This is a genomic window from Streptomyces sp. NPDC059477, assembly GCF_042749375.1.
Classification (GTDB): Bacteria; Actinomycetota; Actinomycetes; order Streptomycetales; family Streptomycetaceae; genus Streptomyces.
Genome location: NZ_JBHYUG010000009.1, coordinates 69,269 through 125,978 on the forward strand (window position 1 = coordinate 69,269; position 56,710 = coordinate 125,978).

General features: G+C 72.0%; 48 protein-coding genes and 3 pseudogenes (1 of these 51 only partly in view). 26 read left to right on the plus strand and 25 right to left on the minus strand.

Annotated features, from left to right (window positions below; all coding sequences use genetic code 11):
- Positions 1 to 143: 143 nt before the first annotated feature.
- The 3 genes from ACFXAZ_RS07095 to ACFXAZ_RS07105 all read right to left on the minus strand — a co-directional run bounded on the left by ACFXAZ_RS07095 (position 144) and on the right by ACFXAZ_RS07105 (position 3,560).
- Positions 144 to 1,490, minus strand: a complete 1,347-nt coding sequence (locus ACFXAZ_RS07095; protein WP_384586146.1) for an ABC transporter substrate-binding protein — start codon at positions 1,488 to 1,490, stop codon at positions 144 to 146.
- Positions 1,491 to 1,644: 154 nt separating this feature from the next.
- The gene (locus tag ACFXAZ_RS07100; RefSeq protein ID WP_384586148.1) at positions 1,645 to 2,646 is read right to left on the minus strand and encodes a LacI family DNA-binding transcriptional regulator; all 1,002 of its coding nucleotides are present in this window, start codon (positions 2,644 to 2,646) and stop codon (positions 1,645 to 1,647) included.
- 236 nt (positions 2,647 to 2,882) lie between these two features.
- Positions 2,883 to 3,560 (minus strand): hypothetical protein, encoded by a 678-nt coding sequence (locus ACFXAZ_RS07105; RefSeq protein ID WP_384586150.1) that lies wholly within the window; start codon positions 3,558 to 3,560, stop codon positions 2,883 to 2,885.
- A gap of 223 nt (positions 3,561 to 3,783) precedes the next feature.
- Here ACFXAZ_RS07105 and ACFXAZ_RS07110 point away from each other — a divergent pair, with 223 nt between their 5' ends.
- Both ACFXAZ_RS07110 and ACFXAZ_RS07115 read left to right on the plus strand, forming a co-directional pair.
- Entirely contained in the window at positions 3,784 to 4,446 is a 663-nt protein-coding gene (locus ACFXAZ_RS07110) for a helix-turn-helix domain-containing protein (RefSeq protein WP_384586152.1), read from the plus strand.
- A 161-nt stretch (positions 4,447 to 4,607) separates the two neighbouring features.
- Positions 4,608 to 4,847, plus strand: a complete 240-nt coding sequence (locus ACFXAZ_RS07115; RefSeq protein WP_384586154.1) for a hypothetical protein — start codon at positions 4,608 to 4,610, stop codon at positions 4,845 to 4,847.
- Between the two features lie 219 nt (positions 4,848 to 5,066).
- Here the strand turns inward: ACFXAZ_RS07115 and ACFXAZ_RS07120 are convergent, their stop codons facing one another.
- Together ACFXAZ_RS07120 and ACFXAZ_RS07125 are read right to left on the minus strand one after the other, a co-directional pair.
- Complete coding sequence (locus ACFXAZ_RS07120) at positions 5,067 to 5,747, minus strand: 4'-phosphopantetheinyl transferase (RefSeq protein WP_384586156.1); 681 nt, start codon at positions 5,745 to 5,747, stop codon at positions 5,067 to 5,069.
- Positions 5,744 to 6,604 (minus strand): metallophosphoesterase family protein, encoded by an 861-nt coding sequence (locus ACFXAZ_RS07125; RefSeq protein ID WP_384586158.1) that lies wholly within the window; start codon positions 6,602 to 6,604, stop codon positions 5,744 to 5,746. The genes ACFXAZ_RS07120 and ACFXAZ_RS07125 overlap by 4 nt, the downstream gene beginning before the upstream one ends.
- A gap of 428 nt (positions 6,605 to 7,032) precedes the next feature.
- Here ACFXAZ_RS07125 and ACFXAZ_RS07130 point away from each other — a divergent pair, with 428 nt between their 5' ends.
- Positions 7,033 to 8,214, plus strand: coding sequence for an ATP-grasp domain-containing protein (locus ACFXAZ_RS07130; RefSeq protein WP_384586160.1), 1,182 nt, complete (start codon positions 7,033 to 7,035; stop codon positions 8,212 to 8,214).
- Positions 8,215 to 8,284: 70 nt separating this feature from the next.
- Complete coding sequence (locus ACFXAZ_RS07135) at positions 8,285 to 9,970, plus strand: carbohydrate binding domain-containing protein (RefSeq protein ID WP_384586162.1); 1,686 nt, start codon at positions 8,285 to 8,287, stop codon at positions 9,968 to 9,970.
- Between the two features lie 141 nt (positions 9,971 to 10,111).
- On the opposite strand, the gene ACFXAZ_RS07140 is transcribed toward ACFXAZ_RS07135, so the two are convergent.
- Both ACFXAZ_RS07140 and ACFXAZ_RS07145 read right to left on the minus strand, forming a co-directional pair.
- Entirely contained in the window at positions 10,112 to 10,993 is an 882-nt protein-coding gene (locus ACFXAZ_RS07140; RefSeq protein ID WP_384586164.1) for a sulfotransferase family protein, read from the minus strand.
- A 233-nt stretch (positions 10,994 to 11,226) separates the two neighbouring features.
- Positions 11,227 to 12,576, minus strand: a complete 1,350-nt coding sequence (locus tag ACFXAZ_RS07145; RefSeq protein ID WP_384586166.1) for a 6-phospho-beta-glucosidase — start codon at positions 12,574 to 12,576, stop codon at positions 11,227 to 11,229.
- Between the two features lie 319 nt (positions 12,577 to 12,895).
- Between ACFXAZ_RS07145 and ACFXAZ_RS07150 the strand changes: the two genes are divergently transcribed.
- The 5 genes from ACFXAZ_RS07150 (at position 12,896) to ACFXAZ_RS07170 (ending at position 19,407) form a co-directional block, all read left to right on the plus strand.
- A complete protein-coding gene (locus ACFXAZ_RS07150) occupies positions 12,896 to 13,264 on the plus strand; it encodes a hypothetical protein (RefSeq protein WP_384586168.1) in 369 nt (122 codons plus the stop codon).
- Positions 13,265 to 13,345: 81 nt separating this feature from the next.
- Positions 13,346 to 15,214 (plus strand): LamG-like jellyroll fold domain-containing protein, encoded by a 1,869-nt coding sequence (locus ACFXAZ_RS07155; protein WP_384586170.1) that lies wholly within the window; start codon positions 13,346 to 13,348, stop codon positions 15,212 to 15,214.
- Between the two features lie 143 nt (positions 15,215 to 15,357).
- The gene (locus tag ACFXAZ_RS07160) at positions 15,358 to 17,052 is read left to right on the plus strand and encodes a PHP domain-containing protein (protein ID WP_384586172.1); all 1,695 of its coding nucleotides are present in this window, start codon (positions 15,358 to 15,360) and stop codon (positions 17,050 to 17,052) included.
- A 265-nt stretch (positions 17,053 to 17,317) separates the two neighbouring features.
- Positions 17,318 to 18,745 (plus strand): sensor histidine kinase, encoded by a 1,428-nt coding sequence (locus ACFXAZ_RS07165; RefSeq protein WP_384586174.1) that lies wholly within the window; start codon positions 17,318 to 17,320, stop codon positions 18,743 to 18,745.
- Positions 18,742 to 19,407 carry a response regulator gene (locus ACFXAZ_RS07170; RefSeq protein ID WP_384586176.1) on the plus strand — a complete coding sequence of 222 codons (666 nt, stop codon included), beginning with the start codon at positions 18,742 to 18,744 and terminating at the stop codon, positions 19,405 to 19,407. The genes ACFXAZ_RS07165 and ACFXAZ_RS07170 overlap by 4 nt, the downstream gene beginning before the upstream one ends.
- Before the next feature lie 18 nt (positions 19,408 to 19,425).
- Here the strand turns inward: ACFXAZ_RS07170 and ACFXAZ_RS07175 are convergent, their stop codons facing one another.
- The gene (locus ACFXAZ_RS07175) at positions 19,426 to 19,836 is read right to left on the minus strand and encodes a VOC family protein (protein WP_384586178.1); all 411 of its coding nucleotides are present in this window, start codon (positions 19,834 to 19,836) and stop codon (positions 19,426 to 19,428) included.
- Between the two features lie 227 nt (positions 19,837 to 20,063).
- On the opposite strand from ACFXAZ_RS07175, the gene ACFXAZ_RS07180 reads away from it, so the two are divergent.
- Positions 20,064 to 22,169: an MMPL family transporter gene (locus ACFXAZ_RS07180; RefSeq protein ID WP_384586180.1), complete on the plus strand. Its 2,106-nt coding sequence runs from the start codon at positions 20,064 to 20,066 to the stop codon at positions 22,167 to 22,169.
- Between the two features lie 239 nt (positions 22,170 to 22,408).
- Positions 22,409 to 23,653, plus strand: coding sequence for an Ig-like domain-containing protein (locus ACFXAZ_RS07185; protein ID WP_384586182.1), 1,245 nt, complete (start codon positions 22,409 to 22,411; stop codon positions 23,651 to 23,653).
- Here ACFXAZ_RS07185 and ACFXAZ_RS07190 read toward each other — a convergent pair.
- A pseudogene (locus tag ACFXAZ_RS07190) lies at positions 23,624 to 23,746 on the minus strand (AraC family transcriptional regulator); the annotation flags it as partial. The gene ACFXAZ_RS07185 and the pseudogene ACFXAZ_RS07190 sit on opposite strands and share 30 nt — an antisense overlap.
- Positions 23,747 to 23,969: 223 nt before the next feature.
- Here ACFXAZ_RS07190 and ACFXAZ_RS07195 point away from each other — a divergent pair.
- From ACFXAZ_RS07195 to ACFXAZ_RS07210, 4 genes and pseudogenes are all read left to right on the plus strand, one after another.
- A pseudogene (locus tag ACFXAZ_RS07195) lies at positions 23,970 to 24,143 on the plus strand (glucose-6-phosphate dehydrogenase); the annotation flags it as partial.
- Positions 24,140 to 25,066: a glucose-6-phosphate dehydrogenase assembly protein OpcA gene (gene opcA / locus ACFXAZ_RS07200; RefSeq protein ID WP_384586184.1), complete on the plus strand. Its 927-nt coding sequence runs from the start codon at positions 24,140 to 24,142 to the stop codon at positions 25,064 to 25,066. The pseudogene ACFXAZ_RS07195 and the gene opcA, both read left to right, overlap by 4 nt.
- A 303-nt stretch (positions 25,067 to 25,369) precedes the next feature.
- On the plus strand, positions 25,370 to 26,281 hold the full coding sequence (gnd, locus tag ACFXAZ_RS07205; RefSeq protein ID WP_384586186.1) for a phosphogluconate dehydrogenase (NAD(+)-dependent, decarboxylating): 912 nt from the start codon (positions 25,370 to 25,372) through the stop codon (positions 26,279 to 26,281).
- Between the two features lie 174 nt (positions 26,282 to 26,455).
- A complete protein-coding gene (locus ACFXAZ_RS07210) occupies positions 26,456 to 27,919 on the plus strand; it encodes a membrane-associated oxidoreductase (protein ID WP_384586188.1) in 1,464 nt (487 codons plus the stop codon).
- Here ACFXAZ_RS07210 and ACFXAZ_RS07215 read toward each other — a convergent pair.
- Positions 27,906 to 28,415 carry a PPOX class F420-dependent oxidoreductase gene (locus tag ACFXAZ_RS07215; protein WP_384586190.1) on the minus strand — a complete coding sequence of 170 codons (510 nt, stop codon included), beginning with the start codon at positions 28,413 to 28,415 and terminating at the stop codon, positions 27,906 to 27,908. The two genes, ACFXAZ_RS07210 and ACFXAZ_RS07215, sit on opposite strands and share 14 nt — an antisense overlap.
- A gap of 86 nt (positions 28,416 to 28,501) precedes the next feature.
- On the opposite strand from ACFXAZ_RS07215, the gene ACFXAZ_RS07220 reads away from it, so the two are divergent.
- On the plus strand, positions 28,502 to 29,089 hold the full coding sequence (locus ACFXAZ_RS07220; RefSeq protein ID WP_384586192.1) for a TetR/AcrR family transcriptional regulator: 588 nt from the start codon (positions 28,502 to 28,504) through the stop codon (positions 29,087 to 29,089).
- Positions 29,090 to 29,310: 221 nt separating this feature from the next.
- Positions 29,311 to 30,546 (plus strand): serine hydrolase domain-containing protein, encoded by a 1,236-nt coding sequence (locus tag ACFXAZ_RS07225; protein WP_384586194.1) that lies wholly within the window; start codon positions 29,311 to 29,313, stop codon positions 30,544 to 30,546.
- Between the two features lie 40 nt (positions 30,547 to 30,586).
- On the opposite strand, the gene ribA is transcribed toward ACFXAZ_RS07225, so the two are convergent.
- The gene (gene ribA / locus ACFXAZ_RS07230) at positions 30,587 to 31,291 is read right to left on the minus strand and encodes a GTP cyclohydrolase II (RefSeq protein WP_384586196.1); all 705 of its coding nucleotides are present in this window, start codon (positions 31,289 to 31,291) and stop codon (positions 30,587 to 30,589) included.
- Positions 31,292 to 31,362: 71 nt separating this feature from the next.
- Between ribA and ACFXAZ_RS07235 the strand changes: the two genes are divergently transcribed.
- Positions 31,363 to 32,127, plus strand: a complete 765-nt coding sequence (locus tag ACFXAZ_RS07235) for a creatininase family protein (protein ID WP_384586282.1) — start codon at positions 31,363 to 31,365, stop codon at positions 32,125 to 32,127.
- Between the two features lie 122 nt (positions 32,128 to 32,249).
- On the opposite strand, the pseudogene ACFXAZ_RS07240 reads toward ACFXAZ_RS07235, so the two are convergent.
- From ACFXAZ_RS07240 to ACFXAZ_RS07260, 5 genes and pseudogenes are all read right to left on the minus strand, one after another.
- A pseudogene (locus tag ACFXAZ_RS07240) lies at positions 32,250 to 33,155 on the minus strand (lysylphosphatidylglycerol synthase transmembrane domain-containing protein); the annotation flags it as partial.
- Positions 33,152 to 34,396 carry a hypothetical protein gene (locus tag ACFXAZ_RS07245; protein WP_384586198.1) on the minus strand — a complete coding sequence of 415 codons (1,245 nt, stop codon included), beginning with the start codon at positions 34,394 to 34,396 and terminating at the stop codon, positions 33,152 to 33,154. The gene ACFXAZ_RS07245 and the pseudogene ACFXAZ_RS07240, both read right to left, overlap by 4 nt.
- Complete coding sequence (locus tag ACFXAZ_RS07250; RefSeq protein ID WP_384586284.1) at positions 34,393 to 35,571, minus strand: glycosyltransferase family 4 protein; 1,179 nt, start codon at positions 35,569 to 35,571, stop codon at positions 34,393 to 34,395. Before ACFXAZ_RS07250 ends, ACFXAZ_RS07245 begins: the two co-directional genes overlap by 4 nt.
- Positions 35,572 to 35,684: 113 nt before the next feature.
- On the minus strand, positions 35,685 to 36,083 hold the full coding sequence (locus ACFXAZ_RS07255) for a 6-pyruvoyl tetrahydropterin synthase family protein (RefSeq protein ID WP_384586200.1): 399 nt from the start codon (positions 36,081 to 36,083) through the stop codon (positions 35,685 to 35,687).
- A gap of 82 nt (positions 36,084 to 36,165) precedes the next feature.
- Complete coding sequence (locus ACFXAZ_RS07260) at positions 36,166 to 37,161, minus strand: zinc-binding alcohol dehydrogenase (RefSeq protein ID WP_384586202.1); 996 nt, start codon at positions 37,159 to 37,161, stop codon at positions 36,166 to 36,168.
- A gap of 107 nt (positions 37,162 to 37,268) precedes the next feature.
- Between ACFXAZ_RS07260 and ACFXAZ_RS07265 the strand changes: the two genes are divergently transcribed.
- Positions 37,269 to 38,135 carry a CDP-alcohol phosphatidyltransferase family protein gene (locus ACFXAZ_RS07265; protein WP_384586204.1) on the plus strand — a complete coding sequence of 289 codons (867 nt, stop codon included), beginning with the start codon at positions 37,269 to 37,271 and terminating at the stop codon, positions 38,133 to 38,135.
- Positions 38,136 to 38,411: 276 nt separating this feature from the next.
- Here the strand turns inward: ACFXAZ_RS07265 and ACFXAZ_RS07270 are convergent, their stop codons facing one another.
- From ACFXAZ_RS07270 to ACFXAZ_RS07300, 7 genes are all read right to left on the minus strand, one after another.
- A complete protein-coding gene (locus ACFXAZ_RS07270; RefSeq protein WP_384586206.1) occupies positions 38,412 to 39,821 on the minus strand; it encodes a GH1 family beta-glucosidase in 1,410 nt (469 codons plus the stop codon).
- Positions 39,818 to 40,657 carry a carbohydrate ABC transporter permease gene (locus ACFXAZ_RS07275; protein WP_384586286.1) on the minus strand — a complete coding sequence of 280 codons (840 nt, stop codon included), beginning with the start codon at positions 40,655 to 40,657 and terminating at the stop codon, positions 39,818 to 39,820. Before ACFXAZ_RS07275 ends, ACFXAZ_RS07270 begins: the two co-directional genes overlap by 4 nt.
- A gap of 67 nt (positions 40,658 to 40,724) precedes the next feature.
- Positions 40,725 to 41,723 (minus strand): carbohydrate ABC transporter permease, encoded by a 999-nt coding sequence (locus ACFXAZ_RS07280; RefSeq protein WP_384586208.1) that lies wholly within the window; start codon positions 41,721 to 41,723, stop codon positions 40,725 to 40,727.
- Positions 41,724 to 41,734: 11 nt separating this feature from the next.
- The gene (locus ACFXAZ_RS07285) at positions 41,735 to 43,054 is read right to left on the minus strand and encodes an ABC transporter substrate-binding protein (RefSeq protein ID WP_384586210.1); all 1,320 of its coding nucleotides are present in this window, start codon (positions 43,052 to 43,054) and stop codon (positions 41,735 to 41,737) included.
- An 841-nt stretch (positions 43,055 to 43,895) separates the two neighbouring features.
- Positions 43,896 to 46,031, minus strand: a complete 2,136-nt coding sequence (gene fusA, locus ACFXAZ_RS07290; RefSeq protein WP_384586212.1) for an elongation factor G — start codon at positions 46,029 to 46,031, stop codon at positions 43,896 to 43,898.
- A 168-nt stretch (positions 46,032 to 46,199) separates the two neighbouring features.
- Complete coding sequence (locus ACFXAZ_RS07295) at positions 46,200 to 46,322, minus strand: hypothetical protein (RefSeq protein ID WP_384586214.1); 123 nt, start codon at positions 46,320 to 46,322, stop codon at positions 46,200 to 46,202.
- 167 nt (positions 46,323 to 46,489) lie between these two features.
- Positions 46,490 to 47,224, minus strand: a complete 735-nt coding sequence (locus ACFXAZ_RS07300; protein ID WP_384586216.1) for a DNA polymerase beta superfamily protein — start codon at positions 47,222 to 47,224, stop codon at positions 46,490 to 46,492.
- Between the two features lie 159 nt (positions 47,225 to 47,383).
- Between ACFXAZ_RS07300 and ACFXAZ_RS07305 the strand changes: the two genes are divergently transcribed.
- Entirely contained in the window at positions 47,384 to 48,685 is a 1,302-nt protein-coding gene (locus ACFXAZ_RS07305) for an FAD-dependent oxidoreductase (RefSeq protein WP_384586218.1), read from the plus strand.
- 48 nt (positions 48,686 to 48,733) lie between these two features.
- Here ACFXAZ_RS07305 and ACFXAZ_RS07310 read toward each other — a convergent pair whose 3' ends face one another.
- Both ACFXAZ_RS07310 and ACFXAZ_RS07315 read right to left on the minus strand, forming a co-directional pair.
- On the minus strand, positions 48,734 to 49,750 hold the full coding sequence (locus ACFXAZ_RS07310; protein ID WP_384586288.1) for a DUF6745 domain-containing protein: 1,017 nt from the start codon (positions 49,748 to 49,750) through the stop codon (positions 48,734 to 48,736).
- A 188-nt stretch (positions 49,751 to 49,938) separates the two neighbouring features.
- Positions 49,939 to 50,265: a hypothetical protein gene (locus tag ACFXAZ_RS07315; protein ID WP_384586220.1), complete on the minus strand. Its 327-nt coding sequence runs from the start codon at positions 50,263 to 50,265 to the stop codon at positions 49,939 to 49,941.
- A gap of 198 nt (positions 50,266 to 50,463) precedes the next feature.
- On the opposite strand from ACFXAZ_RS07315, the gene ACFXAZ_RS07320 reads away from it, so the two are divergent.
- From ACFXAZ_RS07320 to ACFXAZ_RS07345, 6 genes are all read left to right on the plus strand, one after another.
- Positions 50,464 to 51,420 (plus strand): STM4015 family protein, encoded by a 957-nt coding sequence (locus ACFXAZ_RS07320; RefSeq protein ID WP_384586222.1) that lies wholly within the window; start codon positions 50,464 to 50,466, stop codon positions 51,418 to 51,420.
- Positions 51,421 to 51,427: 7 nt separating this feature from the next.
- A complete protein-coding gene (locus ACFXAZ_RS07325) occupies positions 51,428 to 52,387 on the plus strand; it encodes an STM4015 family protein (RefSeq protein ID WP_384586224.1) in 960 nt (319 codons plus the stop codon).
- A 127-nt stretch (positions 52,388 to 52,514) separates the two neighbouring features.
- Entirely contained in the window at positions 52,515 to 53,699 is a 1,185-nt protein-coding gene (locus ACFXAZ_RS07330) for an STM4014 family protein (protein WP_384586226.1), read from the plus strand.
- Between the two features lie 43 nt (positions 53,700 to 53,742).
- Positions 53,743 to 54,552 (plus strand): STM4013/SEN3800 family hydrolase, encoded by an 810-nt coding sequence (locus tag ACFXAZ_RS07335; RefSeq protein ID WP_384586290.1) that lies wholly within the window; start codon positions 53,743 to 53,745, stop codon positions 54,550 to 54,552.
- Complete coding sequence (locus tag ACFXAZ_RS07340; RefSeq protein WP_384586228.1) at positions 54,549 to 55,925, plus strand: STM4012 family radical SAM protein; 1,377 nt, start codon at positions 54,549 to 54,551, stop codon at positions 55,923 to 55,925. The genes ACFXAZ_RS07335 and ACFXAZ_RS07340 overlap by 4 nt, the downstream gene beginning before the upstream one ends.
- A 10-nt stretch (positions 55,926 to 55,935) precedes the next feature.
- On the plus strand, positions 55,936 to 56,710 hold the 5' portion of the coding sequence (locus ACFXAZ_RS07345; RefSeq protein WP_384586230.1) for an STM4011 family radical SAM protein. It continues 71 nt past the right edge of the window; only the first 775 of its 846 coding nucleotides appear in the window; it begins with the start codon at positions 55,936 to 55,938; its stop codon lies off the right edge, out of view.

A 56,710-nucleotide genomic window follows, 5' to 3' on the forward strand; every position in this document is an offset into this window, starting at 1 on the left:
GCCCCCCGAGGGTGGGTGAGGGGGGCTGTGCGTGGGGGGGGGGCGGCGCCCCCCCCGGGCGGGGGGGGGGGGGGCGCCACCTCGACGGGGCGCCCGGCGACCTTGGCCGCGGTCCGCCGTTGTGCCGTCTTGGTCATCTCGGGTCAGCCCTGGGCGAGGATGTCGTCGATCTTGCCGGAGGCGTCCTTCAGCAGGGAGTCGATGTCGGCGTCCTCCTTGGTGAGGACCGCGGAGACGGCTCCGTCGAGGACGGAGTAGATCTGCTGGGCGCTCGGCGGCTCGATCTTCATGTCCAGGCTCTCGTTGCCGTCCAGGAACGCCTGGTAGTTCTCCACCGGGACGTTCGCGTTCTCTTCCTTGACCTGCTGGTCCTTCTCGTCGGCGGCGCCGGTGAACAGGCGCGGCTCGGGCAGGCCGACGGGGGCGTCGTTCTCCTTGGCGCGGGCGTAGTCGCCGAGGAAGCCGTCACCGGGGGTGAGGAACATGGCGTCGAGCCACTTCAGTCCGGCCCGTATCTCCTCGGGGCTGGCGTTCTTGTTGAACATGTAGCCGTCGCCGCCGATGAGGGTGCCGTTGCCGCCGGGCATGGGCGCGAGAGCCATGTCCTCGTAGGTGGCGCCCTTCTCCTTGACCAGGATCGGGATGTTGTCGGGGGCGGCCAGGTACATGCCGAGCTTGCCCGAGCCCATCATCTGCTGCACGTCGTTGATGACGAGGAGCTGCTTGCTGCCCATGGAGTTGTCGGTCCAGCGCATGTCGTGCAGGGTCTGGAGGACGGCCTTGCCCTCGGGGGTGTCGATGGTGGCCGACTTGCCGTCCTCGCTGACCACGTCGCCGCCCTGCGAGTACAGCTCGGCGGTGAAGTGCCAGCCGCCCTGGTTCTGGGCGCTGTAGTCGGCGTAGCCGACGGTGCCGTCGCCGAGGTCGGCGATCTTCTTGGCGGCGGTACGGACCTCGTCCCAGGTGGCGGGCGGCTGGTCGGGGTCGAGACCGGCCTCCTCGAACAGGGCGCGGTTGTAGATCAGGCCCATCGAGTAGCCGGTGCGCGGAATCCCGTAGATCTTGCCGTCCACGGTGTAGATGTCGCGCAGCTGCTGCTGGATGGTCTCGTAGCTCTCCAGCTCCTCGATGTACGGGGTGAGGTCCGCGGCCTGGTTGATGTCGACGACGTGGTTGACGTCGGTGAAGTACGTGTAGAACACGTCCTCCATCTGGCCGCCGGCGAGCTTGGCGTCGAAGGTCTTCGGGTCCTGGCAGGGGAACGCGTCGTGGGGGACGACGTCGATGTCCGGGTTGGCCTTCTCGAAGGCGGCGACATCGTCCTCGAAGAACTGCCGGTCGACCTTGGCGCTCTTCGGCGGCATGCAGTTGACCGTGATCTGGGTCTTGCCGCTCTCGGCGTCGTCCCCCGAACCGCAGGCGGCCAGGGCGGTCAAGGACATGGCACACGCGAGCGTGGCGAACGTACGGCGGAACCCGGAGCTTCTCATCGGTGGACCCCTTTGGGCAGGAGCGCTGAGCCCCTTCGGGCCGAGCGGGTGGGCGTCGCACACTCAAGCACCGACAGCATCGCCACGCAAGATGTCACGCAGAATTTGCAATAAACTGACAGCCAAGGACGGACAAATGACAGCCTGACGAGGGTCAGTCGCGCGGCGCTTGCGCGGTGGAACCACGCACCACCAGTTCCGGCTCGAAGAGGAGTTCCTCGGTGGGCACCGCGCTGCCGCCGATCTGCGCGTTGAGGAGTTCCACCACGGCCCGCCCCATGGACTCGATGGGCTGGCGGACGGTGGTCAGCGGCGGTTCGGTGCAGTTCATCAGCGCCGAGTCGTCGTAGCCGACGACCGAGATCCGGGACGGGACGTCGAGCCCCTTGCGCCGGGCGGCGCGCACGACACCGAGGGCGAGCGGGTCGCTGGCGCAGATGAAGCCGGTCACGCCCCGGTCGATGAGCTTGGCCGCGGCGGCGTGTCCGCCCTCGATGGAGAACATGGCCCGCGCCACGTGCTCGTCCGGCAGCGCACCGCCCGCGACCTCCCGCGCGGCGGCGAGCTTGCGCGCCGAGGGCACATGCTCGACGGGGCCGAGCACCAGGCCGATCCGCTCGTGCCCGAGCGAGGCGAGATGCCGCCACGCCTGCTGCACGGCCACCGCGTCGTCGCAGGAGACACCCGGGAAACCGAGATCCTCTATGGCGGCGTTGACCAGCACGACCGGGATGTTGCGGTCGGCCAGCAGCCGGTAGTGATCATGCGGGGCGTCCTTCTGGGCGAACAGCCCGCCGGCGAAGACCACGCCGGAGACCTGCTGCTGGAGCAGCAGTTCCACATAGTCGGCCTCGGAGACCCCGCCCTTGGTCTGGGTGCACAGCACCGGGGTCAGCCCCAGCTGGGCCAGCGCCCCGCCGATCACCTCCGCGAAGGCCGGGAAGATGGGGTTCTGGAGCTCCGGCAGGACCAGTCCGACCAGCCGGGCGCGCTCTCCGCGCAGCTGGGTGGGGCGCTCGTAGCCGAGCACGTCGAGGGCGGACAGCACCGACTGCCGGGTGGCCTGGGAGACCCCTGGTTTGCCGTTCAGCACCCGGCTCACCGTGGCCTCGCTGACCCCGACCTTCTTCGCCACTTCAGCAAGTCGTCGCGTCATACCCGCAAGAATAGCGCAAGGTGCGCAAACGGCTTGCGTAGTGGGAGTGATTTTGAGGCGGGAGGAGGGGAGGGGGGCGGCGGTTGTCGTTCGGGTGCAGGCCGCCTTGAGCTGGTCGCGCGGTTCCCCGCGCCCCTTGGGGGTGGTGGTCACCGGCGTGTTGGCTGCGGGCCGGCTGTGTGGCTTGGGGGTTCGACCGAGGCGCCGTCGGCGACCTGAACGCCGACGGTGCCCGGTCAGCTCTCGGACGCGTGGACCACGCTCAGATGGCTCGCGCCCGTACGCCGGTCACGGCGGTGGCGGCGCGGGGCCGCCGGGGGCTTGCGGATCTCGCGCAGGACCAGGGTCAGCCGCGTGCAGCCCAGCTCGCGCAGCGCGCGCGGGGTCTCGCCGACCACCCGGCAGTCGGTGGCGCCCCAGCGCGGATCGGGATGGTGCACCGGGCGCACCGCGCCGTCGTGCTCGAAGGCGTACTCCCCCATCGCCCGGATCCAGTGCGGCAGCCCCTGCCGGAAGGCCGCCTCCATGATCGGGTCCTGCGCGATGTCCCGGCGGATCGACTGGAGCTGGTGATCGTGACTGTGCCGCTCGACCGAGGACGCGAAGTGGGCCAGCATCGGCAGACACCACTGCGCCTCATGATCACCGAGCACCGTGGCCGCGTCCGGGTGGAACAGGACGAACCGCAGGAAGTTGTCCCGTGGCATGGCCGTCGGATGCGGACCGATCTCACGGAAAAGTGTCTCGAACGCGCTGTTCGCCAGGACCACGTCCCAGCTCCGGTCGACCACGAAGGACGGGAAGGAGAGGGCGTCGAGGAGCGCGGCGTAGTCCTGGAGATACGCCTGGGCCGCACGGCTCGTGGGGAGGGACTGCGATAGCGACGACTGCTGTCCACCTGCCTGATATGCCATCGGGAGGTCACCCCTCTTGCCTATGCGGCCTTCTCGCGGCGTGCCGATCCTGCTGCCCCGGACGGAGCCGTGTCAACTATCGTGGCATTCCACGACGGTTGACGGCTGAAATTGGCCACAGTTGTGGCGAGACCTGGATGTGAGTTCGAACGAACCGCTACGCTCCGGGAAGTCACGGCAACCCGCTTGAGAGATGGCTGTGAGAAACGTAGGAGACACGTCGGTGACGGATGGCTACGAGATTCCGGGCGCCGCCGCGTCGGCAGTGCTGTCGGCCGTCGTCGCCCGCGTCAGCGCACTCACCGACCGGCTCGGCACCCCGCACGCCGAGATCTTCGACACCGCCCGGCTCTCCGTGGCCTGCGGTGTCCCCGAGCCCGTGGTGAGAGAGCTGCTGGCCGACCGGCCCGCAGGCGAGCCCGATGTGCAGGCCCGCTTCCTGCAACGGCTCGACCTGCTGCGCCGCACCCGCCTCAAGCCCAACGGCCGCAAGTACACCCAGCAGGAGATCGCGGACGGCGCGGGCATGTCCCGGCAGCAGGCCGGCGCGCTGATCAACGGCGACCGCAGGCCCACCATGGAGCACTGCGACGCCATCCAGCGCTTCTTCCGGGTGCACGCCGGGTTCCTCACCGCCGAGGACCCCGAGGCGCTCGCGGGCACCCTCCAGCGCACCGAGCAGGAACTCCTCCAGCGCCTCGCCGACCGGGAACGCGCGGCAGCGGCACGGGCCGCCACCGAGGACCCCCTGGAGAAGCTCCTCCAGGACCACGGCGTGCGCGGTATCGCCTGGCGGGCCGCGCAACTGCCCACCGATCAGCACCGCGACAAGGTCGCCGAATGGCTGGACATGCTCCTGGAGAGCGTGAAGCGCCCCGATTCCTGACCCGGGCGGCGCGGGTCCGGTCCGGCGGGAACCCTGCCGGCGGAGTGCGCTGAGCGGGGGAGAACCGGTGTGGTCGGGGCGGATTGTCAGTGGTGGTTGGCAAGCTGGAGGCTGCGTTCCCGGTGGGCGGGGGCGCGGACTCCAGGCGAGGAGAGCCGACCATGCGGACCGTGCTGCTGACCGATCGTGAACGCGCTGCCCTTCAGGCCTATCTGCGCCTGCTGCACACGGTCCGGGCGGCGTACGACGGGGACGCCGGACCGCCCGGCCGGCCACCCCTCGTACCGCCGGGCGTCCTGGCGGAGGCCGACCGGGCACTGGCGGACGCGGGGCTCAGCGGGAACGAGGAGGACTTCTTCCGGATGCTGGGCAACTGGTGCCCACCGGCGGCCACGCCGTAGGCCGGTCGGCCGGATCATGCCGGCGATGAGGCTCGATGGCCCATCGACCGACCCCGGCGGGCTCTGGTGCGTACGGCTGCGCGGCGGCGGAGGTCGGCGACGCGTTGGGGGACCCTCGCGCGAGCACAGCCGAGCCGGCGACCGACCACAACGCGGCAACCGCACGCACCGGACCCCGTGAAGCGCCCGGATGACCCGTACGAGGGGCCACCGTCCGGATCAGCCCAGCGGGACCGTCACGGCCGTCGTCGCCAGGCCCCGCTGGATGGTCCAGCGGCCCTCGAAGTGGCTGAGGCGCCGCCCGGCGACCAGCGGGCCGGGGACCAGGAGTTCGGCCCGCAGGGCGCCGGAGGTCTCGCTGGCGGGGTCGGGGATCAGCTCGATGTCCGCCTCCGAGAAGTCCAGCCAGCTGCGGGTGAGCGGGAACCACGCCTTGTACACGGACTCCTTCGCGCTGAACAGGAGCCTCTCCCAGTGGAGTTGGGGATGGCGGGCGGCGAGCCCCGTCAGGCGGGCCCGTTCGGAGGGGAGGGCCACGGCCTCCAGCACACCCTCGGGGAGGGGGCCGTGAGGTTCGGCGTCGATACCCAGGGAGGCCAGGTCGGTGGCGCGGGCGAGGGCGGCGGCGGCGTAGTTCTCGCAGTGGGTCATGCTGCCGATCAGGCCGGGGGGCCAGCCCGGCGCGCCGCGCTCGCCGGGCAGGACGGGCCGGGGCGCCACGCCCAGCTTGTCCATCGCGCGGCGGGCGCAGACGCGTACGGTGGCGAACTCGCGACGCCGCTTGGGCACGGCCTGCGCGACCAGGGCCGCTTCCTCGGGGTAGAGGGCGGCCTCGGCGGTGGCATCGGGGCCGAAGGTCTCCACGGCGACGACGGGGACGGGCAGCAGCTCCTCGATCACCGGGGTGCGACCTCCTCGGTCAGGATCGGGCGCAGCCGGCCCGGCGCCTGGGGCCGCTGGCGCCATTCGCGGGGGTAGCCCACGGACACCTCCTCGAAGCGGACACCGTCGTGGACGGTGGTACGGGGGATGTGCAGATGGCCGTAGACCATGGTCCGCACCCGGAAGCGGCGGTGCCAGTCGGCGGTGAGGGCGGTGCCGCACCACATGGCGAACTCGGGGTGCCAGAGGATCTCGGTCGGGTGGCGGTCCAGGGGGTAGTGGTTGACGAGGACGGTGGGCAGATCCGGCGGGAGCGCCGACAGGCGCTGTTCCGTCTCGGCGACGCGGGCCCGGCACCAGTCCTCGCGGGTGGGGTACGGGTCGGGGTGGAGCAGGAACTCGTCCGTGCAGACGATGCCGGTGGAGTTCGCGTAGTCGAGGCCCTGGGCCTTGGTGGGGTGGCCGGGCGGCAGCCAGGAGTAGTCGTACAGAAGGAAGAGCGGGGCCACGGCGACCGGGCCGTCCGGCGACTGCCAGAGGGGGTAAGGGTCCTCGGGGGTGAGCACGCCCAGCTCGCGGCAGAGGGCGACCAGGTGGTCGTAGCGGGCGGTGCCGCGCAGGGTGACGGTGTCCTTGGGGTGGGTCCACAGTTCGTGGTTGCCGGGGGCCCAGATGACCTTGCGGAAGCGGCTCGCGAGGGTCTGAAGGGCCCAGTGGATGTCGGCCACCGTCTCGGCGACGTCGCCGGCCACCAGGAGCCAGTCGTCGTCCGTCCCGGGGCGCATCCGCTCCACCAGGGCGCGGTTCTCGGCGTACCCGATGTGCAGGTCGCTGATGGCCAGCAGTTGACCGGTACCGCCGGCCGTGGATGTCACCCGTGCCCCCTCAGATCAGCCGAGCGTGATCACATGACCACTTCACCACGAGATCACACTCCCGAGGCGGGGAGCAAGGGGCGCCGGGGCGGGCCCGGCGCGTGGCGCGGGGGTGGGGTACGGGTCGCGGTACGGGTGGGCCATGGGTGGCGGTACGGGCGGCGGTATGGGGGGTGGTACGGGCTGCGGTATGGGTGGGCCACCGGGGGACATGGGAGGTGAACGGGAGCCTGCGTTCCGGGGGTACATCATCGGAAAATCCGTAACACGCATGTTGCACGCCGGGTCCCTGCGAGCCCGTATGATCGCCCCGACACCACCCGCCGCGACCCCTCCTGTCACGCAGGGCGGTTTGGTGTACCTCCAGCCACCCCTGCCCGGGCACGGGCGTGCTCCGCCCTGCCCGCCAACCGTGAAAGGCGGCCTGCATGGTCTCTCGCGTACGCGTCTGGCTCAACCGCACGTACGCGGAGAACGTGTTCTTCATGGATCAGCTGAGGCGAAATCCCAGCGACCGGGCCGTCGAGATCCATGCCACCCACGGTGACCCCGACTCCCCCGTGCTCGCCGCCGCCGACACCGCCGAGCTGGAGCCGGAGGGGCTGTCCCCGGCGGGGTACGTGGAGTTCGCGCTGGACCAGTGCGCGCGGCGTGGCATCGATGTCTTCGTGCCGCGGCTGCACCAGTCGGCGATCGTGGCGCACCGGGCCGAGTTCGAGGCCGCCGGTACGGCGCTGCTGGCGCCGCCGCCGGAAGCCGTCGCCGTGTTCCGGGACAAGGTGATCGCCTACGAGGCCGTACAGGCGATCGGGGTGCCGGTGCCTCCGTGGTGGCGGGTGCGCAGCGCCGATGAGCTGCTGGCCGCCGTGGAGGAGCTGGAGGGGGCCGGGCACAAGGCGTGCTTCAAGCCCGCTTCCGGGGCGGGCGGGGTCGGGTTTCGGATGATTACTCGTGCCCCCTTCTCCTTGCTGCATCTCAGTGGGTTTCCCACGCCCTATGTCCAGCTCGATCTGGTGGTGCAGGCGCTGCGGGAGGCCGAGGAGCCGGTCGACTGGCTGGTGATGCCCCGGCTGGAGCAGCCGGAGGTGTCGGTGGACTGCCTGACCGGGCCCGACAACCGGGTGCGGCTCGCGGTGGGGCGGACCAAGAACGGGCGGCGGCGCGGTTTCACGCTCCATGAGCAGTGGCTGGAGCCCGCGCGGCGCACCGCGGAGGGCTTCGGGCTGCACTACCTCTCCAACATCCAGTTCCGGATGTTCGGGGACCGGCCCGTATTGATGGATGTGAACGCACGCCCGGCCGGCGGGCTGCACCAGCTGTCCCTGTGCGGGATCAACGCGCCCTGGGCGGCCGTGCAGCTGGCGCTCGGCGAGGATCCCGGTGAGATGGCGCCGCCGTTCCTCGGGCAGGACTACACGGTCGTGTCGGGGCCGCGTCCGCTGCTGGACTCCGCCCCCGTGCCGCTGGTGGAGGAACCGGGGCCGACGCGGCCCGCGGTGGCCGCCCAGCCGCAGGTCCAGGCGGATCGGCCGCTCCAGCCGGTCCAGCCGGTCCAGGCTTCGGCTCAGGGGTCCGCTCAGGTCTTGCCGCTCCAGCCCTTGACACCGTAATTGGTCCAGACCACATTGGGTGGCGCACCACTCGTACTCCCGAACACCCCACACCATTCAGGGAGATCGCGTGCGCAACCAACTCTTTCGGCGTGGCCGCCTCGGCAGACGTCTGCTCGCGCTGTTCGGGGCCGCCGCTCTCGCGCTCGGCGGGGCCGTGGCCCTGCCGGGTACGGCCCACGCGGCCAATGTGCTCACCAACCCGGGGTTCGAGTCCGGCGCCCTGGCGCCCTGGTCGTGCTCCGGGAACCTCGGGTCGGTCGTGTCCACCCCCGTGCACGGCGGCTCGCGGGCGCTCCAGGGGGCCGTGAGCGCCAGTGACAACGCGCGGTGCGCCCAGACGGTCGCCGTGCAGCCCGGCACCACGTACGCGCTGACCGGCTGGGTCAGGGGGGCGTACGTCTATCTCGGGGTCGAGGGCGGGTCCGCGACCTGGACGAACTCCCCGTCGGGGTACGCCCAGCTGAGTGTGTCCTTCACCACCGGGGCCACGCAGACCAGTGCCACGGTCTATGTGCACGGCTGGTACGGACAGGGCGCCTATCAGGCGGACGACATCAGTCTGGACGGGCCGGGCGGCCCGCCGGACACCCAGGCGCCCACCGTGCCGGGCGGTCTGCGGGCGACCGCGCAGACCACGTCGAGCGTGAGCCTCGCGTGGAACGCCGCCACGGACAATGTGGGGGTCACCGCGTACGACATCTACAGCGGCGCCAACCAGGTGCTCAGCGTGTCGGGGACCAGTGCCACGGTCAGCGGCCTCGCGCCCGGCACCACGTACACCTTCACGGTCCGGGCGCGGGATCTCGCCCAGAACACGTCGGGGGCCTCCAACGCGATCACCGTGACGACCGGGCCCGGCGACCCCGATCCCGGCTTCAAGCAGGCCGCGCCCTATCTGTATCTGGGCTGGGGCGATCCGCCCGCCGCGGCCACGGTGATGAGCGCGACCGGCATCAAGTGGTACACGATGGCGTTCATCCTGTCCTCGGGCGGCTGCAACCCGGCCTGGGACGGCACCCGGCCGCTGACCGGCGGCAACGACCAGAGTGTCATCAACTCGATCCGCGCGGCGGGCGGGGACATCGTCCCGTCCATCGGCGGCTGGAGCGGCAACAAGCTCGGGCCGAACTGCGCGACCGCCGAGGCGCTCGCGGGCGCCTATCAGCAGGTCATCGACGCCTATGACCTCAAGGCGATCGACGTCGACATCGAGAACAGCGATGAGTTCGAGAACGCCGTGGTGCAGGACCGGATCCTCAACGCGCTGCGGATCGTCAAGGCCAACAATCCGGGGCTGCGGACCATCATCACCTTCGGTACGACGACCACCGGCCCGACCTACTGGGGCAACCGGCTGATCGAGCAGGCCCACGCGCTGAACGCCAATATCGATGTGTTCACCATCATGCCGTTCGACTTCGGCGGCGGCGCCGACATGTACGGCAACACGGTGAACGCGTCGGAGGGGCTGAAGAACAAGCTGAAGTCGGTCTTCGGCTGGGACGACGCGACGGCGTACGCGCACATGGGCATCTCGGGGATGAACGGGCTCAGCGACCAGCAGGAGCTGACCTCGGTGCAGACCTGGACGCAGATCCGTGACTACGCCAACTCCCGGCATCTGGCCCGGCTCGCGTTCTGGTCCGTCAACCGTGACCGGCCCTGCCCGGGCGGCGGGGTGACCAGCAACTGCTCCGGCATCGCCCAGAACAACTGGCAGTTCACGTCGATCACGGCGGGGTTCACCGGGTGACGGACGGGCGCCGCGGCTCCGGCTGACGCAGGACGGGCCGGGCGCTCCGGCATACGCAGAACGGGCCGGTCACGCCGGCCGAACAGCTCGTGGGGGTGCCCGGTGTCCTCGTACCCACGCCCCAGGTCCGACCGACCGGACCTAAGCCGGGTACCCCCACGTTTTCGCCAGCTCCGTCAGGCGGGGCGGCAGCGCGAGGTCGGGGGCGGCGGGGCGGGCGGACTGGATGCGGCCGGACTTGATGGTGCTGCTCCAGTCGCCGAGCTGGGGGCGGAAGGTGCCGTGGTCCTTGCTTCCGTAGTCGAGCATGGACGGCTCCCAGGGGACGCCGAGATGGGCGCACAGCTCGCGGGTGGCGGCCTCGGGCTCGGCGGTGAGATGTTCGTACCGGATCACCTGGGCCTGCGGCAGACCGGCGCGGGCCTCTTCCAGTTTCTCGCTGTAGCCAAGGACCTCGGCGCGGATCCGGTCGGGGTCGGGGTGGGCGCGGCGGTCGGTCAGTGAGGTGATGACCGCGCCGGGGTGGCGCAGCAGGAGGATGTAGCGGGCGTCGGGCCAACATCGGTGCAGCCGGGGCCAGATGAGGGTATTGGCGGGGGTCTTGTCGACGATGACGTCCTTGCCGCTGCGGGCGAGTTCCAGGTGCAGCACCCGGTCCCACAGGACGTGTTCCAGCTCCTGCTTGTCCAGCTCCAGTTCCTTCATCGCGGCGGCGGTGAAGTCGCGGCCCAACTGGACGTGCAGGGTGCGCAGATGCATCTCGTGCGGGGCGCGGATGCGGCTGTGGCTGTTGAGCAGCACCCTGAGCAGGGTCGAGCCGGAGCGCACCGAGGAGAGCACGAAGACCGGGGAGTCCACCAGGCGCGGGGCGCTCGGGGCGACGTAGGTGGTGGTCTTGCCGCTGGGCTTGGGCTGGGACGGGACCGCGTCCAATTTGCGGCGGGGCGGGCTCACCGCCTCGGCGATCAGCCGGCCGCGCCTCCTGAGCCCCTTGCCGATCGCGGACCTACGCGGATCCCGCACGGTGCACCTCTTTCGCTGTCGTCCCTGCCCTGTGTCGTGCCTTCGCATCTCAGGGGCGGCAGGCGAACTCCAGGTGTCGCGGAGGCGACGAATCCGGTTCGCCGGAGGCGGGGAATCGGCCGTGGCCAGGCGCTTTACCGCTTCCTTAATTCTTGATGGGAATGGCGTCGGGGCCGTCAGGTGAGATCGCGGTCTTCACGTGGGATCGGGGTCTTCAGGTGGCGTCGGGGTCCTCAGGTGAGATAGGCGAGGCCGGGGTGGACGGCTGTGTATCCGTCGACGAGCCGTCGGGCCACGTTGACCGAGTCGACCAGCGGATGCAGCGCGAACGCCTTCACAGCCGTCGTACGGGATCCGGAGTCAACCGCGGCGAGCACCTCGCGCTCGACGGCCTTCACCGCGCAGACCAGGCCGGTGGCATGGCCGGGCAGCGGGTCGACGGCGACCGGGTGTGCGCCATTGGCGTCGACCAGACAAGGCACCTCGATGACGGCGTCGGCGTCGAGCGCGGCGAGGGTGGCGCGGTTGCGGACGTTGAGGATGAGGGTGGTGCGCTCGTCGCGGGCGATGGCCCGCATCAGGGCGAGGGCGACCTTCTCGTAGCCGCCGGAGAGATCGTCGGCGTCGCGTTCGCCCGCGCCCGCGGTTTCCCGGTTCTCCGCCATGTACGTGGCCTCGCGCTCGGCGCGGGTACGGTCCCAGGCGGCCAGGGCCGACACGGTGGGCGCGGCCGGGTCGCGCATCTCCTCATAGAAGCGGGCCTGCTGGTCGCGGAGGAAGGCGCCGCGGGTCTGCTCGGCCTGCCGGTAGGCGCGGACGGTCTCGCGGTTGAAGTAGTAGTAGTGGAGGTACTCGTTGGGGATCGCGCCCAGGGAGCGGAGCCAGTCGGGGCCGAAGAGCTTGCCCTCCTCGAAGGAGCCGAGCAGGGCGCGGTCGGCGAGCAGTCGCGGGAGTTCGTCGCGGCCCGCGACGCGCAGGCCGCGCACCCAGCCGAGGTGGTTGAGGCCGACGTAGTCGATCCATGCCTCGGCGGGGTTCCCGACGCCCAGAACGCGGGCGATACGGCGGCCGAGGCCGACCGGGGAGTCACAGATGCCGATGACGCGGTCGCCGAGGTGGCGGGACATGGCCTCGGTCACCAGTCCGGCCGGGTTGGTGAAGTTGATGACCCAGGCGTCGGGGGCGTGGCGGGCCACCCGGCGGGCGATGTCGACGGCGACCGGTACGGTCCGCAGGCCGTAGGCGATGCCGCCCGCGCCGACGGTCTCCTGTCCGAGGACCCCTTCGGCGAGCGCCACCCGCTCGTCCTGCGCCCTGCCCTCCAGTCCGCCGACCCGGATCGCGGAGAACACGAAGTCGGCGCCGCGCAGGGCCTCGTCCAGCTCGGTGGTCGCGCTCACGCGCGGCGCGTCGGGGACACCGGCCGCCTGCTCGGCGAGCACGCGGGTGACGGCCGAGAGCCGCCCGGCGTCCAGGTCGTGCAGCACGACATCGGTGACCCGCCCTTCGGCATGGTCACCGAGCAGCGCCCCGTACACCAGCGGCACCCGGAACCCGCCGCCGCCGAGGATGGTCAGCTTCATGTGGTGTGCGCCTTTCATCTGTGTGCGTGCGCGGGGTCTGGCCACGCGGTCGCGCTGGTGTCGGTGAGGTGGTGTGGTGCGTTGGTGTCGTGCGTCGGTGTGGTGTCTGGCTTTGTTGCTGTGGTGCTGTGGTGCTGTCGCCATGATCCCCCGGCGGGTGGGTTGGCGGCGGCCGGAGTGGCGGGCGATCGATCGCCGGGGGCCGGGTGGCCCTCTGACGGGTGGGCCCTTCCCTTGGCCCTGCGCGGTCATCGAGGGCACCCCGGGGCTTCAGGGGGGCTTCATCCGGGGGTTCTGGGGCCACGGCATTGTCCACGGGGTGAGTGAGGGCAGACCGGTCCGGCGCGGCGGCGTCGGGCTGTACGAACACCGCGCGTTCGCGGCGCCGGTCCGGCTGGAGTGTTTCCGGCACGAGGGACCGGTCATCGGCAACGTCCAGCCCTTCCGGGGCCTGGACTGGCTGCGGGCGCACTGGGTGCCGACCCTGGCCGGGGGCGACGTGCGGGCCGTGCCGGTCGACCTGCCGGAGTTGCGGCCGGGTGAGACGGCGGCGCTGGCGTTTCCGTTCCGGGCCGGTGCCAGCGGGGTTCGGCTGCGGGTGACGACCGCGCGGGACGAGCCGGGGGCGCCGCGCGGCACGGTCGTCTGTCTGCTGGAGCTGCCCCCGGTCGCCGCGCCGAGGCCGTGACCCGTCCGCGCGACCCCTCTGCGTGATCCGTACAACCCCTCCCCCCAATTCCTCCATTCCATCCCCTACAGGGAGTTTCGTGTGTGTACCTCGCATGACCCGATCCATGACGGCATGGCCGGCCAGGACGTCTGCCATGCTCCTCAGGCCGGTGCCGGGAGACGTACCTTCCTGCGCGCCACCGCGCTGCTCGGTGCCGCCGCGACCGCCTCGGTCGGGCTGCCCGCGGGCGGCGCCGAGGCGGCTACGGCGAGCAGTTGGCGGCCGGATCCGGACAGCCGGCGGTTCACCTTCGCGGTGATGCCCGACACGCAGTACCTGTTCGACGGGCCGAGCATCGACGCCGAGCCGATCGAGGCGTCCTTGCGCTATCTGCTGGAGCAGGGGCGCGAGGAGAACATCGTCTTCCTGTCGCACCTGGGCGATCTCACCGAGAACGGCACGGTTGCCGAGGTCGCGGCGGCGAGCGCGGCCTTCCGGATCCTGGACCGGCAGGGCGCGGGCTACAGCGTGGTCGCGGGCAATCACGACGTACGCTCCTCGACCGACGATCAGCGCGGAACCACGCCGTTCCTGGAGGAGTTCGGTCCGCGGCGGTTCAAGGGGCGGCCCACCTTCGGCGGGGCCTCGCCGGACGGCTACCACACGTACCACCTCTTCCAGGCCGCCGGACGGCAGTGGCTGGTGCTGGCGCTGGACTGGCGGCTGTCGGACCAGGGCTTCGACTGGGCGAAGCAGGTCCTCGCCGCGCACCCGAAGGCGCCCGCCATCCTCACCACGCACGAACTGGTGCACGCCGATGACGCCCTGTCGTCGTACGGACAGAAGCTGTGGGACCGGCTCATCGCCGAGCACGACCAGATCTTCCTCACCCTCAACGGGCACTACTGGCCCGCCGCCCGTGCCGTACGCACGAACGCGGCCGGGAACGACGTACATCTGCACCTGACGAACTACCAGAACCGCTACTACGGCGGCGCGGCGATGATCCGGCTGTACCGGTTCGACCTGGACCGGAACACGATCGACGTGGAGACGGTGTCGCCGTGGATCCTGGGGCGGGCGGCCAAGGGGCTGAACGCGCTGGAGCGGCGGGAGATCGAGATGACCGGGGACGCGGACCGGTTCTCGGTGCGGATCGATTTCGCGGAGCGGTTCGCCGGGTTCGCGCCGGTGCCCGCGCGACCCGCCCGCCCGGCGTCGGCGCTGCTGGTGCGCGGGACGGTCGCCTACTGGCGGTTCGACGGGCGCGCGGACGGCGCGGCCGTGACGGGCACGGTCCGTGATCTGTCCGGGCGCGGCAACGATCTGACCCTCCAGCGGGTGCTGGACGGCACGCTCACCTGGTCCGCCGACCATCACCCGGATCAGCCGGGCCACGGCAGCCTGCGGTTCGACGGCGACAAGTCGCCGCTGCGAGGCGCGTATCTGCGCACGGTCGACGGGGCGCCGCTCAACGCGGCGACCTTCCCGCGCGGCTACACGATCGAGGCGTTCTACAAGGTGCCCGCCGACTGGACCGGCTCCCGCAACGCCTGGGGCGGGCTGGTGAGCCGAGCGGGCACGGGCGGACAGGCCGGGAAGACCGAGGGCGACCTGGACGAGCCGCTCGCCACGCTCTCCCTGTCGGACGGGCCCGGCCCGCAGTGGGCGGTGCGCCCGCTGAACCAGCAGGGCATCGCCACCAACTGGGGCCACGAGACGGCCCGCGAGACCTGGTGGCACGTCGCCGTCGTCAACGACGGCCGCCACACGACGATGTACGTCGACGGCTGCCCGGTCGTCCGCAACCCGACGGCGAGCGCCAACGGGCTCACCTCCGCCGGACTGCCGTGGCTGCTCGGCGGCTACGAGTACGGCGGCCGGATCGACCAGATCCACCACGGCTGGCTCGGTGACGTCCGGATCGTCGAGCGGGCGCTGCCGGTCTCGCAGTTCATGAACCGCTGACCTCCGACTCCGGGTTCGTCAGTTCCGAGGGCTCGTCCCGCAGGCTCGTCCCGAGGGCTCGTCCCATTTATCCGTCCCATGTACCCGCCCTGTGTACCCGTCCGATGTAATCGTCCTATGTATTCGTCCTATGGAGGACCCCGATGACCGAGCACCAGCAGTTGCCCGCCTGGGCCGATCCGGGCGTCGCCCCCGCGTCCCTGGACGCGCAGGGCGCCTCCCGTCGTCAGCTGCTGCGCCGCGCGGGGCTGTTCGGCGCCGCCTTCGCCCTCGGGTCGGCCGCCACCCCGGCCGTCGCCACCCCGGCCGTCGCCTCCTCCCAGGGAGGGCGGGGGTACGGCGGTGAGGACCCGCGGCTCGCCTATCTCGTCGGCGACCATCACATCCACACCGTGTACAGCCATGACGCCAAGTACACGTTCTCGCAGCTCGCGGCCAAGGGCGCGGAGTACGGCCTGGACTGGATGGTGTTCACCGAGCACTCCAACGTCGGGCACGCCAGATACGGCGCCGCGCTGGAGAACGCGGAGATCCGCCAGGCCCGTGCCGCACATCCGCGCCAGCTGATCTTCCAAGGGCTGGAGTGGTACATCCCGGCCGCCGAGCACGCCACCGTGATCGCCGCGCCCGGCCGGGGCGAGGTCGATCTCCTGACCCGCTTCGAGACCGCCTACGACGGCAAGCTCCTCGGCTACGACAAGGGCGGCGCCGCCGACGCCGACACCGCGCGCAACGAGGCGCACGCCGTCGCCGCCCTCAAGTGGCTGGACCGGCAACGCCGTTCGGGTGCCATCGACGATGTCCTCGTCCTCGCCAATCACCCGCTGCGGCTCGGTATCGACTCCCCGCACGAGCTGCGCGCCTGGCGGGACGCCGCGCCGGAGATCATGATCGGCATGGAGGGCGCACCGGGCTCCCAGGGCGCGGCGCTCCCCGGCTGGCGCGGGGCGAACTCGATCCGCGGCGAGTACGAGAACAAGCCGTCCGCGCAGTCCTGGCCGGGCTATCCGGCGGCGGCCTATGTGACGTACGGCGGCTTCGACTGGGCGACGGCCACGGTCGGCGGGCTGTGGGACGCCATGCTGGCCGAGGGCCGGCTGTTCTCCGTCACCACCAACTCCGACGCTCACCGGATCGTCCACGACACCTGGAAGAACGGCGACTGGGCGCCGGGGCAGAACTTCGACACGACCGGGCGGCTGCCCGACCCGGTGAACACCGACACCCCGCAGCCCGGCAGCGACTTCTGGCCCGGTGCTTTCAGCCGGACCCATGTCGGCGTCACCCGCTTCGGCTACGCGGCGGTGATGGCGGGGCTGCGGGCGGGCCGGGTCTGGCTGGACCACGGCCATCTGCTGGACGGCCTCGACGTACGGCTCAGGCGGGAGCGCGATCAGGGGCGGGGCGTCACGCTGGGCGGACGGCTGCGGGTGCGCGAGGGCGAGCGGCTCACCCTGGAGGTGACCGTGACCGCCGCCTCGCGCGCCAACCCGGCGGGCATCCGGCCCGAGGTGGCGCACGTGGACGTGATCCGGGGTGCGGTCCGCGGGCCGGTCAGCCACCGGGACAGCTGGCGGGCGCCGGACACCCGGGTCGTCACCACCAAGGACGTCCTGGGCCGCAAGGGCACCTACACCCTGCGCATCCCGCTCACCGCCGGGGACGAGTCCTTCTACGTCCGGCTGCGCGGCAGCGACGGCCACCGCAACGGCACCGGCTACCTGGGCGCGTCCATCGACCCGCACGGGCCGGTGCCGCACCCGCCGGGGGACGGGGATCCCTGGGCGGACACGTGGTTCTACAGCAATCCGGTGTTCGTGGATGTGGTGGGGCGGTAGGGCGGGTATCGGGTGCGGGGGTACCGCCGGAGGCATGGGGGTGCGGGGGGGCACAGGGTCACGGGGGTACCGGGGCACGGGGGTGCCGGGGGCGAGGGGTGCCGGGGGCGAGGGGGTGCCGGGGGTACCCCGGAGGTATGGGGGGCGGGGCTCCGCCGGGGGCGGGTGGCTCTCAGGAGGGGTACGGGATATCCCTCTCATCGGTGAGGACCGAGGGGAGGGCGGCCCGGAATACTGGAACGGTCCTGCTCACGAGGAGCCGCCCATGTCCGCCCGGTCCTGGATCGCACTGTCCGTCGCCCGTCTGCGCACCACGAACCCGTACGTCGTGGACACGGCGCTGGCCACCCTCGTGCTGTTCTCGACCACCCTCCAGTGGGTCTTCCCCGGCGAGAAGTCGGATGTCCTGACGTGGCAGGGCTTTCTGCTGGGGGTGGGGACGGCGGTGCCGCTGATCTGGCGGCACCGGGCGCCGTTCCTGACGGCGTGCGCGGTGTCGGTCGCCACCTCCGCGATGGCCGCCCATCACTCGCCGCCGCCGGACGTGATCTACGGCGGCCTCGTCGTGCTCTACACGGTGGCCGCGCGCTGCCCGCCCGTCCAGCGGAGGGCGCTGCTGGTCGCGTGGCTGATCGGGGTCGCCGGGACCATGAGCTACTTCGGCGGCCCCCAGCCCTACGAGTACGCGTTCCATCTGATGAGCGTCATCTTCGCGTACGCGCTCGGCATGCTGGCCCGGCTCCGGCGCGCCTACACCGCCCAGTTGGAGGACCGGGCGCGGCGGCTGGAGCGGGAGCGGGCCGCCGACACCGAGCGGGCCAGAGCGCAGGAGCGGTCCCGGATCGCGCGGGACATGCACGACGTGCTGGCGCATGCCGTCAGTCTGATGGTCGTCCAGGCCGAGGCCGGGCCGGTGGTGGTGCGCAGTGATCCGGACCGTGCGGAGGCCGCGTTCGACGCGATAGCGACGAGCGGGCGGGACGCCATGGGGCAGTTGCGGCGGCTCCTCGGCGTGCTGAAGGAGGAGCAGGCCAGGGGGGTCCCCGAGCGGCTGCCCCAGCCGGGGGTGGCCACCCTTCCCGAACTGGTCCGGCTGGTACGGGAGTCCACCGGGCTGCGGGTGGAGATGCGCACGTCCGGGGAGCCGCGCCCGCTGCCACCGGACACCGATGTGGCCGCCTTCCGTGTGGTGCAGGAGGCCCTGACCAACACCGTCAAACACGCGTACGCTTCGTCCGCGACGGTCGCGCTGGACTGGACGGAGGACGCCTTGACCCTGACGGTGACCGACGACGGGCGCGGCCCGGCGGAGACCTCCGGAGGATCGGGGGGTGCGGGCAGATCCGGGCCGACCGGGGCTGTGGGCAGACCTGGGTCGGCCGGGGCAGTGGGCAGACCTGGGCCGGCCGGAGGTGCGGGCAGATCCAGGGTTCCCGGTGTCTGGGGCCTGGCCCCCGTACCAGGCGACCCCGGCGGCTCCGGCGAACCCGGCGGCTCCGGCGGCCTCGACGGATCCGGCGTGTCCGGGCTGTCCGAGGGGCGTGGGCCGTCCGGTGGGTATGGGCTGATCGGGGTCCGGGAGCGGGCCGTGGCCTGTGGGGGTACGGCGGAGGCCGGGCGGGGTCCGCGCGGTGGGTTCCGGGTGCGGGTGCGGCTGCCCGTCACCGCCGAGCGGGAGGCGGCCCTCGGGTGAGCATCCGGGTGGTGGTCGCCGACGATCAGGAACTGGTGCGCAGCGGCTTCAGCATGATCCTGGAGGCGCAGCCGGACATCGAGGTGGTCGCGGAGGCCGGGGACGGCGCCGAGGCGGTCGCCGCAGTCCGGGACCACGCGCCCGATGTGCTGCTGCTGGACATCCGGATGCCGGTGATGGACGGCCTGGAGGCGGCCCGGCGGGTGTGCGCGGGCTCGGCGTGCAAGGTCGTCATGCTGACCACGTTCGATCTGGACGAATACGTCTACGACGCGCTGTACGCGGGCGCGAGCGGTTTTCTGCTGAAGGATGTGCGCCGCGACGACCTGGTGCACGCCGTGCGGGTCGTCGCGGCCGGTGACTCGCTGCTGGCTCCGGCCGTGACCCGGCGGCTGGTCGCGGACATCGTGCGGCGGCGCCGTGAGGAGGCGGTCACCGAGGTCACCCCGCAGCGGCTGGACGTCCTCACCGCCCGGGAGGTGGAGACCCTGCGGCTGCTGGCCCGGGGTCTGTCCAACGCGGAGATCGCCACCACCCTGTTCGTCAGCGAGCACACGGTGAAGACCCATGTCAGCAATGTGCTGAGCAAGCTGGGTCTGCGTGACCGGGTGCAGGCGGTGATCTGCGCGTACGAGACGGGGCTGGTGACACCGGGCGCATGAGCCGTTGGTGGCGTCGCCTCACTTCACCTCACCCAGTTCCTCGAAGAGGGTGAGCTGGAGGGAGCCGGGCGGTTCCAGGCGGGAGTTGAGGGAGTTCCAGGGGGTGCGGGTGGGTTCGGCGATCACCTCGGCTCCGGCGGCGGCGAGCCGTGCCGTGGCGACCGTGGAGTCATCGACCTGGAAGGCGACCCGGATGGCTCCGGCGACGCGTCTGCCGACCTCGACGTCGTCGATGAACGCGGCGTGGTTCGGGTCGGTGATCTCCAGGGTGACGCGGCCCGCCTCCAGGATGGTGACGTGTCCGCCCTCGGAGGAGAACGCGGCGCGTTCGGGGAGACCGAGGACGTCCCGGTAGAAGTGCAGCGCCGCGTCGTAGTCCTCGGCGGTGACGATCAGAGGCAGTTCACGGATGGGGGAATCGGCGGACATGGAGGCTCCTTCGCAGGTCGTGGACGCTCGGCTCAACCTCCCTGCCTCGGTGGGCATTCATGAGGCCGGTGGCCGGCGGGCGGTCGCCTCTCCCTCTCAGGAGTGACACGGGCGCCCCGCTCCCCCGTGCGGGCGAGTCCGGGAAACCGCTCGTCCCGGCGATCCGCCGTGCCCCCTCGCGCCGCGAACCTGTGGGACGTACACACCACGATCCACCGGGAGACACCGTGTTGACCGCACTCGCCCGGACGGCGACCCGCCGTCCGCTCACCGTGATATCGCTCTGGGTGCTGTTCCTGCTGCTCGGCTTCGGGCTCGGTACGGGCGTCTTCGCCCGGCTCTCCGACAATGTGCCGGAGGTGCCGGGCACCGAGTCGGAGGCGGCTGCCCAGTATCTCGACCGCGTGGACCCGGACGGCGAGTCGATCACGGCCGTCGTCGCGGGGACGGCCGTGTCCGACGCCGGACTGCGCGGGCAGGTCGAGCGGACCGTCGCCGACCTCCGCGAGATCACCGGGGTGGCCGCCGTGCCCGACCCCTACACCACCCCCGGCCTGGCCGCCGAGGACGGCCGGGCCCTGCTGATCCCGGTCACCCTGGACGGCGGCCTCGACGCCGACGCCGAGGAACGGGCCGTCGACGCGGCGGTGGACCGTATCCATGAGATCGAGGCGCCCGACGTGCATGTCAGCGGCGGGCCGCTGCTGGGCACCCAGCTCGGCGGCCAGGCGTCGGAGGACGTGGCCAACGCGGAGCTGATCTCGCTGCCGGTGGTGCTGGCGCTGCTGCTGGTGATCTTCGGCGGGCTGCGCGCGGCGGCCCTGCCGCTGATGATCGCGGTCAGCGCGATCGCCGGCGCGTTCCTGGCGCTGTTCGTGTTCAGCCAGTTCACCGACATCTCGGTGTACGCGATCCAGATCACCACCATGCTCGGGCTCGGCCTCGCGGTGGACTACGCGCTGCTGATGCTGGTCCGCTTCCGTGAGGAGCGCCGGACCACCGAGGACGTGGCCGAGGCGGTGCACCGTACGGTCGCGGCGGCCGGGCGGACCGTGCTGTTCTCGGGGCTGACCGTGGCCGTCAGCCTGACCGGGCTGCTGGTCTTCCCCAGCGTGTTCCTGCGCAGCATGGGCCTGGCGGTGGCCGCCGTCGTCGTCATCGACATGCTGGCCGCGCTGACCCTGCTGCCCGCGCTGCTGACGAGGTTCGGTGGGAGGATCCCGCCCGCGAAGGAGCGGCCGGAGGGTGAGGAGGGACGGTTCTTCGCCCGGCTGGCCCGCTTCTCCGCCCGCCGCAAGGTGGCCGTGCTCGCGGTGATCGTCCCGGCGCTGCTGGTGCTGGCGCTGCCCGTCGCCGGGCTGCGGATCAACCTCGGCGACGCCACCCAGCTCCCCTCGGACACCGAGGCCCGGCAGCTGTACGACACCGTCGGCGCGCACTTCCCGCCCGGCACCGGCGTCGCCCCGGTCACCGTCGTCGTCGAGCCCGGCACCGACCCGGCGACCGTCGACCGGATCACCGCCCTGTCGCCGGACTCCGAGGTCAAGGAGTTGCCCGGCGGCACCACGGTCGTGGAACTGCCGCCGACCGGAAGCGTCGACGGCGACGCGGCGACCGGGCTGGTCGAGCGGGTGCGGGAGCTGCGCGGGGACGAGCCGGTGACGGTGACCGGACCGGCGGCCCGGTTGGTGGACTTCCGGGAGATGCTCGCCGAGCGGGCGCCCTGGGCCGCCGTGACCGTCCTGGCCGGTATCTTCGCCCTGCTGTTCGCCTTCACCGGTTCCGTGCTGCTGCCGCTGCGGACCATCGCCACCACCCTGCTCAGTCTCGGGGCGGCCCTCGGTGTGGTGGTGTGGGTCTTCCAGGACGGCCATCTCGCCGGGCTGTTCGGCTCCGAGGAGCTGGGCGCGCTCAGCCTGACCGCGCCCCCGCTGATCATCGCCATCGCCTTCGGGCTCGCCATGGACTACGAGCTGTTCATCCTGGCCCGGATGCGCGAGGCCCGGCAGCGGTCCGGCGACGACCAGGAGGCCGTGGTCACCGGGCTGCGCCGCTCGGGCCGGGTGGTGACCTGTGCCGCGCTGCTGCTCGCGATCGTCTTCGGCGCCTTCATGACCGGCGGTTTCGCCCCCATCCTCCAGATCGGCCTGGGCCTGACCCTGGCGGTGCTGATCGACGCGACGATCGTCCGGATGCTGCTGGTCCCGGCGACGATGGCGCTGCTCGGCGGGCACGCCTGGTGGGCGCCGAAGCCCCTGCGCAAGGTCCACGACCGGATCGGCCTGACCGAGGAGGCCGCCGCCCCGGCACCCCGGGAGCCGGCGCGGCTGTGAGGCGGTTGCGGGTGAGCAGGACGTAGCTCTGACGGCCAGTGGATCCCTCACGGGGGTGGGGGTCCACCGGCCGTTCGCCGCGCCCACCGGGTGAGCGCACCTCCTTGTCGCCTCCGCCCATGCCTCACCCAACCGAGATTCACGGAAATCTCACCTTTCCTCCCATCCGTTCACAGGTTCGCCCCAGCCGGGCGACGCAAGCTGCAAGACGCACGGAACGTACGACAGGAAGGCACACCGTGGGCGTCTCGCACATACCGAACGGGTCCGGACGGCAGCCGCAGGGATGGTCCCGGCGGGGAGTCATCTCCCTGCTGGGCGCGGCGGGAGCCGCCACGCTCGCCGGGTGCACGGGCTCGGCGGACGCGAGCGAGACGGGGTCGTCGGGGTCGGGCGGCTCGGCCACCGCCCAGTCGGCGGCGCAGCGCCCGGAGATCGGGGTCACCCCGGCGAACGGCACGACGAAGGCGTCCTTCACCACCCCGGTCGAGGTGATCGTGCGGGACGGCACGCTGGCGTCGGTGCGGGTCGAGGGCAACGACGGCAGCACGCTGGACGGCTCGTACGACGCGGACCGTACGACCTGGACCTCGGACGGCAACCCGTACTCGGGGACGAAGTACACGGTCACCGCGAGCGCGGACGACGGGACCGAGCTGACCGCGAGCTTCACCACCCAGCAGCCCGGTGAGACCTTCGTCGGCTACTTCACGCCCGAGGACGGCTCGACGTCCGGTGTCGGCATGCCGGTGTCGCTGAACTTCACCCACGCCGTCGCCGACCGCGCGGCCGTCCAGAAGGCGATCACCGTGACCGCCGAGCCCGCCACAGAGATCGTGGGCCACTGGTTCAGCGACACCCGGCTCGACTTCCGCCCGGAGACGTACTGGGCGGCCGGTACGACGATCACGCTCGGGCTGCGGCTGCGGGACGTCGAGGGCGCGGACGGGGTGTACGGCACACAGTCGAAGGACGTCACCTTCCACATCGGGCGGGAGCAGATCAGCACGGTCGATCTGGCCGCCAAGGAGATGACGGTCCGCCGGGACGGCCAGACCTTCGCCACGTATCCGGTGACCGGCGGCGACCCCGACCATCTGACCTGGTCCGGGATCATGGTGATCAGCGAGCGGTTCAAGGAGACCCGGATGGAGTCCTCCACGGTCGGGCTCGGTGACGAGTACGACATCCCGGATGTGCCGCACGCCCAGCGGCTGACCACGTCCGGCACGTTCATCCACGGCAACTACTGGGCCGCGTCCTCGGTGTTCGGCAGCCAGAACACCAGCCACGGCTGTGTCTCGCTGGACGACACCCAGGGCGCGGACGACACCGCCGTCGACGGCTACAAGTTCTACGACAGCTCGATCCTCGGGGACGTGGTGATCGTCGAGAACTCCGGCGAGGTGACCGTCGATCCGGCCAACGGCCTCAACGGCTGGAACCTGTCCTGGTCCGACTGGCAGGCGGGCAGCGCGGTATAGCAGCCGCTCGGCCTCCAGGACGACCCGGCGGTCGATGGACGCCTCCGGAGTCCCGCCGGTGGCGGCGCGCACCACGCGCACGCGGGTACGGCGGTGAACTGCATCACGACGTGGTGGTCGATGCGCATGCCGACGCCGCAGCCGCTGTGGCCGACGGGGAAGGCGGGGTGCGGATGCCGTCGCCGTCGGCGTCCCTCATCGGTGTTCGTCGATGTTCGTTCGGTGTCGCCGGGTGTCCCACTTTCACCACAGGCGGGCACACCGTAACCTTCGGGCAAAAAAGTCAGACTTTTAGGGTCGTAGGCGTTCTGCAAGCGCCTACGGCGAGTCGTGGACGGAGTCCAGCCCTGAAGCGTACGAGCGGCTGATCCTGGATGTGCTCCTCGGCGACGCCAATCTGTTCCCCCGTCACCAGGAGGTGGCAGAGTCCTGGAAGGTCCTCGACCCCGAGACACTCGCACGAGACGGACGGAGCTGGCGCAGGCCATGAAGATCGACCTGACCGACACCACGGCAAGCAAGATCAACAAGGCGTTGGTGCAGGGCCGCCGCGCCATCGGGACCCCGGCCGTGGGCATGGTCCTGACGATGGTGATCGTCACCGACGAGGAGAACGCGTACGACGCGATCAGGGCCGCCGAGGAAGCCTCGCACGAGCATCCCTCGCGGACTCTGGTCGTCATCAAGCGGCACGCCCGCACCCCGCGCGACCGCACCCAGTCCAAGCTGGACGCCGAGGTCCGGCTGGGCGCGGACGCCGGTACCGGCGAGACGGTGGTGCTGCGGACGTACGGGGAGGTCTCCGAGCACGCCGACAGCGTGGTGCTGCCGCTGCTGCTGCCGGACGCGCCGGTGGTGGTGTGGTGGCCGGTGGACGCGCCGGAGAACCCGGCCAAGGATCCGCTGGGCGCGCTGGCGCAGCGCCGGATCACCGATCTGTACGCGGTGGAGAACCCGTTGCGGGTGATGGAGGCCCGGGTGCGCTCCTACGCGCCGGGCGACACCGATCTGGCCTGGACCCGGCTCACGCCGTGGCGTTCGATGCTGGCCGCCGCCCTGGACCAGGCCCCGGTGGAGATCACCTCGGCGGCCGTGGAGGCCGAGGCGGACAACCCGGCCGCCGAGCTGCTCGCCCGCTGGCTGGAGGCGCGGCTCGCTGTCCGGGTCGACCGGGTGGTCACGGCGGGGCCGGTGGTGACGGCCGTGCGGCTGGGCACGGCGAAGGGCGACATCGTCATCGACCGCCCGGACGGGCCGCTGGCCACCCTCTCGCTGCCGGGCCAGCCCGCGCGGACCCTCGCACTGAAGGTGCGCCCCACGTCCGATCTCATCGCCGAGGAGCTGCGACGGCTGGACGCGGACGAGATGTACGCCATCGCGCTGCGGGGCGTGGCGGTCGAGGGGGGCGTGTGACGTCCGGCGCCTGTGCCCGGGCACGTCCCCGGGCCTCTCCCGGGTCCCGGCCCCGTTCCTGTCCCGGGTCCGGGCCCGCGCTGATACCTGCCACCCCGTCCGAGTCCGTACCGGATCGGCGATTCGCCGGGTACGGGCATCCGCTGTGCCGGCGGGGAGCCGTCCGGCACCGGCACTTCGAGTCCTTCGACCGGTGGCACGCCGGACCCGTCCTCGCCGAGGGCACCGACGTCCCCGGTCTCGATCCGTCCACCCCACCGCCGCCCCGTGGCGGCGTACCGCACTCTCGGGAAGTGAGCTGACATGCAACTGGGTCTGATCGGTCTGGGCAAGATGGGCGGCAACATGCGCGAGCGGATCCGCCGCGCGGGCCACACCGTCGTCGGGTACGACCGCAATCCCGACGTCACCGATGTCCCCGGCCTCGCCGAGCTGGTCGCCGCGCTGGACGCCCCGCGCACGGTGTGGGTGATGGTCCCGGCCGGGATCGCCACCCAGGCCGTGATCAACGAGCTGGGCGGGCTGCTGGAGGCGGACGATGTCGTCGTGGACGGCGGGAACTCCCGCTGGACGGACGACGAGAAGCACGCCGCCGAGCTGGGCATCAAGGGCATCGGCTTCGTCGACGCCGGGGTCTCCGGCGGCGTCTGGGGCCTGGAGAACGGATACGCGCTGATGGTCGGCGGCGACCGGGCCCATGTGGAGCGGCTGCACCCGATCTTCGAGGCGCTCAAGCCGGACGGCCCGTACGGCTATGTCCACGCGGGCAAGGTGGGCGCCGGGCACTTCTCCAAGATGGTCCACAACGGCATCGAGTACGCCATGATGCAGGCGTACGCCGAGGGCTGGGAGCTGCTGGAGAGCGTCAACTCGGTGGACAACGTGCGTGAGGTGTTCCGCTCCTGGCAGGACGGCACGGTCATCCGCTCCTGGCTGCTGGACCTCGCGGTCCACGCCCTGGACGCCGACGAGCATCTGGAGAAACTGCGCGGCTACGCCGAGGACTCCGGCGAGGGCCGCTGGACGGTGGAGGCGGCGATCGACCACGCCGTCCCGCTCCCCGCGATCACGGCGTCCCTGTTCGCCCGGTTCGCCTCCCGGCAGGACGACTCGCCCCAGATGAAGATGATCGCCGCCCTGCGCAACCAGTTCGGCGGCCACGCGGTCGAGACGACCGGGGAAGCGACCGGGGAGGCGACCGGAGAGGCGAAGTAGTCCGGCGGCCGGGTCCGGCCGTGGGGATCTCCGGCGCGAGGACTCCCACGGCCGGTTCGGCCGTACGGTGACGGCGATGCGCGCTGGACGCGCCGACAGTGACCGTTCGGGCGAACACCCTGCCGTCATCGCCGTGTTGACACCCAGCGCCGGGCGCGTCAGAGTCGCGTCCCGATGCAGATCGACGACCTGACACCGGCCGAACGACGGGTGTGGCACGCCTTTCCGCGCGGGGCGACCGTGGACTTCCGTACCGGCGCGGACGACGATCCGGACGCGGGTGCCGACTGGGGCCCGGAGCGGACGCTACGGGCCTCGGTGGTGAAGGCCCTGCTGGTCAGCGGTCCCGAGGTGGACGGCGAGGTCCCGGCGCTGCGGGTGTCCGGCGCCCGGGTCACCGGCCCGCTGGACCTCACCCACGCCGTGATCGACCACCCGGTGCGGCTGGCCCACTGTCACTTCACCGACGCGCCCGACTTCTACGGCGCCCAGTTGCGCCGCCTCAGCCTGCGCGGCTCCGCGCTTCCCGCGCTCGACCTGGGCGGCGTGCGCATCGACGGGCTGCTCCAGCTGTCGGAGTGCCGGATGGGCGGGCGGATCCAGATGGTCGGCGCGCAGATAGCCGGGGCGCTGTTCCTGGCGCGTGCCCGGCTCACGACCCAGGACAGCGCCAAGCCCGCGCTGCGGCTCAGCCAGGCGACGATCGGCGAGGACCTGTGCGCGCCGGGCCTGACGGCGACCGGCGAGATCCGGCTCGGCGGTACCACGGTCGGTGGCAGCGTCGACCTCACCGAGGCCCGTCTCGACCCGCCCCGGGGGCTGGCCGTGGACGCGCAGAAGATCACCGTGGACGGCGACGTGGTGATGAAACGGGCCCGGGTGCGCGGCTGGATCGGTCTGCGGGGCGCCCGGATCACCGGCCGCCTGGACCTGTCGTACATCGACCTGGCCCGTCCCGGTGAGGCCGTGCTGCGGGCCGGAAACGCGAGCATCGGCCAGCTCTGGCTGCGCGGCGGGCCGCCCGTCGACGGGCGGGTGGGTCTGCGGCACGCCCAGATGGACGTCCTGTTCCTGGAGCCGGAGGTCGTGCCGGGCCCGGTGTATCTGGAGGGCCTCGTCTATACGTCCCTGATCCCGGGCGAGCCCGCCGCGCGCCGACTCCCCCTGCTGGAGCGCGACGGCGACGGCTACGTCCCCTACGCCTACGAGCAGTTGACGGCCGCCTATCGCCGTATCGGCGACGACGACGCGGCCCGCCGGGTCCAGCTGGCCAAGCAGCGCCGCCGCCGGGCCACCCTCTCCTGGTACGGGCGGGTCTGGGGCACGGTCCAGGACGCCACCGTCGGCTACGGATTCCGCCCACTGAGGGCGTGCGGCTGGCTGCTCTCCCTGGTGGCGGTCGGCTCGATCACCTTCGGCCTGCACCACCCACGCCCGCTGAAACCGTCCGAGGCGCCGGGCTTCGACCCCGTCTTCTACACCCTGGACCTGCTGCTGCCGGTGATCTCCTTCGGCCAGGAGTCGGCGTTCGCGCCGGACGGCTGGTACCAGAAGCTGTCGTACGTCCTCGTCCTCGCGGGCTGGATCCTGGCGTCCACCGTCGTCGCGGGCGTGGCCAGGATCGTCAACCGGCAGTAGCGCGGCGGGGCACGCCGTAGGCGCGGTCCACCCGGATCCGCAGGACCAGGCGGCGGTCACGGACCATCGCCCGGCGGTAGTCGTCCCAGTCGGGGTGCTCGCCCAGGACGTCGCGGTAGAGGCGGATCAGCTCCTCGACCGTGGCGTCGTCCGGGTTCTGGGCGACCGGGGTGAGGTCGGCCGTGCCCTCGGCCACCGTGTAGGCCCAGCGGTCGGCGCTGGTGACGTGGTAGGAGACCCGGGCGTCGCGGCGGGCGTTGCGGGTCTTGGCGCGGTCGTCCGTGACGGAGATCCGGATGATCCGTTCCTCGGGGTCGTAGGCGTGGCTGACGTTCGACAGCTGCGGCCGTCCGTCGCGCTTGAGGGTGACGAGCACCCCGCCATGCCCTTCGGAGAGCAGCTTGAGCAGCGCGTCCAGGGTGTCGTCGTGGGTGTCGTCGTGGGTGTCGTCGTGGGTCGTGCTCGCGGTCTCGGTATCGGTCCTGTCCTCGGTCATGTCGGAACAACCGGTGCGATCACGGGTCCATTCCCCCCGGACGACAGAGGTAGACACCGTCTACCTTCATCCTGTAGACAGCGTCTATGACTGATTCCGAAGAGCTTGGGCTGCGTGCGCGGCTGGTCGATGCCGGTGTGGAGCTGCTGGAGCGGGAGGGCCCGCAGGCGCTCACCCTGCGGGAGATCGCCCGCCGGGCCGGTGTCTCGCACGGCGCCCCGCGCCGCTACTTCCCCACCCACCTGGAGCTGCTGTCGGCCATCGCGGGACGCGGCTTCGGCGAGCTGGGCGAGCGGGTGCGGACGGTGGCCGGGGACGACGGGGCGGGGCCGCGCGAGCAACTCGCCGCGCTGGGACGGACGTATCTCGACTTCGCGCTCGGCCGGCGCGGGATGTACGAGCTGATGTTCCGTCACGATCTGCTGGAGAGCGGACATCTGGGCCTGCGGGACACGAGCCTGCCACTGTTCGGGCTGCTGGTGGAACTGGTCGGGCGGGCCCGACCCGGCGCCGACGCGCGGGTGGTCGCGGGCGCGCTGTGGGCGAACTGGCACGGGATCGCCCAGCTGTGGAGCTGGGGAAGCCTGCGACTCGCGACGGGAACGAACGAGGTCACGCCCGTACTGCTCGCGTCCCTGGAGGCGCATCTCGGGCCGGAGGCTGACGGGCGGTGATGCGGGGACGGGTGCTGGCCGGGCTCCTCATGTGGTGGGCGCGGTCGGCACCGTAGTGCGGTCGGCACGGGGGCGCGGGCGGCGTAGTAGTCGACGCCACACTGCCGATCAGCAGGTCCGGCGGTGCTCGTGGGGGGACCTGAGCGACGATGAGGGCTGAGGGCGCGGGCGGGGGATGTACCGGTCCCCACCTCGTCGGAAGGCAAGTGGAGGAGAGCGCGATGGCAGGACTGCGGCAAGAGGTCGACCCGGCCGAGGTGGGGCTGGATCCGAAGGCGCTGGACCGCCTCGACCGGCACTTCGCGTCCGTCGTCGGCGAGGGGCGGTTGCCCGGGTTCCTGGTGTCGGTCGCGCGGGGCGGCCGGGTCGCCCATCTCACCGCGCACGGTGAGCGGGACATCGCGGCCGGGCTGCCGGTGGAGCCGGACACGCTGTGGCGGATCTACTCCATGACCAAGCCGGTGACCGCGGTCGCCGTGCTGATGCTGGTCGAGGAGGGCAGGCTGTCGCTGGACGATCCGGTCGCCCGCCATCTGCCCGCGTTCGCCGACGCGCGCGTGTACGTCGATGGTGCGGGCGACGACGTACGCACCCGGACCGTGGAACAGCCCATTCTGATCCGGCACTTGCTGAGCCACACCGCCGGGCTGACCTTCGCCTTCTACCACTCCCACCCCGTCGACGCGCTGTATCGCGCGGCCCATCTGGAGTCCTCCGTGCCGCCGGGCGCGGATCTCGCCCGGACCATCGATGTGTACGCGAGTCTGCCGTTGCAGTTCGAGCCGGGCACCCAGTGGAACTACTCGGTGGCCAGCAATGTGCTCGGCCGGATCATCGAGGTGGTGTCGGGCCGGCCCCTCGACGCCTTCTTCGCCGAGCGGCTCTTCGGCCCGCTCGGCATGGCGGACGCCGGTTTCGAGGTCGCGCCCGAAAACCTGGGACGGCTCTCGGAGTTGTACGGCGAGCGGGAGGACGGCCGGGGCATCGAGCCGATCGCCGGGCTGCCGCTGAAGGGACGGCCGCGATTTCTCTCCGGCAGCGGCGGCATGGTCGCGGGAGCCCACGACATCCACCGGTTCATGGAGTTGCTGCGCCGCGGCGGGGAACTGGACGGCGTACGGCTGCTGTCGCCCGCGACCGTCGACCTGATGACCGCCAACCACCTTCCCGGCGGCGCCGATCTGCGCTCCTTCGGCAGCCGCCCGGCGCACGACGAACCCGGTAACGAGGGCGTCGGCTTCGGCCTGGGCGTCTCCGTGGTGATCGACCCGGCCCGCACCAAGGCGCCCGCCGGGCTCGGGACGTACGGCTGGACCGGTGTGGCCACCACGACGTTCTTCGTGGACCCGGCCCGCGATCTGACCGTGCAGTTCTACAGCCAGGTCCGCCCGCGCACCTCGCACACGATCTTCTCGGACCTGAAGCGGTTGGTGCATGAGGCGGTGGTCGTCGGCTGACGGCCTTCCGGACGACGCCAGTTGGTCGGGGCTCGGTCCCTCAGGACCAGTGGGCCACGGCGTCCAGGTGGGGCAGATGGTGATCCAGCCGTTCCCGCTTGGTGCGCAGATAGGTGATGTTGCTCTCGGACGGCGGGATGAGCAGCGGGACCTGTTCGGCGACCTGGACGCCGTGGCGTACCAGCGCCTCGCGCTTGCGCGGGTTGTTGGACAGCAGCCGTACCGAGCGCACGCCGAGGTCGCGCAGGATCTCGGCGGCCACCCCGTAGTCGCGGGCGTCGACGGGCAGGCCGAGGGCGAGATTGGCCTCCACCGTGTCCAGGCCCTCCGCCTGGAGCGCCATCGCGCGCAGCTTGGCGAGCAGTCCGATGCCGCGGCCCTCATGGCCTCTGAGGTAGACGACGACGCCGCTGCCCGCGGCGACGACCGCCCCTAGCGCGGCGGCCAGTTGATCGCCGCATTCGCAGTGCCGGGAGCCGAAGGCGTCGCCCGTCAGGCACTCGGAGTGCAGCCGGGTGAGGATGTCGCCGGTGCCGAGGTCGCCGAGATCGCCGTGCACCAGGGCCACTTGTTCGTCGCCTCGGTCGTGGTCGAGATAGCCGATCGCCTGGAATTTTCCGTACGCCGTGGGCAGTGGCGCATTCACGATCCGTTCCACGCCGGTGCGCTGCGGTGACTTCGGTGATGGCGGTGATGGCGGTGAATTCGGTGACTTCGGGTCGGGTATGCCGAGGCTTTCTGTCATGATCTGGTTCCTAAGCGGAGACGAGAGGCCGGGAAACAGGGCCGGGAATCTGGGCCGGGAAAGGGGACATGATGGGTGATGCGGGTATAGGCCGGGCGGCGGCTCACGGCCCGTTGCCGGCGGACACCACGGAGGATGTCCGGGTCCGTGGTGCGGGCTTGCCGTCACAGGTCGCGGTGCTGCCGGTCGGGAGTTTCGAGCAGCACGGCCGGTATCTTCCGCTGGCGACCGACACGCTCGTCGCCTGTGCCGTGGCCCGGGAACTCGCCGCCGCCTACCCGGTGCACCTCCTTCCTCCGGTGACGATCTCCTGCTCGCACGAGCACGCCGCCTGGCCGGGGACCGTCAGCATCTCCGCCGTCACCCTGCACGCGGTGATCAGGGACATCGCCGACTCACTGCGGCGCTCGGGGGTCGGCGCCCTGGTGGTGGTGAACGGCCACGGGGGGAACTATGTCCTGGGCCATGTGGTTCAGGAAGCCTCCGCGCGCGGTGAGCGAATGGCGTTGTTCCCGGCCGTGGAGGACTGGGAAGCGGCGCGTGAGCGGGCGGGGGTGGAGACCTCGCTGCTCACCGACATGCATGCGGGGGAAATAGAGACCTCCGTCCTGCTGCACACTCATCCGGAAATGGTCCGGCCCGGTTATGAGACCGCCGATTTCATCCAGGACGACCGGCGGCGGCTGCTGACTCTGGGCATGTCCGGCTATACCGATTCGGGTGTCATCGGCCGTCCTTCCCTGGGATCGGCGGAAAAGGGAAAGGAACTGCTGGCGAGCCTCACGGATTCCTTCGGTGCGTGCTTTTCGCTGCTGACGGAAGACGATTCGGCGTAGGCCGTGCTCCTCTCGCGCAGGGCCGTCCAGCCCCGGACGGCGAGGACGAGGGCGCCGGGCAGGCTCGCGGCGAAGCCGAGCACTCCGTAGACGACGGCCGTGGTCAGACCGCTGCTCGCGCCGAGTCCGGCGGCCGAGAAAGCCCAGGCGGTGACGCCCTCGCGCGGGCCCCAGCCGCCGACGTTCAGCGGGACGCTCATCGCGAGCAGGGCGAGTACCGCGAGCGGCACCAGTGTGCGGACCGGGGCGGCGACTCCGGCGACCCGGGCCGCGACGACGAACAGGGCGAGATGGCCGGCCAGCACCAGCAGGGACCAGCCGATGACCCCGGGGGCGTTGCGCCGGGACAGCAGGGCCTTGCGGGCCTCGGCAAGAAGGGCGCGGCGCGGGCGGGCAGGGTGTCGAGGGGTGGGGCTTCCGTGGTCGGGGCGGGGGCGGTTCATCCGTACGGCGGTGACCACCGCGAGGGTGCCTGCGGCGGCGGTCAGGAGGAGCAGGGTGAGGTGGCGGGTCTGGTGCTGGACGGGTGACGGGAGGGTCAGGAGTACGGCCGTCCCGGCGCCGACGAGGGCCAGTTGACCGGCGGTGCGCTCCAGGACGACGGCGCGGATGCCGCGGCCCAGGTCGCCCTCGGCGCGGCCGTGGCGGACGGCGCGGTCGACGTCCCCGAGGACTCCGCCGGGGAGTGCGGCGTTGAGGAACAGGGCGCGGTAGTAGTCGGCGACGGCCGGGGCCAGGGGGAGACGGATGCGCAGGCCCCTGGCGACCAGTTGCCAGCGCCGGGCGCTGAGGACGGTGGTGAACAGGCCGATCGCCAGGGCGGTGGTGAGGGCCTGGGCGTCGATGCGGCGCAGGCCGTCCAGGACGGCGCCGGTGCCGAGACGCCACGCCAGTAGGGCGAGGATGGTGATGCCGGCTGCGGTGCCGAGGTGGTTTTTGAGGGCGGTGGTGTGTCGGGTGCGGGTGGGTTGTGGCTGGTCGCGCAGTTCCCCGCGCCCCTTTGGCGGCGTTGCCGGTGCCCGCGTCATGAGGTGCCGTCTGTGTTGTGCGGGAGGGCCAGGAGGTCGGTGTGGTGGATGGTTGCCCGGAGTTGGCCTGCCGCCAGGGTTGTCAGTCGTGCGGTCAGGTAATTCTCCGCTCGTCGCGTCAGCTCCGGGCGCTGTTCCACCGCCGCGGCGACCCAGCCGCGTAGCCACTGGGACGTCAAGGCTGCCTGCTCCGGGCCGAGTTGCCAGGGGCTGGGGCGGACGTGGACCGTCGCGCCTCGCTCGGAGAACGCCTCGCACGCCGTGGTGATGGCGTCGGGGCCGAGCAGTCCGGTGCGGCGCTGGTGGGCGTTGAAGGCGGCGGTGATCTCGGCGTCCAGGGGGTCCGCGGGGGTGAGGTCGACGCGGCCCGCGACGGAGAGGGTGAGCAGGGCCGGGCAGCCGGCGCCGGTACAGGCGGCGGCGAGGGCCTCGATCTCGCCGGGAGCCAGGACGTCCAGCAGCGCCGACGCGGTCACCAGCGACGCGCCCGCCAGGGCGTCCGGGGTCAGCCGGGCCACGTCACCGCGCCGGGTCCCGACGGTGACCGGGCTGCCGTCGGCGGCCGAACGCGGGGAGCCAGCGGCGGCGAAGTGCAGGAGGTAGGGGTCACGGTCGTGCAGGATCCAGTGCTGGGCACCGTCCAGCCGGGGCGCCAGCCAGCGGCCCATCGAACCGGTGCCACAGCCCAGGTCGTGCACGATGAGGCCGTCCGGCCGGCTCGGCGGATGCGCCAGCCGGTTCCGCAGGGGGGCCAGCAGCGCAGCCGACCGCGCGAGGGCGTCGACGGGTTCCCGCAACTCCAGCCATTCGGGGGCGTAGCGCGGGGGCGTGTGGGGGTGGGGGTGAGGGTCGTCGGATTCGGGGTGAGGGGTGGGGGTGGGGGTGGTGTCGGTCGCGGTGTCGGGGCCGGTGGTGCGCAGCCGGACGGTGGGGCGCTCGCCGGGGCCGGCGCCTCGGAGAGGGGCGTGGGTGGGAGGGTCGCTCGGGAGGGAGGCGTGGGTGGAGATCCCGCCCAGCAGCGCGCCACCGGCAATCGCCCCACCGGGCAGCGCGCCACCGGCAATCGCCCCGCCCGGCAGCGCGTCGCCGACAGACGCCCCGCCCGGCAGCACACCGCCGATATGGACCCCACCCGACAGCGCACCACCGGCAGAAACCCCACCCGGGTGGGCGGTGGCGCCGCCGGATCCGGGTTCCGGCGCTGCACTCGCCCACGTACCCGCCATGCTCGGGTCGTTCATGCCGCCCTCCGGGGTTCGGTCGGTAGTCGGGTCAGTACGGCGGCCAGGGACTGGGCGGTGGAGGCCCAGCCGGTGAGGGTGGTGCGGCGGGCTCGGGCGGCGGACCTGAGGCGGCGGCGGACGTCCGGCTCGCCGAACCAGCCGCGCAGTTCGGCGGCGAGGGCGGCCGGGTCCTCCGGCGGGACGAGGATGCCGGGGACACCGCCGTCGGGCGCGCGGCCGACCGCCTCCGGGAGGCCGCCCACGTCCGTGGCCAGCACCGGGATGCCGCGTGCCAGAGCCTCCGTGACCGCCATGCCGTACGTCTCCGCGTAGGAGGTGAGGACCATCAGGTCGGCCGTGGCGTAGCTGGCGTCGAGGGCGGCGCCGGACCGGGGGCCGGGCAGCTCCACGCGGTCGGTCAGGCCGTGGCCGTCGATCTGGGCGCGGAGCCGGTGGACGTACGCCGGGTCCGGGGTCAGCGCGCCCACGCAGACGCAGCTCCAGGGCAGGTCGGCGACCTGGGCGAGGGCCTCCACCAGGCGGTGCTGGCCCTTGCGGGGCGTCACGGCGGCCACGCACAGCAGCCGGGAGACGCCGTCGGTGCCGGAGGCGAGGGGGGCGATGTCGGCGCCGGGGGTGGCGACATGGACCCGGTCGGGGGCCAGGCCGTGGTGGGAGGCCAGGCGGCGGGCGGCCCAGTCGCTGGTGGCGATCACCGCGGGGACGCCCCGCAGCACAGCGCGTTCACGGGCGTCGAGTTCCTCGGCCGCCTCGGGGCTGAGGCCCATCTCGTCGCCCAGTGGGAGATGGACCAGGACGGCGACGCGCAGTCGGTCGGTCTCGGGGAGCAGCACCTCTGGGACGCCGCAGGCCACCAGACCGTCCAGCAGCACGACCACGCCGTCCGGGAGGTCCGCCAGGACGCGGGCGAGGTGGGCGCGCGCCTCCGGCGCCGGGCGCGGCCAGCCGCCGTCCACCAGATGCTTGCGCACCTGCCAGCCGAAGCCGGGCAGGTCGAGGCAGATCCGGCGGTCGTAGGCGTTGCCGCCGCTCGGGGTCGACGGGTCGTCCACACCGCCCGGCAGGATGAAGTGCAGGGAGCGCAGGGACATGGGGGTGATCTCGCCGTTCTGCCGGGCCGGCTGCCCAGGGACGTAGGTCAGACGCGGGGCGGGAGCCGTCACGCCGGGCACACCGGTCACACCGGTCACACCGGTCACACCGGTCACACCGGTCACACCGGTCACACCGGTCAAGCCTGTCGCCTCGGTCACGCCGGTCGCATCGGTCACGTCAGTCGCTTCCCTCACAGCGCACGCTCATAGCTCGCCCAGGCCACATGCGACTCGTGCAGGGTGACCGCGATACCGGTCAGACCCCGCGCCCCCGCGCCGAAGGCGCCCTTGTGGACCCGCTCCGCCAGCCGGTCGGCGATGACCTTCGCGAGGAACTCCGTGGAGGTGTTGACGCCCGCGAAGTCGGGTTCGCTGTCGAGGTTGCGGTAGTTCAGCTCGCCGACGACGGCGCCGAGTTCCTGGGCCGCCAGGCCCATGTCGACGACGATGTTGTCGTCGTCCAGCTGCTCGCGCCGGAAGGTGGCGTCCACCAGGAACGTCGCCCCATGCAGACGCTGCGCCGGGCCGAACACCTCGCCATGGAAACTGTGGGCGATCATGATGTGATCGCGGACGGTGACACTGAACAACGGGCGACCCTCCTGATGCGGGACACGGATACCGGGTATTACGGCCGTCCGGCGTGCCCCGTTCACCGCCGGGCGGGTCTTCTCAGGTCAGGACGGTCCCGCCATCGGGATAGCGCACCCGGTGGCACAGTGCCGGGATCGCGCCCGACGCCAACCCCGGCATGACCTCGGGCAGTTCCGCGAAAGCACACTCACCGGTGATGAGTTCATCCAACGCCGGATCGGCGAGGAGTTCCAGGGCGAGAGCCAGCCGATCGGCGTAACCGCGGCCGGGGCGGGCCGCCGGGGAGACGGTGCCGACCTGGCTGCCACGGATGACCAGGCGGCGGGAGTGGAACGCCTCACCGAGCGGCAGAGCGACGCGCCGGTCCCCGTACCAGCTCAGTTCCAGGACCGTGCCCTCGGGGGCGAGGAGTTCCAGGGCGCGGGTCAGGCCGCGCTCGGTGGCGCTGGCGTGCACGACGAGGTCGCGGTCGCCCAGGGCGTCCTCGGGCGCCGCGAAGTCCACGCCGAGCGCGGCGGCGACCCGTGCCCGCGCCGGATCGGTGTCCACCAACTGCACGCGCACGCCGGGGAACCGGGCCAGCAGCGCGGCCACCGAGCAGCCGACCATGCCGCCGCCGACCACCGCGATCCGGTCGCCGACCAGCGGTGCCGCGTCCCAGAGCGCGTTCACGGCGGTCTCCATGGTCCCGGCGAGCACGGCCCGCCCGGCGGGCACCGACTCCGGTACCGGGGTCACGGCGGTGGCGGGGACGACGTACCGCGTCTGATGCGGGTAGAGGCAGAAGACCGTACGGCCGACCAGGGTGTCCGGGCCCTCCTCGACCGTGCCGACGTTGAGGTAGCCGTACTTCACCGGGGCCGGGAAGTCGCCCTCCTGGAAGGGCGCGCGCATGGCGGTGTGCTGGCTGCCGGGCACCTGGCCACGGAAGACGAGGGTCTCGGTGCCACGGCTGACGCCGGACCACAGGGTGCGGACGACGACCTCCCCGGCCCGCGGTTCCGGCAGAGTGACCGGCCGGATCTCACCCTCACCCGGACGGCTCAACCAGAACGCGTGTGCGGAGCGGTTCATCCACATCCTCCTGAACGATCGGGAAGCTGTTCACGTACCGAGGTGTGCACAGGCCGCGCACAGTACGCGGCGACGAAGGACTCTGTCACACGGCCGGAGGATGCGCGGTGGCACTGAACAACACCTGTGGAGCGAGGCCGGTTCTCCCGGAACCGGCGGTGGGCGCGGGGGCGCAGATCCTGCTGCTGGCCCTGGTCGGCACGGCGATCGGCATGGGACCGGCGGGCTGGCTGAGCGGTCTGGTCTTCGCGCTCGCCCTGTGGGCGCTGCTCTCCGCCGCGCTGCGCCGCTCCCGGCCGATCCGCTTCGGCCCCGCCAACCGGGTCACCCTCGGCCGCGCCACCCTGGTCGGCGCGGTGACCGCCCTGGTCGCGGACTCCTTCCGGTCCGCGCCGCCGGTCTCCCTGCTGGTCGGCCTGACGGCGGTCGCGCTGGTCCTGGACGGCGTGGACGGCAAGGTCGCCCGGCGCACGGGTACGTCGTCCGCGCTGGGCGCCCGCTTCGACATGGAGGTCGACGCGTTCCTCATCCTGGTCCTGAGCGTGTACGTCTCGATGTCGCTGGGGCCGTGGGTGCTGCTGATCGGCGGCATGCGGTACGGCTTCGTCGCCGCCGCCCGGCTGTGGCCCTGGCTCGACGCCCCGCTGCCGCCGAGCACCGCCCGCAAGACGGTGGCCGCGCTGCAAGGCGTCCTGCTGCTGGTGGCGGGCGCGGACCTGCTGCCCCGCGCGGCGACCACGGGGGTCGTCGCACTGGCACTGGCCCTGCTGGTGTGGTCGTTCGGGCGGGATGTGGGGTGGCTGTGGCGGGGGTCGCGGTCGACGGCGGGAGTCCGGGGGCGCGTACGGGGATGGGTATGGGGGTGGGTACGGGCCTCGGCTGGGCGGTCGCGGGCGCTGGACCCGCTGGAGGCGCGGGCGAAGCCGCCCGCCGCGATCGACCCGCAGCGGCTGCTGGAGCCTGTGGCCGGTTGACATGTTGACGCTTGGCGGGTGGGGCGGGTGGGCCGGTGGACGGGTGGGCCGGTGGACGCGGTGACGTCCCCTCACGCCCGTCGCGGCAGCACCACCACCACCGCTAGCGGTACTGCCACCGGCAGCCCGGCGTCCAGTCCAGCAGCGGCCCAGTCACCCCGCTCCCCGCGCACGTCGTCCGGCGTCGCCGCCCTGGTGCCGCTGAGGCCGGGCGATCGGGCCGCCCGGCCTCCCTTGTGCGTCAGCCCCTGCCTCCGGGGCGCCGGGGCATCGAGGTCAGGCGGCCTCGGCGGCGCGACCCCGGTGGGCGCGGACGATGTCCGCGTAACGGTGCCCGGAACCCTTGATGGTGCGCTTCTGGGTGCGGTAGTCGACGTGGACGAGGCCGAAGCGCTTGTCGTAGCCGTACGCCCATTCGAAGTTGTCCAGCAGGGACCAGGCGAAGTACCCGGCGAGCGGGGCGCCCTTGCGGGCGGCGGAGGCGCAGGCGGCGAGGTGCTGGACGAGGTAGTCCTGGCGCTCGGGGTCCTCGACGGTACCGTCGGGGCGGACGACATCCGGGTAGGACGAGCCGTTCTCGGTGACGTACAGCTTGCGGACGCCGTAGTCCTCGGTGAGGCGCAGCAGCAGGGTCTCGATGCCGGTGGCGTCGACCTCCCAGTCCATGCCGGTGCGCGGGACGAGCGGGCGGCGGATGGCATCGACGTGCGGGACGGGGGCCGCGGGGTCGTCGGCGACGGTCTGCGGGAAGTAGTAGTTCAGGCCGAGCCAGTCCAGGGGCGCGGCGATGGTCTCCAGGTCGCCGGGCCGCTCGGGGAGTTCGACGCCGTACAGCGCGCGCATGTCCTCGGGGAAGCCGCGGCCGTGCACCGGGTCGAGCCACCAGCGGTTGGTGTGACCGTCCATGCGGCGGGCGGCGGCGAGGTCCTCGGGGCGGTCGGAGGCGGGGTGCACGGTGGAGAGGTTGTTGACGATGCCGACCTGGGCGCCGGGGACGGCCGCGCGGATGGCCTGGGCGGCGAGGCCGTGGCCGAGGAGCAGATGGTAGGAGGCGCGGACGGCGGCGGTGAGGTCGGTCCAGCCGGGGGCCATCTTGCCTTCGAGGTGACCGATCCAGGCGGAGCACAGGGGCTCGTTGAGGGTGGTCCAGTGGGTGACCCGGTCGGCGAGCCGTTCGGCGACGACGGAGGCGTACGCGGCGAAGTGCTCGGCGGTGTCGCGTTCGGGCCAGCCGCCGCGGTCCTGGAGGGCCTGCGGCAGGTCCCAGTGGTAGAGGGTGACGGACGGGGTGATGCCCGCGTCCAGCAGACCGTCGATCAGCTCGTCGTAGAAGTCGAGACCGCGGGCGTTGACCGGGCCGTCGCCGCCGGGCAGCACCCGGGGCCAGGCGATGGACAGCCGGTAGGCGTTGGTGCCGAGCCGGCGCATCAGGTCGATGTCCTCGCGCCAGCGGTGGTAGTGGTCGGCGGCGACATCACCGTGGTCGTCGTTGTCGATCTTCCCGGGGGTGTGCGAGAAGGTGTCCCAGATCGACGGCCCCCTGCCGTCCTGCGCCACGGCCCCCTCGATCTGGTACGCCGATGTGGCCGTGCCCCACAGGAAGTCGCGCGGGAGGGCGGCGAGGTCGATGCGGTCGAAACGTTCGGACACGGAAGTCCTTTCGGTGTTTTCGGGGACGCCGGTCACTTGACGGCCCCTGCCGTCAGACCGGTGACGAGAAAGCGCTGGAGCAGCAGGAATCCGGCGACCACGGGAAGGCTCACGACCAGTGACGCGGCCATGATCTGGTTCCAGTAGACGTCGTTGAGGGTGGAGTAGCCCTGGAGGCCGACGGCCAGCGTGCGGGTGGTGTCGTTGGTCATCACCGAGGCGAACAGCACCTCTCCCCAGGCGGTCATGAAGGCGTAGACGGCGACCGCGACGATGCCGGGGACGGCCGCCGGAACGACGACCCGGAACAGCGCGCCGAGCGGGCCGCAGCCGTCGACCAGGGCCGCCTCGTCCAGATCGCGCGGCACCGAGTCGAAGTACCCGATGAGCATCCAGATCGAGAACGGCAGCGAGAAGGTGAGATACGTCAGGATCAGCCCGCCGCGCGAGCCGAACAGGGCGATACCGGTGGCGTTGCCGATATTGACGTAGATCAGGAACAGCGGGAGCAGGAAGAGGATGCCGGGGAGCATCTGGGTGGAGAGCACGGTGACCGTGAAGACGCGTCGGCCGCGGAAGCGGTAGCGGCTGACGGCGTAGGCGGCGAACACCGCGATGACCACCGAGCAGACGGTCGCCGCGCCCGCCACGATCAGCGAGTTCAGGAAGTACTTGGCGAGCGGGACGGTGGACCAGATGTCGATGTACGGGCGGATGGTCAGGCCGCTGGGCAGCCAGCGGAACTGGCCGGTGACATCGGCGAGCGGCTTCAGGGAGCTGGAGACCATCACGTAGACGGGGACCAGGACGAAGCCGGTGAGCAGGGTGAGGAAGATCCGCCGGGACCAGAGGAAGGACCGGGGCGGGGCCATCGGGGAACGGGCGGTGCGTGTCTCGCGGGTCTTGGAAAGGGGCTGGAGGGGCTGGCTGGGCTGGACGCTAGACATCGGCGGTCCTCCGTCCGCGCGAGGTGAGCCACAGGTAGCCGCCGGTCACCAGCAGCAGGAAGAGCAGCAGCAGGACGGACATGGCGGAGCCGGTGCCGAAGTTCCAGGTGACGAACGACGCCTGGTAGATGTGGACGGAGATGAGGTCGGCGGCCTCGGGCGCGGACTTGCCGAACATCACGTACGGCGTGTTGAAGTCGTTGAACGTCCACAGGAACAGCACCAGGACCAGGACCTGGTTGACCGGCCGCAGCGAGGGCAGGGTGATCCGGCGCAGTTGCTGCCACATCCCGGCGCCGTCGAGGGCGGCGGCCTCGTACAGGTCCCTCGGGATGTTCTGGAGGCCGGCCATCACGATGAGGAAGGCGAACGGCCAGCCCTTCCACACCGACACGATCAGCAGGGCGTAGAAGCTGTTGTCGCCGATCAGCCAGAAGGAGGGCTGGTCGGTGATCCCGAGCTGGTCGTGCAGGACATGGTTCACCAGGCCGTTGTCGTGCTGGAACATGAACACCCAGGTGATGACGGCGGCGTACACGGGCAGCGCGTACGGCACCAGGAACAGGGCGCGCAGCAGGCCCCGGCCGCGGAAGGTGTCCTGCATGTAGATCGCCGCGGCGGTGCCGATCAGCCAGCACAGGCCGACCGAGAGCACGGTGAACAGGCAGGTGGTGAAGAAGGAGCGGAGCAGGGCCTCGCCGACGGGGGCGTCGAAGTCCACCGACAGCCGGTAGTTGTCGAAGGCGGACCAGGGGGCCATGCCCCAGTCACGGATGTAGAACTGGGTGAGTTCCTTGAAGCTCATCACGATGCCGATGACCATCGGCACCAGATGCACGAGCAGTTCGAACAGCACGGCGGGCAGCAGCAGCAGATACGGCAGGGAGACGCGCCGGAGCCGCCCGGAGCGGCGCGGGCGGCGCGCCGGGCCGGGCGGGGTCTTGCCGACCGCCGGCTCGCCGGTCCCGGCGGAGGCAGTGGTGGTGGTCACGGTCCGGGCACTCACTGGGTCGGCATCTGCTGCTGGGCCTTCTCCAGCGCCGCCTTCACCGAGTCCTCGGTCACCGGACGGCCGCCGGCGGCGTCCGCGAACAGCTCCTTGATGGCGGTGCCGACGGCGGTCTCGAACTGGGACTCGTCGGGCACCTGCGGGGCGGCGATGGCACTGCCGGCCAGGGTGTCCTTGAGGACGGCGTTGGCGGGGGTGTTGAAGGCGGCGTCCGCCTGCGCGCCCTTGACGGGCGGGATGGAGCTGTACGCCTCGTTGAGGATCTTCTGCTCGGCATCGCTGGTCATGAACTTCACGAACTCGGTGGCGCCGTCGAGGTTGTCGCTGTTCTTGAACACGGCCAGATTGATGCCCATGACCATGGAGTTGACGCCGGTGCCGGTACCGGGGGCGCCGGACTGCACCGGCACCGGCGCGATGCCGTAGTCCTCCTCGCTCATGCCCTGCGAGGCGAGGTTGGCGGACGCGGACTGCCACAGCAGCATCGCGGCCTTGCCCTTGGCGAAGTCGCTGATCGACTGGTTCTGGGCGTACTCGGCGTTGCCGGGGGCGACGATCTTGTCGGTGGCCATCAGATCGACGAACTGCTTGACCCCGGCGACGGCGCTGTCGGAGGTGAAGTCGGGCTTGCCGTCGGCGGTGAAGAACTCGGCGCCGTGCTGTTTGGCGAAGACGACGGCGTGGTGGATGTTCTCGGCGGGGTTCGCCCCCTCCACGGCCAGCCCCCACTGATCGTCCCCGGTGAGCTTCTCGCCTGCGGCGATCAGCTCGTCCCAGGTGGTGGGCGGCTCGGTGATGCCCGCGTCCTCGAACATCTGCTTGTTGTAGTAGAGGCCGTAGGCCATGGAGTACAGGGGTACGGCGGCCGGGTCCTGGCCCGCGGCGCCGGTCGAGCCGAGCGCGGAGTCGACGAAGCGGTCCTTCCCGCCGATCTTGTCGAGGTTCGCCTGGTCCCAGGGCAGCAGCGCGCCGGTCGCTTGCAGCGAGGCGCTCCAGGTGTTGCCGATGTTCAGGACGTCGGGGCCCTGGCCGGAGGTGGTGGCGGTGAGGATCCGGTTGAGCAGGTCCGACCAGGGGACGACCTCCAACTCCACCTCGATGCCGGTCTGCTCCTCGAACTTGTCCAGCTCCGGCTGGAGCACGTCCTTGTCGATCTCGACGCTGGCACCCTGGTTCGATGCCCAGTAGGTGAGCGTCTTCGGGGAGTCGTTCGACCCACCGCCGTCGGCGGACGACCCGCCTCCGCAGGCCGAGGCGGCCAGGGCGAGTGACATGGTGACGGCGCCTATGGCCGCGGCTCGGATTCTGCGCATGAAACGGGTGTCCCTTCAGGGAGGCCATCATGGCTTAATTTAGGACGTGAGTTAAACCTGTGGAGGCGAGCGCGTCAAGGGATCGGACGGGGGTGTGGGGGGTTCGCTTCTTGAGGCGTGCGCTGGCCGGCTCAGGTGCGGTCGGGATCTGTCCGGCGGTCTTGTGCCGTCACCCAATTGCCCTTGGTTGTCCGGCTCTTCGCTTTGCTTCGCCGGGGATTCGTCTTGCTTCTCCGGTACTCAGTCTTGCTTCTCCGGTACTCAGTCTTGCTTCTCCGGTACTCAGTCTTGCCTCTCCCCGGTCCGTCGCCTTGGCTTCTCCCCGGTCCGTCGCCTTGGCTTCCCCCGGTCCGTCGCCGGTGCGCTGACGGTCTGGGGAAGCGTCGGGGCGGTGGTGATCCTGGTGCGCGCGGGTGGGGTGTCTGCGGCGCCGGACCGGGCCACCGGGCCACCGCGTGGATGGAAGCGACCGCCAGCGGCGACGGGGCTCCCTTCCCCTAGCCTGAGCGGCCCCTCGAACCGGCCCGCCGTTCACGGGTCCGCCCTCGCCCCGGTTCGGGCGCCCTGCCCCGCCAGAGGCCAGTCGGCCAGAGCGCCGCCGGGGCCGGACGCCCGGCAGCCGCCGGGGCGGAACCGGCCACCAGGTCGAGCGGCCCGGCACCCGCCGAAGGGCCGGACCGCCGGACCATCGAGCCCGGACAGGGCGCCGGACCCGGTCACCAGACCATCGGACCGGATCCCAGGGCCGTCGCCCCCGACCCCAGGCACCGCCCCGCCCGCCCCGCAACCAACCCTCGAACCAGCCCCGAACCAGCCGCGAACCCAGCCCGAACACCCCCACCTACCCCGCGGCCACCACCTCCGGTGCCCGGGCGTAGCCCGCCGGGCGGGTGGTGAAGGTGCCTCGGCCCTGGGTGCGGCTGCGCAGGCGGGTGGCGTAGCCGAACAGCTCCGCCAGCGGGACCGTCGCCGTGATGGCCGTCGTGCCCGCGTGGGCGACCGAGCCGGACACCCTGCCGCGACGCGCCGCGAGGTCACCGAGGACAACGCCCACCGCGTCCTCCGGCACGGTCACGGTCACCTCGACGACCGGCTCCAGCAACGCCATCGCACAGCCCCGCAGGGCCGCGCGCAGCGCGAACCGGCCGGCCGTGCGGAAAGCGGTCTCCGACGAGTCCTTCACATGCGTCGCCCCGTCGGTCAGCGTGACCCGCAGCCCCGTCACCGGATGCCCGCCCAACGGCCCCTCGGCGAGCGCGTCACGACAACCCGCCTCGACAGCCCGCACATACTCCCGCGGAACCCGCCCGCCGACCACGGCCGAGCCGAACACGAACCCGTCGTCCAGCGGCGCCACATCCAGCACGACCTGCGCGAACTGTCCCGCGCCACCGTCCTGCTTGACATGCCGGTACACCAGCCCCGCCACGCCGCGCAGCACCGTCTCCCGGTACGTCACCCGCGGCCGGCCCCTACCGACGTCCAGCCCGTTCGCCCGGCGGAGTTTCTCCACCGCGACCTCCAGATGCAGTTCGCCCCTGCCGGACAGCAGGGTCTGCCCGGTCTCCGGGTCGGCCCGCACCACCAGCGAGGGGTCCTCCTCGGTCAGCCGCGCCAGCGCCACCGCGAGCCGCTCGGTGTCGCCCGCCCGGCGGGCCTCGACGGCCACCGAGACCACCGGCTCGGCGGCGCCGGGCGGTTCCAGCACCAGCGGCGCGTCCGGCGCGCACAGGGTGCTGCCCGCGCGGGCCGACTTCAGCCCGATCACGGCCACGATGTCCCCGGCAACCGCCCGTGCCAGCGGCTCGTGCCGGTCGGCCTGGACCCGCAGGATCCGGCCGATCCGCTCGGTACGGCGCGCGGTCGCGTCCCACACCAGGTCCCCCTTCTCGATCGCGCCCGAGTACAGGCGTACGTAGGTCATCCGGCCGGTCGGCGTGGCACTCACCTTGAACACCAGCGCCGCGAGCGGGGCGGCAGGGTCGGCGAGCCGCACCTGTTCCGCCCGCCCGTCACCGGATGTGTCACCGGGTACCTCACCGGACACATCGCCCGCTCCAGGTTGCGCACCGGCCGTGCCACGTACGGGCGGTACGTCCAGCGGGGACGGGAGGTACCCGACGACCGCGTCCAGCAGCGGCTCGACGCCGACGTTGCGGTACGCCGAGCCGCACAGCACGACCACACCCTCACCGCTGTGGGTGAGATCGCGCAGGGCGTCCCGGAGCGTGCCGTCCGACAGCACGCCCTCGGCGCAGAACTCCTCCAGCGCGGCCGGATGCAGCTCCGCCACCGCCTCCTCCAGCACCCGGCGCCGCCGCCCGGCCTCGGCCCGCAGCCCGTCCGGCACGGGGCCGTCGACGAGACCACCCTCAGACCACATCAGCGCCCGCCCGCGCACCAGATCGACGACGCCCCGGAAGCCGTCCTCGACACCGATCGGCAACTGCACCACCAGCGGCGCCGGATGCAGCCGCGCGCGGATCGAGGCGACGGCGGTGTCCAGGTCGGCGCCCGCGCGGTCGAGCTTGTTGACGAAGGCGATCCTCGGCACGCCGTGCCGGTCCGCCTGCCGCCACACCGACTCGCTCTGCGGCTCCACCCCGGCCACCGCGTCGAACACCGCGACCGCGCCGTCCAGCACCCGCAGCGCACGTTCCACCTCGTCGGCGAAGTCGACATGCCCGGGGGTGTCGATGAGATGGAGCCGGTGCCCGTCCCAGTCACAACTCACCGCGGCGGCGAAGATCGTGATCCCGCGGTCCCGCTCCTGTGGATCGAAGTCGGTGACGGTGGTGCCGTCATGGACCTCCCCGCGCTGGTGCGTCGCACCGGTGGCGAACAGGATCCGCTCCGTGACGGTCGTCTTCCCCGCGTCGACGTGGGCGAGGATGCCGAGGTTGCGGATGACGGTGAGGGACGAGTCGGCGTGAGTGGCGTTGGTGGCGTGGATGCGGTTGGTGTCGGTCTTGCGCACGGCCCTTGGCCTTCCAGGTGTTCCTGACAGGGGCGGCGCGATTTCCCGGGACGACGAGAGGCCTGGATCCACAGACCCGCAGACCTCAGATCTACGGATCTACGGGTCTACAGACCCCGGATCTACGGATCCAAGGACGTCCGACGGCAGACAACCCGGCGCTACGCCTCAGCAGGTCTCGCTCGTCACGGGCATCCGGTACCGGCCGCGCAGCGGGTACCGGACGACGGAAGACACCAGGATCACCCGGTACCGGGAACGGGGAACGACCACAGCGGTACGGTCACGCACGGTCGGCTCCCCTCAAGTCTTGGCGTCAGAACCCCGCGCCGCCCTGCCATGAGCGGTGCGCGTCGGCACGCCGAGTGTAGAGAACGAGGCCCGGACAGAGCACGGGATTTTCCCCACCCCGCACCACCACGCCGCGCACCACCCCGCCCCCCGCCTCCCCCCCCCTGCTACGCCCCCACCTCGAAGAACCGCCTCCGCACCCCCCGCAACCACCCCTCCGCCGCACGCTCGTCCGGCTCCTCCGGCAGTGCGCTGCGGGCTTCCTCGAACGCCTCCTGGAACTCGTGCAGCAGCGGGCGCGCGGCCTCGGGGTCGGCGGCGACCCGCTCGCCGAAGGCGCGGAACGGCTCGGGGTCGTCGAGCCGGATCGTCAGCCGCCCGGTGCGGTACAGCTCGTACCCCTGGTGGCAGAGCCGCTTGAGGTGGCGGGCGTGTTTCGCGGTGCGCCTGCGGGTGTCGGCGGAGAAGGAGCCGTCGGCGCGCTGCTCCAGCCGCCGGAACTGCTGGGTGGCGTAACCGAGGTAGGCGTCCCGGACGCGCGGCGCGCTCAGGAACGACGCACGGATACCGATCAGCTCGTCCCCCAGCTCGGTGCGCACCTCGTACAACTCGTCCGGCAGCCATACGAGTTCCAGCACCGTCGGATTGCCGCCGAGGGCGAGCCGGCACCACTTGGCGGCCTCGTGGAGGGTGCGGTCGGGGTCCGTGGTGACGTGGGACTCCTTGGGCGGGCGCAGACCGTGCAGTTCCTCGGTGGGGGCGGCGAAGAGGCCGAGGCGGTCGACGTCGGAGTCCTGGTGGGCGAGGCCGTAGGCGGTGGAGCCGACGATGCCGGAGAGCAGGACATTGCCCACGGTCGCCGCCTCCTGCGTGCCGGCGGTGTTCGAGTCTGTGGCGGTCACGGGTTCCCCCTCGTACCGTTCGTGCCGAGCGCACCGCCCGCTCCGGACGGCGAACCGTCATGATGCCCGTCCGGTACGCCGAACGGCCTCCCGTTTTCCCCACCCGCACCGGTCCTCCCCATCCCGCGCGGTCGTGGGCGGCACCGCCTCCTGCACAGTATGGCCATAGGCAAGACCGCGGCCCGACAGGAGCACACCGTGCAGTCCGAGCAGTCCAGGCAGACCAGCCAGACCGGGCAGACCCTCACCACCCGATGCTGTGTCGTCGGCGGTGGCCCCGCCGGCATGATGGCGGGCCTGCTGCTCGCCCGGCAGGGCGTGGACGTCATCGTCCTGGAGAAGCACGGCGACTTCCTGCGCGACTTCCGCGGAGACACCGTGCACCCCTCGACCCTCCAGATCTTCGACGAACTCGGGATGATCGACGAGTTCCTGCGGATCAAGCACAGCAAAGTCACCTCCGTCTCCCTGGAGACGCCCGCCGGACCCGTCGAACTCGCCGACTTCTCCGCCCTGCGCGGCCCCTACCCGTACATCGCGTTCATGCCGCAGTGGGACGTCCTGGACTTCCTCGCGGCCAAGGCCCGGCGACTGCCCGCCTTCCGGCTGATCCAGCGGGCCGAGGTGACGGAGGTGATCCGGGAGAACGGTTCGGTGCGCGGGGTGCGCGCCGACACCGCCGAGGGGCCCCTGGAGATCCGTACCGACCTCGTGCTGGCCGCCGACGGACGGCACTCGGCCGTCCGCCGCGCGGTGGCGCTGCCGCTGGCGGTGAGCAAGGCCCCCATGGACGTGCTGTGGTTCCGGCTGACCCGGGAGCCCGGCGAGACCATGAGCTTCGTGCGCACCGGCCCCGGCCATCTGCTCATCACCATCGACCGCGACACGTACTGGCAGGTGGCGTACGTCATCCCGCCGGACGCCTACGACACCGTGCGCGCCGAGGGACTGGCCCGGCTGCGCGAGCGGATCGCCGCCGTGCGCGGCGGGTTCGCGGCCCGCCTGGAGCGCGAGATCACCGACTGGGACGACGTGAAGCTGCTCAGCGTACGGGTCGACCGGCTGCGCACCTGGTACCGGCCCGGTCTGCTGTGCATCGGGGACGCCGCGCACGCGATGTCCCCGGCGGGCGGGGTGGGCATCAACCTCGCCGTGCAGGACGCGGTCGCCGCCGCCCGGATGCTCGGGCCGGTCCTCAGGGCCGGGCGGACACCGACCCCGCGCGAACTGGCCGCCGTCCAACGACGCCGGACCCTGCCGGTACGGGCGGTGCAACTGGTCCAGGTCCGGTTGCTGACCGACATGTACCCCAAGTACCCCAAGAACCCCAAGAGCCCAAGGGACTCAGCGACGTACGACAAGCAGCCGCTGATCGTACGGCTCATCCGGCGCTTTCCGTTCCTGAGGGGCTGGACGGCACGGTTCATCGGGGTGGGCCTGCGGCCGGAACACGTGGACTGAGCCGGAGGACAGGGACCCGCTCCCCCGCGCGGGCCGCGGAGACCCCGCTCACGTCTCCCGCTCCGGCGTGTACGCCCCCTCCTCCAGCCCGAACGTCCAGGCGACCCCCTCCTTGGCGGTCCGCGTCCGGGGCGGCACGCGCAGCCAGTACGTCCGGTGGGTGCCGTCGGGCTCCGGCGTGGAGTTGAGCACCTCGACCATCACCAGCGGTTCGTCCCCGTCCAGCTCGATGCGCCACAGCACCCCCGCCTCGTCCCGCTGCACGGGCTCGGCCCCGGACTCCTCCAGATAGCGTTCATAGCCGTAGTGCTCCAGCATCACGCGGCGCAGCTCGGCGTTCTCCTCCTCGCGGATGCGCCGCGGGGTCAGTCCGGAGAGCCCGTCCAGGAACTCGGCCGGTACCGGCATCCCGCGCCACGCGTACAGGGCGAACCCGTCGGGGAAGGCGAGGGCCGGTCCGTCCCCGCGGTCGAGCCGGCCCGCCTCGTCCCGGTGCAGTTCCACCGGCCGTTCACAGACGATCGCGGTCCTCTCGTACGGCCACCACCAGCCCGCCGCGCGGGCGACCGCCGCTATCCCCGCCAGCGTCCCGGTGCCGTCCTGGCCGTCGAAGGCCGCGAGCCAGGCCGCGTCGTGCTGGCCCAGCACCGCGTCCAGCAGGGTGAGCCGGACCGCCTGCTCGTCCTGCGACGCCTCGGCCACGGCCCCCACCACACCCGTCCGGATGCGCTCGGCCAGCATCGCCGTGCCGTCCCACAGCACGGCGCCGGTCAGGGCCCAGTGCGCGGCCCAGTCCGCCGGTCCGAGCCGGTCGAGGACCTGCTGCCGTACGGCGGCCCACGGCCGGGTGCGCACCGCGTCACGGACGCTGCTCCCCGCCGTGCCGTCGGCCGTCAGCCGGGCCGCCGTCCGCACGCCCTGGCACGGCGAGCCCACCCAGACGATGTCCGCGGGCTCGGCCAGCCCCGCCAGCCGGTACGCCAGGCGCACGCCCTCCTCGGCCGCCGCGCGGTCCGCCGGACCGGTCGCCGCCGCCACCTCACGCCAGGCGGCCGTCACCTCCATCGTCACGTCCGCCGCCACGTCCGCCACCCCGTTCACCGTCGCGTCCGCCATCGCGTCGTCCGTCCGCACGGTCGCCGTCATCGCCGCTTCCACCTGTGCCGTCCCCATCCCCGTACCGATCCCCGTCTCCATGCCCATCCCCGTCGTCACCGCCGCGCGCCCCCTCGTCACCGCCGCTCCCCGTCGGCTCAGTCCGCCACGACACGGACCGCGCCCGGCGCGTACTCGCGCTGCCGGATCACCCGGTACCACCCCTTGGGCAGCGGGATCGCCGCGTGCTCCTCGTGCACCACCCGGCCGCCGTCCGGGAGATGGAGGTAGGAGGAGCCGAACGGGCCGGCCTCGCGGACCAGCGTCCCCGGTCCGAGCACGGCGTGCGCGTGGCCGGTGACCTCGCCCAGCGCCAGCACGAGCCGTCCCCGGCCGTCCCTCGGCTGCCGCGGCAGCCGGTCGGTGCCCGGCGGCACGGCCGCCTCCTCGACGGGCACGATCAGGACGTCACCCTGCCGGTACATACGTGTCTCCCTTCGCCGTCGGCACACCGCCGACCCGATGTCCACGACGGTACGGGGAGGGTCTGACAATCACCCCCGGCCCGGCCCTCGCACCGGCCCCGGACCGGCTCCCGTCGGGCCCGGTACCCGGAATGTCAGTGGGGGTTGGTAGAAATCTCGCGACCACCCGAAGCGTCAGGGTCCCAGGAGGCCAGCACCATGTCCTATGTCGAGCATCTGCGGGAACTGCACGGTCTGCCCGTCTTCGACTTCGGCGACCACAAGGCGGAGCAGGAGCTGCCGGAGGCGGGTGCCGTGGCCTGGCGGCTGGCCGAAGACCCCTACGGGGAATCCTCGGACGAGGAGTTCGGCGATCTCTGGGACCGCTTCCTCGACACGGTGGACTGCGCGGGTGTCCGGGCGATCGTGGTGGGCCCGTGGGGCGAGGTGTACGACCACGACTCCAGCGACGTCGTCCGGCGGCTGGTGAGCGCGCACGACCGGCTGACCGGGCTGCGGGCGGTGTTCCTCGGCGATCTGGTGATGGAGGAGGCGGAGATCTCCTGGATCGAGCAGTCCGATGTCACGCCGGTCCTGGCCGCGTATCCGCTGCTGGAGGAGTTCGGGGTGCGCGGCGGCACCAAGCTGCGCTTCCCCGCGGTGCGCCACCGCTCCCTGCGCACCCTGTGTTTCGAGGCCGGTGGCCTGCCCGGCGAGGTCGTGCGCGGAGTCGTCGCCAGCGAACTCCCCGCGCTGGAGCACCTCGACATCTGGCTCGGGGTCCAGCAGTACGGCGGTGACACGACCGTGGCCGACCTGGCGCCGCTGCTGGCCGGGGGCCGCTTCCCGGCGCTGAGCCATCTGGGCCTGTGCAACAGCGAGATCGAGGACGAGATCGCCGCCGCCGTCGCCGGGTCCCCGCTCGTCGCCCAGCTGTCCTCCCTCGCCCTGTCCCTCGGCATGCTCACCGACGAGGGTGCGACGGCCCTGCTCGAAGGCCAGCCGCTCACCCACCTCACCACTCTCGACCTGCGCCACAACTACGTCACCGACGCGGTGGCCAAGCGGATACAGACGGCTCTGGAGCCGCACGGCGTCGAGGTCGACCTGTCCGAACCGGGCCAGGAATGGGAAGACGACGGCGAGGTCCACCGCTTCACCGCCGTGGCGGAATGACGACGTCATGACATTCACGCATCACTTCGACACCTGCCCGGGGTGGCCGGTGGTCAGCCTCTCCGGGCCGGACGCGCGCGAGCTGCCGGCCGCGGGCGAGGTCATCTGGCGCCTGGACTGCGCCGGGGAAACGCCCTTCACCGACGTGTGGCGGGCCTTCACGGACCAGGTGGCCACGGAGGACGTCCGGGCCCTGGTCATCGGGCCCTGGTGGCATGACGAGTACAGCGACCTGCGTCCCGTGCTGGACCTGATCCTCGCCGACGCGGACCGCTTCCCGGCGCTGCGCGCCCTGTTCCTCGCCGATGTGTCCAGCGAGGAGTGCGAGATCTCCTGGCTCCGGCTCACCGACATCACCCCGGTCCTGGAGCACTTCCCGCTGCTGGAGGAGCTGGGTGTGCGCGGCGGCGACTCACAAGGGCTCGGCGAGGAGCCGCTGTCGCTGCGCCCCGTCCGTCATGAGGCGCTGCGCGTCCTGCGCTTCGAGTCGGGCGGCCTGCCCGCGCGGGTGGTCCGCGCGGTCGGCGCCTGCGAACTGCCCGCGCTGGAACGGCTGGAGCTGTGGCTCGGCGAGTCCCACTACGGCGGTGACACGACCGTGGCCGACCTGGCGCCGCTGCTCGCCGCGGGCCGCTTCCCGGCGCTGCGCCATCTGGGCCTCCAGGACAGCGAGGTGCAGGACGAGATCGCGGTGGCCGTCGCGGCGGCGCCGGTCGTGGCTCAACTGGAGTCACTGAGCCTGTCCATGGGCACCCTCAGCGACACCGGGGCGGACGCGCTGCTGGGCGGCCGGCCGCTGACCCACCTCAAGCGGCTGGACCTCCATCACCACTTCCTGAGCAGGCCCATGACCGACCGTATCCGCGCGGCACTGGCCGCCGCCGGGACCGAGGTGGACCTGTCGGAGGGCCAGAGCAGGCACCGCGCGCGAAGCCCGGAGAGGCGCTATGTCGCGGTCTCCGAGTGACGTGGCGCCGAGGCGGGGCGACACACCGCCGCGGCTGAGCGACACGCCTCTGGGGCTGGCCGTCACACCCTTGCGGCTGCTCGCCACGCCCTCGCGCCTTTGCGACACGCCGTCGCCCGTAAGCGGCGTGTCGCCATCCACAAGCACCCCACCCCCCGACACCCCCCTCCGCCTCACCGTCATAGGCAACCCCGAGAACCGGCGCACGACGCTCTTCGTGGACGCCGCCCGCCGCGCCGGGCACGCGGCCCCTCGTGTGCTGGCGTGGCGGGACCTGCTGACCGGCGGCCGGTACGCCTTCGCGCCGGGCGAGTTCGTACGTATCGACTCGCCCGGTGAGAACGCCGAGGTGGACCGCCTGCTGCGCGGCACCGACGATCCCGCGCGGGTCGAGGGGACGGCCCGGTGGCACCGCCGCTTCACCACCGCCCTGCGGGAGGTGACGGGCGAGGCCCACCGCGCGGGCGCGATCACGTCCGCCGACCCCGAGGAGGTCGCCGTCCTGTTCGACAAGCGGCGCTGCCACGCGCGGCTCGACGCGGCGGGCGTCCCGGTCCCCCAGGCGCTGACGGGTCCGGTCGACGGCTGGGCGGGGCTGCGGGAGCAGTTGCGGGCGGCCGGGATCTCCCGGGCGTTCGTGAAGCCCGCGCACGGTTCATCGGCCTCCGGGGTCATGGCCCTTTCGGTGGCGGGCCCCGGCCGCGTCAAGGCGACCACCTCCGTCGAGACGACCCCCGACGGCCGCCTCTACAACTCCCTGCGGGTGCGCGACTACACGTCGGAGGCCGAGGTAGCCGCGCTCGTCGACGCCCTCGCCCCGGACGGCCTGCATGTCGAACGCTGGCTGCCCAAGGCGGCACAGGGCGGCCGGGCCGCCGATCTGCGGGTGGTGGTGATCGCGGGCCGGGCCACGCACGCGGTCGTACGGACCAGTCGGCATCCCATGACGAATCTGCACCTCGGCGGCGCCCGCGGCGACCTGGAGGCCGTCAAGGAGGCGATCCGCGCGGCGGGGGCCGACTTCACCGCCGTCCTCGATCTCGCCGAGCGGGCCGCCGCGTGCTTCCCGGACGCCCTCTGCGTCGGCGTGGACATCCTGCCCGCCACCGGCTGGCGCCGCTTCGCAGTCGGCGAGGTGAACGCCTTCGGGGACCTGCTGCCCCGGCTGACCGGCCTGCCCGGCAGCGGCGCCGAGGGTCTGGACACCTACGCCGCGCAGATAGCCGCGGCACCGGCCGTCGTACGACACGCGCGGGTCGCCGCCGCCCGGCAGCCGCACCTCAAGGAGCACCACCGTGACCGCACCCCCTGATCAGAACGACGCCGCCACCGGCACCGCCACCGGGCACGCCGACATGAACGACATCGTCGGCACCCACGACATCCTCCTCGTCACCCTCGACACCCTCCGCTACGACGTGGCGCAGGAGTTGGCCGAGGCGGGCCGGCTGCCGAACCTGGCCCGGCATCTGCCGGGCGGAGCCTGGGAGCGCCGACACGCCCCCGGCAGCTTCACCTACGCCTCCCACCAGGCGATGTTCGCGGGTTTCCTGCCGACCCCGGCCGCGCCCGGCCCGCATCCACGCCTCTTCGCCGCGCGTTTCGCGGGCAGCGAGACCACGGCGGACGGCACCTATGTGTACGACACGCCCGACCTCGTCACGGGTCTGGCCGCCGCGGGCTACCGCACGGTCTGCATAGGCGGCGTCGGTTTCTTCAACAAGCAGGGCCCGCTGGGCTCGGTGCTGCCAGGCATGTTCCAGGAGAGCCACTGGGAGCCGGAGTTCGGGGTGACCTCACCCACGTCGTTCGAGTCCCAGGTCACCCGCGCGGAAAAGGTGATCGCACAACTGCCTCCCGAACAGCGCCTGTTCCTCTTCGTCAATGTGTCGGCCCTGCACCAGCCCAACTGGTTCCATCTCCCCGGCGCCAGCCGTGAGACGGGCGACACGCGGGCCACCCATGCCGCGGCACTCGCCTATGTGGACCACCACATGGGACGGCTGCTGTCAGCCACCTCCGGCCGTGGTCGCCCATGCTTCGCCGTCGTCTGTTCCGACCATGGCACCGCGTACGGCGAGGACGGCTTCACCGGTCACCGCATCGGCCATGACGTCGTATGGACCGTTCCCTATGCCCACTTCTTCGTCGACGAGGCCCGATGACGCTCACCGAGAACACCACCACCCCCGCCCCCGAAGCCACCGACATCCGCCCGTACCAGCAGTACGTCTACGCGTACCCGCACAAGACGGCCTACCACCCGGTGCCCCGCGAGCGCGCCCGCCTGCGTGAGCTGTGGGCGAACGAGCCGAAGGACGCCCTCTCCCTCTACTTCCACATCCCGTTCTGCGAGGTCCGCTGCGGCTTCTGCAACCTGTTCACCCGCATCGGGGCACCGGGCGAGCTGACCACCGCGTACCTGGACGCCCTGGAGCGGCAGGCGACCGCCGTGCGCGAGGCGCTGGGCGAGGGGGCGCGGTTCGCGGGCGCGGCCTTCGGGGGCGGCACCCCGACGTTCCTGGAGGCGACGGAGCTGGAACGGCTGTGCGATCTCGCGGAGCGCGGCCTGGGCGCCGATCTCACCGCGATCCCGCTCTCGGTCGAGGCGTCCCCGGCCACGGCGACCGCCGACCGGCTGTCCGTGCTGGCCGCGCGTGGCACCATGCGGCTGAGCCTGGGCGTGCAGAGCTTCGTCGACGCCGAGGCGCGCACGGCCGTACGCCCGCAGCGGCGCGCGGACGTCGAGGCGGCCCTCGCCCGGATCCGCGACGCGGCGATACCTGTCCTGAACATCGACCTGATCTACGGCATCGACGGCCAGACGGAGCGGTCCTGGACCCACTCCCTGGACGCGGCGCTCGCGTGGCGGCCGGAGGAGCTGTACCTCTACCCCTTGTACGTACGCCCGCTGACGGGCCTCGGCCGCCACCACGACGAGACTGCCGACGAGGCGGCGGCCTGGGACGCCCAGCGCCTGCGCCTGTACCGCCACGGCCGCGACCACCTCCTGGCCCACGGCTACGAACAGGTGTCGATGCGGATGTTCCGCCGCGCGGGCGCCCCGATGACGGGCGGCGAGGACTACGTGTGCCAGACCGACGGCATGGTCGGCCTGGGCTGCGGCGCCCGCTCGTACACCTCCACGCTGCACTACTCCTTCGACTACGCGGTCGACATGCACCGCATCCGGGGGTTCATCGACGCCTACACGACCCGCACCACCGCCGACTTCGCCCACGCCGACTACGGCTGGGAGATGACCGCCCTGGAGGCGAAACGCCGCCACCTGCTGCAATCACTGCTTCAGGCGAAGGGCATGGACATCGCGACCTACCGCACACAGTTCGGGGGCACTCCCGGCGATGATTTCGCCACCGAGCTGGACCGCTTCCGCGACCGGGGCTGGCTGGACGACTCCGCGGGCCCGGACCTGCTGCGGCTCTCCCCGGAGGGCCTGGCGCACTCCGACGCGCTGGGTCCCGAGCTGTTCTCCCCCGCCGTACGCGCGCGTATGGCCGCGTACGAGCCGAAGTGAGGCGGCCACCATGGACCTGACCCTCCTCTACCGGGGCCCACTGGCGTCGTGCGACTACGACTGCCCGTACTGCCCCTTCGCCAAGCGCCGCGACAGCCGCGCCCAGCTGACCGCGGACCGCACGGCGCTGGAACGGTTCGCCACCTGGGCGTCGGCCCAGCACGAAGACCGCCTCTCCCTCCTCTTCACCCCGTGGGGCGAGGGCCTGGTCCGCTCCTGGTACCGCCGCACGCTCACGGAGCTGAGCAAGCTGGAACACATCAACCGGGTGGCGATCCAGACCAACCTCAGCTGCCGCACGGACTGGCTGGCCGACGCCGACCTGGACACCCTCGCCCTGTGGTGCACCTTCCACCCCGGCCAGACCCCGTACGACCGCTTCCTCACCAAGTGCCACGACCTGGCCGCCCTCGGGGTCCGCCACAGTGTGGGAGTGGTCGGCCTCCCCGAACACCTGGACCAGGCCCGCCGCCTGCGCGCCGACCTCCCACCCCACATATACCTGTGGATCAACGCGGCCGAGGGCCACACCTACACCGACCCGGAGGCGTCCGACTGGACCGCCCTGGACCCCCTGTTCCCCTACAGCCGCCACCCACACCGCAGCGCGGGCCTGCCCTGCCGCACGGGCGAATCCGTGATCTCGGTCGACGGCGAGGGCACGGTCCGCCGCTGCCACTTCGTCCCGTCCACCCTGGGCAACCTCTACGACGACTCCTACCGCGACGCCCTGCGCCCCCGCCCCTGCCCCCTCACCACCTGCGACTGCCACATCGGCTACATCC

What these genes read in the sequence shown, in the direction of transcription:
- ACFXAZ_RS07320 (WP_384586222.1), top strand. Translation starts at nt 50,464, where the DNA reads ATGTCCTATGTCGAGCATCTGCGGGAACTGCACGGTCTGCCCGTCTTC.
- ACFXAZ_RS07335 (WP_384586290.1), top strand. Translation starts at nt 53,743, where the DNA reads ATGAACGACATCGTCGGCACCCACGACATCCTCCTCGTCACCCTCGAC.
- ACFXAZ_RS07260 (WP_384586202.1), bottom strand. Translation starts at nt 37,161, where the DNA reads ATGAACCGCTCCGCACACGCGTTCTGGTTGAGCCGTCCGGGTGAGGGT.
- ACFXAZ_RS07285 (WP_384586210.1), bottom strand. Translation starts at nt 43,054, where the DNA reads ATGCGCAGAATCCGAGCCGCGGCCATAGGCGCCGTCACCATGTCACTC.
- ACFXAZ_RS07095 (WP_384586146.1), bottom strand. Translation starts at nt 1,490, where the DNA reads ATGAGAAGCTCCGGGTTCCGCCGTACGTTCGCCACGCTCGCGTGTGCC.
- ACFXAZ_RS07130 (WP_384586160.1), top strand. Translation starts at nt 7,033, where the DNA reads ATGGTCTCTCGCGTACGCGTCTGGCTCAACCGCACGTACGCGGAGAAC.
- ACFXAZ_RS07145 (WP_384586166.1), bottom strand. Translation starts at nt 12,576, where the DNA reads ATGAAGCTGACCATCCTCGGCGGCGGCGGGTTCCGGGTGCCGCTGGTG.
- ACFXAZ_RS07315 (WP_384586220.1), bottom strand. Translation starts at nt 50,265, where the DNA reads ATGTACCGGCAGGGTGACGTCCTGATCGTGCCCGTCGAGGAGGCGGCC.
- ACFXAZ_RS07105 (WP_384586150.1), bottom strand. Translation starts at nt 3,560, where the DNA reads ATGGCATATCAGGCAGGTGGACAGCAGTCGTCGCTATCGCAGTCCCTC.
- ACFXAZ_RS07235 (WP_384586282.1), top strand. Translation starts at nt 31,363, where the DNA reads ATGGGTGATGCGGGTATAGGCCGGGCGGCGGCTCACGGCCCGTTGCCG.
- ACFXAZ_RS07160 (WP_384586172.1), top strand. Translation starts at nt 15,358, where the DNA reads ATGACCGAGCACCAGCAGTTGCCCGCCTGGGCCGATCCGGGCGTCGCC.
- gnd (WP_384586186.1), top strand. Translation starts at nt 25,370, where the DNA reads ATGCAACTGGGTCTGATCGGTCTGGGCAAGATGGGCGGCAACATGCGC.
- ACFXAZ_RS07305 (WP_384586218.1), top strand. Translation starts at nt 47,384, where the DNA reads ATGGCCATAGGCAAGACCGCGGCCCGACAGGAGCACACCGTGCAGTCC.
- ACFXAZ_RS07340 (WP_384586228.1), top strand. Translation starts at nt 54,549, where the DNA reads ATGACGCTCACCGAGAACACCACCACCCCCGCCCCCGAAGCCACCGAC.
- ACFXAZ_RS07175 (WP_384586178.1), bottom strand. Translation starts at nt 19,836, where the DNA reads ATGTCCGCCGATTCCCCCATCCGTGAACTGCCTCTGATCGTCACCGCC.
- ribA (WP_384586196.1), bottom strand. Translation starts at nt 31,291, where the DNA reads ATGACAGAAAGCCTCGGCATACCCGACCCGAAGTCACCGAATTCACCG.
- ACFXAZ_RS07115 (WP_384586154.1), top strand. Translation starts at nt 4,608, where the DNA reads ATGCGGACCGTGCTGCTGACCGATCGTGAACGCGCTGCCCTTCAGGCC.
- ACFXAZ_RS07210 (WP_384586188.1), top strand. Translation starts at nt 26,456, where the DNA reads ATGCAGATCGACGACCTGACACCGGCCGAACGACGGGTGTGGCACGCC.
- ACFXAZ_RS07245 (WP_384586198.1), bottom strand. Translation starts at nt 34,396, where the DNA reads ATGAACGACCCGAGCATGGCGGGTACGTGGGCGAGTGCAGCGCCGGAA.
- ACFXAZ_RS07325 (WP_384586224.1), top strand. Translation starts at nt 51,428, where the DNA reads ATGACATTCACGCATCACTTCGACACCTGCCCGGGGTGGCCGGTGGTC.
- ACFXAZ_RS07275 (WP_384586286.1), bottom strand. Translation starts at nt 40,657, where the DNA reads ATGGCCCCGCCCCGGTCCTTCCTCTGGTCCCGGCGGATCTTCCTCACC.
- opcA (WP_384586184.1), top strand. Translation starts at nt 24,140, where the DNA reads ATGAAGATCGACCTGACCGACACCACGGCAAGCAAGATCAACAAGGCG.
- ACFXAZ_RS07220 (WP_384586192.1), top strand. Translation starts at nt 28,502, where the DNA reads ATGACTGATTCCGAAGAGCTTGGGCTGCGTGCGCGGCTGGTCGATGCC.
- ACFXAZ_RS07215 (WP_384586190.1), bottom strand. Translation starts at nt 28,415, where the DNA reads ATGACCGAGGACAGGACCGATACCGAGACCGCGAGCACGACCCACGAC.
- ACFXAZ_RS07100 (WP_384586148.1), bottom strand. Translation starts at nt 2,646, where the DNA reads ATGACGCGACGACTTGCTGAAGTGGCGAAGAAGGTCGGGGTCAGCGAG.
- ACFXAZ_RS07310 (WP_384586288.1), bottom strand. Translation starts at nt 49,750, where the DNA reads ATGGAGGTGACGGCCGCCTGGCGTGAGGTGGCGGCGGCGACCGGTCCG.
- ACFXAZ_RS07165 (WP_384586174.1), top strand. Translation starts at nt 17,318, where the DNA reads ATGTCCGCCCGGTCCTGGATCGCACTGTCCGTCGCCCGTCTGCGCACC.
- ACFXAZ_RS07225 (WP_384586194.1), top strand. Translation starts at nt 29,311, where the DNA reads ATGGCAGGACTGCGGCAAGAGGTCGACCCGGCCGAGGTGGGGCTGGAT.